This window comes from Tistrella sp. (assembly GCF_002684955.1).
Classification (GTDB): domain Bacteria; phylum Pseudomonadota; class Alphaproteobacteria; order Tistrellales; family Tistrellaceae; genus Tistrella; species Tistrella mobilis.
Window position 1 is genome coordinate 1 of sequence record NZ_NYWI01000008.1, and the last position, 51,987, is coordinate 51,987.

A 51,987-nucleotide genomic window follows, 5' to 3' on the forward strand; every position below is an offset into this window, starting at 1 on the left:
GCCCGTGCGTACTCGTCCCGGGCGGCCGCCCGAACTGCATCGCCGCCGGCGGTGATCGCGACCGTCATCCGCTCGGCCGCCGCCGCCTGCGCGTCCATGGCGGCCGCATCATCGCCCGCCTTGAGCTGCGCCGCCCGCTGGGCCGCCTGCCGCGCCAGATCGATCTCCGCCGCCGCCTGACGGCTGGTGAGGGCGATCCCCCGTTCGCGCAGGGACTGTTCGGCCTCATACACGGCCATCGCCTGTTCACGAGCCGCCGACCCTTTGCCGATCGTTGCGATCTCGACGTCCAGCGCCTTGACCCGGTCCTGCGCGGCCCGAAGCGCGCCGGCATCCTCGATCGCCGCCTGCGCGTCGAGGGCCGCCACCGCCCGGGCCCGCTCGGCCGCGGCGGTCGCGCTGGTGAGGTCGACGCCCCGTTCACGGAGGTCGATATCCACCCGGGCGAGCGCGAGGGCCCGTTCCCTCGCCCGCGCCGTCGCGCCGGCGAGACCGGCCTCTCGCTGGGCCAGCTCCAGCTCTTGAGCAGTCTGTCGGCCGCGGCGGGCCTCCTCCGCGTCGCGCGTGGCGTCGGCCTGGTCCTTGAGGCTCTTGTAGATTTCCTCTTCGCTTCGGCCCACCTGCCCCAGGGCTTCGACCCGCGCCCGCGCCCGGAGGTCAGCCTCGCGTTCGGCAGCCGCCGAGACCTTGGCGGCGGCTGCCACCTCTTTCGCGCCCTGCAGCTCCGCCTGGATCTGGCGGAGCCGCTGATCAGATGCCAGCCCCTGTTCAGCCGTCCGGGCCGCGAGCCCGAGATTGGTGAGGACTTCCTGGGCGTCCTTGCCCGCAACACCCAGCGCCCGGGCCTGCTCGATCAGATAGTCCAGCTGGGCACGCGCACCCGGCGTCTGGTCCTTGGCCGCCTCGGCCAGCAGGTCGCGGGCCTCCTGCGCCGCCTGCACCTGTCGCAGAGCCGCGTCGCCGCCCCCTGCGAAGGCGGAGCGCTGCGCCTGGAGGTCGCGGGTCTTGGTCAGCAGTTCGCCCATGGGCTTGAGGGCGGTCGCAGTCACGTCCGCCAGCGACTTGATCTCGCGCCGCATGGTCCCGGTCCAGCCCGCAGCCCCGCCGACCTCGCCGGTGTAGTCGCCGATCGTGGCCTTGAGGCGCGACAGCTCCCGGCGCGCGACCTTCACCGCCTCCGCCTGTTCAGCCGCCGCCGAAAATCCGAGCAGATCCCGCAGCCCCGCGCCAATACCGCCGGGCCCCATATCCGCCCGCGTCGACACCGAGAGCCGCGCCTGCGCCGCCGCCAGCCGGGCCTCGGCCAGAGCCACCTCAGCCTCAGCGGCGGCCCTGATGTTGTCGCGCTCGGTCTGAAGCTGCCCCGCCCGTTTGGACCCGCCCTCATTGAGGCTCCGCATTGCCTTATCGGCCGCGGCGATCCGGTCGGTCCAGGCCTCTGTGGCGCGGTCAGCCTCGGTGGTCCTGGTCGCGAGGTAGCCGACGCCGACGGTCAGCAGGGTGATGGCGATGCCGACCGGTCCGCCGGCCGCATTGACGAGAGCCATGCCGGCCGCCGCCGCGCGGGCGCGGAGGGCGGTGGTCTGCATCGCCGTGGCCAGGGCGACCTGGGCGCCTTCAGCGCGCGCGCTCGCGGCCGCGTGGGCCGTGGCCGCCGCAGCGACGTCGGCCGTGGCATCACGCAGCCGGACCATGGCGGCTGCCCGCTCGTCCCCGCCGACGGCAGCCGCCCGCATCACCTGCGCCTGCGCGAGGCCGGCCTGGGACGTCGCCAGCGCCTGCGCAGTCGCCACCCGCTCGGCCTCGGCGAGGGCGAGCACGTGGCGCGCGCGGGCCTGGAGCGCGGCCGACGACTGGATATCGGTGGCGGTGCCGGCAGCGACCGCCTGCCGGAGTTCGACCATGCGGGCGGCCGCGGCGCCGGCCGCCGCCGCCATCGGCCCCAGCCCCCGGCCGATCAGCGTGGCCGCGATCACCCCGCCGGCCCCGCCGGCGACGGCCGCGGCGGTGTCGATGTTGTCGGCGAGGCCCATGATCGCGGCAGCGACGCCGGCCGAGGCGCCACGCGCCTGATCGGCTTCACCCACCCATTTGAGGGCAGCGTTCGATAGCACGCCAAAGGCGCCGGCGATGGTGGGCTTCAGGCGCGCAAATTCATCCTGGATCTTCGCCGCCTGCCCGACGACCGCGTCGAACACGACCTTGCTCGTGAGCCGACCCTGATCGGCGAGACCGCGCAATTCGCCGAGCGCCACACCCATGCCATCTGCGATGGCTTGTGCCAGCCTCGGCGCCTGTTCGAGGACGCTGTTCAGCTCCTCGCCTCGGAGCGTGCCGCTGCCCAGTCCCTGGCCGAGCTGGACGAGGGCGGCCTGGAAAGACGTCGCCGAAGCGCCGCTCACCGCAAAAGCCTGCGATATCGCCGTCGTGGATAGCAGCAAATCCGTATAGCTGGCGCCCAATGTCTGAGCCTGCCGCGCCAGCGTCGCGTAGAGGTTGGCCGTCCCCTCAAAGGAGCTGCGCGTCTGCTGCGCGATCTGAAACAGGTCCGACTGCGCCGCCGCCAGAGCCGCCGACCCCTGCGTCACCAGCGAGAGCCGGCCGGCGACGTTGGTCCAGGTGTCGGCATAGGTCACCACCTGCCGCGCCGCGACGGTGAGCCCGGCCACCGACGCCAGACCGAGGAGCTGCCCGCGCAGGCCTGCGAGCACGGCCGTGGTCGCACCGGATACCGCCCCCAGGCCCTGTGCCTGCCGCGCCTGATCGCCCAGCGCGCGGGCTGCGCCCGTGGAACTGCGAGACACGTTGTCATTGGCCGCCGCCGCCCGGGCCGCGGTCGCCGCCGCCGTCACCCGCCCCTGGGCCGCCTGTCGCAGGGCCGCCGTGGCGTCGCGCTCGGCCGCGGCCGCCCGATCGAGGGCGGCAGTGTTGGTTTCCAGCGCGGCCGCCGCGCGGGCGGCCGCGCCGGCGGCGGCCATCCGGGCCTGCGCGCCCTGGACGATCACCGCCGTCGTCGCCTGATGCGCCCGCGCCTCGGCCGCGGCCGTCGCGATGGCGCCCTGCGTCTCCGCCGCCAGCGCTCGCGCCGCCCGCGTGACGCTGTAGATCGCGTCGCTGACGTCGATGTAGGACAGGGCCGCCGCATCGGCCGCCGCCATCGCCCGGCCGAAGGCGGCGGCGTTGGTGTCGAGCGCCGCCGAAGCACCCCCGAGAGCGGCGGTCATGGTGCGCTGCTGGCGCGACATCGACTGCCCGCCGCCCGCTTCACCACCGGTGCCGGCGGTGCCGGCGGTGCCGCCGGAGCGATTGACCGCGCGCGCCGCCCCCGCGGCCGCCCGCATCTGGGCAGTCAGGTCAGCGTAGCCGGCCGCGGCCAGGGCCGCCGACTGGGCGCTGGCCGCCATCTGCGCCGCCTGATCGGCCAGCGCTGCCGTGGTGCCGGCGACAGCGGCCGCGAGGGCCCGCTGCTGACGCGCGTCGGTCGCCCGCTCGGCACCGCCCCTGGCCGCCGCAGATCGGGCCGCGGCCGTGGCCGACTGCTGTTCGGCGGCGGCAAGATCCAGTTGGGACCGGGCGGCCGCCTTGGCCGCGGCGGCTGCGGCGCGCACCGCCTGCGTCGCCGCCTCGGTCTGCGCCCCCTGACGACCGATCTGCTGCCCCGTGGCGGCCGACGCCTGCCCCAGCTCGACGATATCCTGGCGCAGTTCACCGGCCGCGATTGATGCGCGGCCGGTGTCCAGATCGACTGTGAGCTTTGTACGCAGATCAGCCACGGGCGCGGGCCTCATCCTCACGGCGGCGGGCGATGTCGAGGGCGACCGCTTCGCAGGCGGCGATATCCTCAAGGAGATCCTGGGTGAGCGGCGTGCCGAGCACGTCGGCGACGCGGGCGACGGCGCTGTAGTCGAGGCCGGTGATGGCGCCGGTCATCCCCGCACGCCGCCACTGGGTCTGAACCCGGGTCCAGAGCGTCCAGGCCGGGACATTGACGGGCCAGAGCTGGATCGTGGTGTGGTCGGGATCGCGGGCGAGGGCGCCGAGATCGACCCCGAAGGCCTCCGCGTCCGCGGCCAGCTCGTCGAGGTCGGCCCGAGACGGTGCCGTCCGTACCTCTGATGACGCACGGACGGCCTCTGTCAGTTTTTTCGGCGGGCGCCTGCGAGGTTGTCATAGTAAGCCGTGATGACAGCCACGCGGATCGGGATGATCGACATCAGGCGCTCCCGTGCGCTGTCCGAGAACGGGATGGGCTGCCGATCGAGATCCACGATGTCGTCCCAGCCGATCCAGGCCTGCCGCAGCAGCTGCTTATCCCCCTCCGCGATCCAGGCGGCATCCGGATCGGGCTGGCCGTGCTGCCGGGTGATCGCATTCATGGTCTCATCGTCGAGGACGCTGAACGTGACCTTGAACCGGTGGACGACATCGAACCGGACCTCCACCGTGGCGGTGAACGTCGGCTGATCGGTCAGGCTGATCTTGAGCATTATGACTCCCTTAGGAACTAATCGGGGCGGGTGGCGGGGCAATCAGGCCGCGGTGCCGAAGGTGATCGACAGGTCCGGCGCGGTGGTGGTGGACCGCATCGTGAGCGGGATCTGGAGGCCCGTGGCGCTGTTGACCTCTGCGGGGGTGATTTCGCCCAGCTTTGCAGCCGCCGAGCCGATCACGATACGGTCGGCGCCGGTGCCGTGCGTGATCGTGAGCGTCTGCTCGGTCTCGGCGCTGGCGATCGCGAAATGGTTGACCGCGGCGAGATCGGCCTCGGTGGTGATCGTTCCCGACGGATCCCGAGCGACGATACGCACCTCCCGGACGGAGGCCGTTTCGGTCGGGTTGACCGCATTCCCGAGCGCGATTTCAAACGCGGTCGCGGACAGGTCCGCGGCCGCGAGCGTGACGCTCGTCAGCGGCTCCGACAGCATGTTCACTTTGCCACGGGTAACCGTGGGCATGCCGACCGGCACGGCACCCGGCGTCGGGTCCTCATAGAGACCCGTGAGCACGACCTGCATATACAGCGGGCCCGGGATCGTCCCGCGGATCGTCCACGTCCCCCGACAGCCGCGGATGGTCTGCGACATTCCGTCGATACGGACGATCAGAGTGACCGATGCGGGCTCAGCATCGACGGGCGTGTAGGTGACGGTCTCCCCGGCCACGATCGTCTCGGCCATACCGCACGCCTGAAGGATGTGGCCGTAGGCGGGCGGGGTGCCGGCGACGCCGCTGGTCGTCATGGGGATGTCCATGGTCAGCACCGCCCGCCGGCGCACCTGATGCGTGACGGTGTGGCTGGCCCGGCCGATATCCACCCGGCGCTCGACGGTTTCGCTCGCGGCCGGCTGGAGACTGACGTTCTCGGCATAGACCACGTCGGTCGCGTAAGACGGGGCGGCATTGGTCCCGTATGTCGCCTCGCTCTTACAAGAGACGAATTTGTATCGCCATTTACCCCACGCCATCGCTCTTCCCCTTCCCCTTCGTCTGCGTCGGCGCCGGCGCCGGCGGCTCAGGGGCCGTCGCAGACGTCTCAGCCGGCGCCGTCTCGGCGGGCGCCCGCCGCGTCAGCTTGCCGGTCGTCTTGTCTCGGATGTAGCTGCCGCCCTTCTCGGGCCACGGCCATTCGGTCGTCGCTGGCATCAGATGCCTCTGTCAGTTGAAAAGCTGCCGGCTGGTTGACCACGCCGACACCAGCCAGTACGTCCCGACACCAGCCAGCTGGCTGGCGCGGGTGCCTCCGTAGTCGATGGGCAGGAGGTCGGCCGGGTCCGGCGTCCACCCGGCCAGCGCCGTCTTCAGGGCGCCGAGGACCGTCTCTGCCTCGGCGAGGTAGGCCTCACCCGTGCCATCCTCATATGTGCGGATGCACACGGCCGTCAGCACTGAGATGGAGACGGGCTGCCAGTGCGCCCCCAGCGTCCGCGACGGCCGCGGCTCCTCGCTCCAGGGGATCACGTAGCAAGCGCCGCTCTCGGGAGCAGTGCCATCGCGCACCGCCTCCAGTTCGGCGGCCCCGGCGACCGACACGAGGGGCGGCATCGCCACCGCCCGCAGCCGATCAGCGATGGCGCGCGTCGCCGCGATCACAGCCAGCCGTCCATCGCGCCCGGCCGGCTGAACACGGGCGCATCCGAGGCCGCGTGCACCCCGCCCGCGGCATCAGCCACCGGCGCCGCCACCCCGTCCACCCCGGCCAGGACCAGGCGCCCGGCCGATGCGTCGCCCAACTGCTTGAGCGCGTCGCGGTAGTCGGCGATCACGTGTTCAGGGGGCCCATTGCGGTGCAACCGATGCCGGGCGATCGAAACCGCCCAGCCGCGCACCATCGCCGGCGGCGGATCCGACAGCGGGGTCAGATAGCGACCCCGCAGATAGCCGTCGATCGTCTCAGCCGCGTCGGCGATGGCGGCGGTGATCACCTCGGGGTCCGGGGTGCCGTCGCGGTCGCGATCGGCGATCTGCCGGATCTCTGCTTCGCCGGCACGGGCGATCAGGTCGTCGAGCCCGGCGTACATCAGGCGCCCTCTGCCGGTTTTGTCGGCTTCTTCGTCGGGGGCGGCGGGGGCGGCGAAGAGGGCGACGGACTGACGGTGGAGCCACCTCCGCCCTCGCCTGTCGGGGTGGGCGCGGCCATCGCGAGCCCCGCCAGCCCCTGGCTGATCAGCGAGGCGGCGACATCGTCGGGGACGTCGACGGTCTCGCCGACGCCGTGGCGAACGCCGTCGTGACGCAGGCAGGTCTTCGTGAGGGCGATCGCGACCATCACAGGATCTCCCGGAACAGGTACCCCAGGTCGGGCGCGACCACGCGTTCCTCGACCTCTTCGCCGACGCGCACGCGGGTGCCGCCGTACATGCCGATGCTGTCGTCCAGCTTCGATCCGGCGAACCGCGCACTGGCGCTGCCGGGCGCTTTCGTCTGGGCGGTCCATCCCCAGGTCACGATGCGCTTGCTGCCGATGTTCGGGGCCTGATAGGTCAGCGAGGCGTGGCCGCCCCAGACGCGCACCCGTTGCGAGGGCTGTCCGGGGCGGGCGGCATTCACCCATGCCGCCCCGACTTCGATCCTGTCGACCTCGATCAGATCGGCGGCTTCCCGCCTCGTCACCCGCCCCTTGTCGCCGCTCGATCGATTGATCGCGGACACAAGGGCCGGATGCCGCCGCAGCACGGACCAATCCCGAGCGCCGAGCGTCATCACGTTCGGACGCAGAGGCGGCACGTCCAGTGCGTCGGCAATCTGCCCGAGCGGATCCGACGTCGGGTCGGACCACTTATCGGACCCGGTCAGCGTCTCCACCTGCGACGCAGCGTAGGACGAAGCCGACTGCACGATCGACGCCACCCGCACCTCACGGTCGAGCAGGATCAGCTCGGTGAGCCCCGTGACCGCGAAATCCACCGGGTCGTAGCCGTCGGGCGCATCTCGGCTGTCCGTCAGCGGCACCGGATCGTCCAGGCCATACCGCTTCGTCTGGCTGGTCCGCTCCTCCGCGCGGAATTCCACTTCGGTCGGCGCTGATTTGCGCCCGACCGTCGTGTCCGGGACCGTGATCAGCTGATCGAACCCGAACTGGTGGTAGAGGTAGACGCTCTTGTCGTGCGGCGGCAGGCGCGGCATGACATTGTCGGCGATGTAGGCGCCGTTGGAATAGGCGAGCGAAATGCCCGTCAGCACGGGCGAAATCGGGAACGGCTCTCCGGCCACTGCTCTGCTCCTTAGAAGGTCACGCGCCCAGGCATCACCATGCCGGGCACGATGTCGCCGGGCGACGCGGTGACGGTCGGGTAGCCGACGGTCCAGTACGAGGTGTCGGCCGTGGAAGGCGTCTGCCCCAGGGCGCCGCCGGCCAGGGCGCGCAGCGGCATCCCGGCGGCCGAGGTGGTGCCCGCGCCGCCCGGTCCGTCGCCGATCACCATGTCGGTGATGCCGCTCAGCACCACGTCGACCGGTTCACCGGCGGTGACGCCGCCGGGGCAGTCGGTGACGCCGATCCCGCGATCGCCGGCGCCCGCGATCGTGACCGTGCCGTCGGCGGCCCCGTACTTGACGGCCCGGCCGTGCGTCAGATTGACGGCGGCGACGCAGGCCTTGATGACCTTCGCATTCGACATCAGGCACCCCCCCGCCGGCGCAGCTGCGCCACGGCATCGGCGTGCGACAGGATGCGGCCGCGCGCCCGTTCGGTGGCGATCAGGTCTTCGATCATGGCCGCCACGGCGGTGGCGTCGGTCTGCTCGGCGAAGCTCGGGCCATCGGCGTCGGGGGCCGCGATCTCGCCGGTGTGGACAGGCAGCGGCAGGCTGGCGATCAGGTCGCGCAGCGCCTGCCGGGCGGAAGTCTTAACGACCTCCCCGCCCTCGGCGAATTCGACAGATCCGTCAGCGGTCGCCAGCTCAGCGAACACCGCCTCAGCGCGCGCCTGAAGGCTCCTGGGCAGCCGCCCCGCCTCGACGGCCTGGGCGACAGCCATCCGATCATCGGCGATCCGCTGGCGCCGCAGCGCCTCGGCCGCGTCGCGCTCGCGCTGGATCTGCGCCGCCTCGCGGGCGGCGATTTCCTGCTCCCTGCGCGCGAGGTCCGCCTCGCGGTCGCCCCCCGTCGGCGCGGGTGTGGTGGTGGCGGTCATGCGTTCCTCTTCCGATTTCGGCGCCCGGGACGGCTCCGCGAATGCCGGCCCGGGCGCCTGGTCCTCGGCCGGCAGGGGGTGATAGCCCGCTGCATCGCGGGCCTCTTGATCGGCGGCCGCGAGTTCAGCGGCCGAGATGATCCGATCTGCCGCCTCCGCGCCCTGCGTCTCCGTCAGCCAGTCCCTGACCCGCCGCAGCGTGCGGGTCACAATCTCCAGCCCGCGGCCGGTTGCGCGGATGGGTGCCGCGCCTTCGGACAGCTCGATGTCGATGCAGTCTGCCGCGTCGCCGAACTCGATCGGCCGCAGGCCTTTGACCGCCGGGGGCGTCGCGCCCAGGAATCCCACATGCCGGAGGTGCCATCGCCCGGGCGTCGGATTGCTCGGGGCGTCCGGCGGATACAGGCGCACGGAGACCTTTGCGTAGCGCTCGGCCCGAACCAAGTCGGCGAACTCGGGATCCACCGCCTCCGGAACCGCGACCAGCCGGCCACCCTCCACACGGACCGCCGCAATCCAGCCCCAGGCCGGATCGTCGGTCCGCGGATGGCCGATCACGATCGGCGCGCGGTGGAGCTTGGGGTCATACGAGCTGGCGATCTCATCCAGCTCCCGTGGCCCAAAGGTCAGGGGAGGCCCCCCGGACGCGGGGTGGTGGGATCCCAGGCTCAACACTTCGATCGGTTTCATGGGGCCGATTTTGACGCCCCCGCACCGCTCGGGTCAGGCTGACAGATGTCATACCGCCGTCGCCGTCGCTCCGCGCCGCCTAGAGGCCCCATACAGCGCGATCTCGTCAGCAGACTCCGAACGGACTCCAGAAGCCAAGATCAGCTTCCTTGGATGGTCTGGGCGGCGTATTGGGCATATCCGCAAGATATTGGGCGCCATGCCGGCCCGCTGGCCGCTTCGGGGGGGGGTATCCGCGCGGGCCTAAAAATGCAAAGAAACCGCACTTCCGCATTGACGGATGCACGGTTTCCTTGCATTATAGGTCTTGTCAGGCAATGGTGCCTGACATGGACCGAGAGGAAAAAGAGATGAAGCTCACCCTCAAGGTCCGGACCAAGCGGCTGACGGTCACCCTGACCATCATCATCCGCTTGTAACCCGGAGGGCGGTGCCGAGGTGGCTCTCGGCACCGCTCCCCGAAACCGTGCCATACCCCTTCGGAGAGCGCAAGATGACCCGCGACGAGTTCAAGATCACCCGTGACCAGCTGGGTCTCACGCAGGCCGACCTGGGCGCCAGGATGGGCGTCAGCCGCAATGCCATCATAGACCTGGAAGCCGGCAAGACCACGCTGCGCCCCATGCACGTGCTCGCGATCGAGCGCGTCTCGCTGGCCGTCGCGATCGAGCGGCGCGACCCGATGTTGGCTGTCCCGTCAGTGCGGCGCGAAGCCCTGGCTCTGGTGCAGCTGATCACCGGGTGAGTAACCCTTGCACGTAGTCGGCCGCCAGATCGAGCATGTCCTCGGCGTCTTCCTGAGACAGCCCGAGATAAGGGCGGGCGGGGATGACGACGATGTCCGCCGCGAACAGCCGGCCAGCCATTTCGAACACCAGCTGCGCGGCCGTCTTGGGGACGATGATCGCCCCGAACTGATGAGCGGCGGCATAGATGCGGTTCGTACCGACCTCCAGCCGCCTGTCGCCGTCGGCCTGCCAGACGATCGTCGACATCAGGCCGCCCATGGCGCCCCCCTCCCGGAGGATACCAGGGCCTTTCTTGCCCTTGGCATAGAGCGGATTGAGCGCTTCCCACGCGCTGCCATCCGGCGCCGTCTCGGTCAGGAACCGGTCCTTCGTGGACGCGACGAGGGCTGCGCCGAGATTGGCGATCAGATCAGCAGGATGGGTCAGCCCGCGCGCCAGGGCCTGGAGGGGACCGGTCAGATTGTCGACTGTCGTAAGGCCGGCACCGGCCATGGGGGCACCTCTTGCGGTTTCGGGGCGGCGCCACCATCATCACCCTGTCGGGCGGCTGAGGCGCCGACGCCCTCGGTAGGTCGCGCGATGCGGGCGGGTCCGGTCGGCCGGATCCGCCCTTACTCTGTCGGCGGATCGGTTTCGTCCGGCAGATCCGGACGGCGGTAGAGCAGCGCCCCGCGTCGCTGGCGGGCCAGATAGCTGCCCTTGGTGTCATAGGCGGTGACGCCTTCCCAGCCCCGGGCTGCCCAGCTGAAATAGGCGAACAGCTCTCGCCCGTCGGGCAGCCCGGCGCGGCGCAGATAGGTCCGCCGCAGGGCCGGCGTGCCGGACGCGGCGCCGGCCCAGTCCACCCAGATCTCGTCCGGATCCCGGATCGCGTCTGCCAGCAGCAGCAGATAGCGCTCGCGACCGCGCTTGGTCGCCTTCAGGGCCACCTCTTGACCGGCCTGGTCCCGCTGCACGAACAGCTCACGGTCGATCAGGATCACCCCGCCGGACGGGTCGCGATGCTCGCGCCCAAGGCGCTGCGAGGCGCCGAATTCAGCCAAAAACCGATCGACATACTCGTCTTCCGACAGCCCTTCGGGCAGCAATCGGGCTGGGTCTACCGGCCTGATCGGCGGCAGCGGCGGCAGATCGGGCAGCGTCGACGGCTCGCCGTAGTCAGGCAGCGGCTGGGCCAGTTCAGGGGGTACGATCCCCTGACTGGCCTCGCCGACGTTGTAATCCCACCCAGGATCGATCCCGCGCGGGATCTCGCGGCGGTCGCCGGTGCGAGGGTCGGTCCAGGTGTACGTACCGTCCTGGGGCGCTTCACGCTTGACCTGGTTCTTCGGATCGGCTTCGAGTCTGGCCAGCTGACGATCCGTGATCGGCTCCACCCAACAGCCACAGCCCCACCCATTGGGCGGGTAGTGGGTTTTCCAGAACGGATCATCCCGCGGCAGGACGAGGTTGTTCCAGCTCAGATGTTCCGGTCGTGGATGCTTGGACCCCGAATGCCGATACCGCAGATGCGGCCGCATGCGGACGATGTCCGGATCCATGATCTGCGCCCACTGGCCGGCCTGATAGGCCGTCTGAATGTTGGTCTGGTAGATCAACCGGGCGCGCCATTCGCGGGTGCCCGTATGCGACCAGCCGTGCCGGTCGACGAGATCATCGAAATCCCGCTGGAACTCCTTGAAGCTGGTGCCTTTGGTGATTGCCTTCTCGACGGCGACCCGCAGATCGCCGAGCAAGGCATCGCGTGAGGCGCCCGCGACAGTGAATGCTCTCGCATGAGCTGCTCCATAGAGGTCAGTCCAGGCCTCCGTGGGGATCGACACCTTCGCCCTGTGGTGTTCGATCGCTTCCGGGAACGGTACATCCACCGCCTCAATCGCCATCCGTCGTCACCTCCGACCTGCCGATCACATCAGCCGCCGCCAGCGCGTCAGCGAGCACCGACGCGACATCCGACACGTCCAGGTCCGGCGACGCCTGGAGCAGCAGCTGGATCAGCTCATCATAGGACCCGGCCGACATCCAGATCTCACGGAGACGGTCGATCAATCGGGCGCGGGCGGGCGCGGTCTCGGCCAGGGCACGCGACGCGAGCACGTCGGGCACGCGGTCGACCGGGACGCCGACGGCCTCGGCAAAGGACGGGTCGGGAGCGGCTTCGGCCGACGCCGGGGCATCGGCGGGCGGGGTGGCCTTGATATCGACCCGGTCACCGCCGTAGGTATCGTTGATGTACTTCACCGGGGCGCGGTAGCCCATGCGATCGAGCCGTTCGTCGCGCTCGGACAGCTTGTCGAGGTCATCCGGCTCTGAGAAGTCGCGCCAGAGCTTCGGGTAGCCGGCCGCGATCGGCAGCGCGTTCACCTCGATAATCCAGCGCACGAGAGTTCGGTTGATGGTGTCGCAGACAAGGTCCGCATCGGCCTTCGCGAGTGCGAGGCGGACGTCGTTGTGGACCTCGCCGAGCGCCCGCGACCCGTTGTCGCCGGCCGATGTGCTCAACGTCTCGCCCAGGACCGCCTTGGTAAGCATCTGGTCGAGATACTCGGATAGTTCACGATAGCTGCCACCAGATGACGCCGCCTGGAGATAAGCGATCGAGATATCGTCCGGGGTCACAATCTTGCCGTTGCGGCCCAGATTGCGCAGATGATCAAGGATTTCCTTCTGGCGTGACTGGTCATACTGGCCGCTGTACTGCGCCCAAGTGGTCGGGTCCGAGTGCCGCTCATTGCTTTGAAGCCAAGCGGCCAGCACCTGCCGCTTGAACAGCGCCGGCCAATAGATCACCGACCCGATGCCGCAGCCATACAGATCATCATCGTGATCGTGGATGGTGTAGCGGTGTACCACCATCTTCCTGGCCGGCACCTCGATCCCGGCCAGCATCGAACCTCGGGTCAGCAAGCGCAGGTTACCCGACGCATCAAACCTGAACCGCCGCTGGTTCCGCGTCTTGGCCGCGGCAGCAATCCAGAGGCCGTCGCGATGCTCCCACATCACCTCGGCGACGGCGTACCCCTTCAGGATAGCGCCGAGCAGCCCCTTGGTGAGCCGGTCCAGACCGATCTCGTCGAGCTGGGCGCGCACGACCTCGGCCGCCCGCTTGTCTGCGCGGCGGTCGCTCGCCGGATCCACCCGCCACTCCCTTTCGATCACCGCCATGGTGCGCTTTGAAAGGACTGTGAAGGCCTCGGGATCGCGCCTCACCTCGTCATACAGGGCGGCACCCTGTGGGCCGCCGCGACGCGCGATGACGTCATCCTGGGGGGTGAGGAGGCCTGTATAAGCGGGCATCCACGGATCGGACGCGATGCCGGCAATCTCTCCGGGTGTCGGTTTCTCGGGCATCACATCCTCCGGTAGTCGTCGAGAGTGCCGGACAGGGCGCCGACATAGTCGCTGATCACCGCACGCTCATCCTGGTGGTCGACATCGCCGTCCTCAAGAGATCCAATCGGACCCGAGGGGCCGCCCCGCTGATCGCGCGCGAAGATCGCCAGCGCGGCGGCGATCACGGTATCGCCGTGCCGTGGCAGGCCGTCTCGGCCCTTGCTGCGGCGGCTGCCCACCTGTGGCACCCCGCGGATAAGTTCGATCGCGCGGTAATCCGCCTCGACATCCGGGTCCGCCGGTACCGGCAGGTCGCCATCTTCCATTGCCGCTTTGCACCGGGGCATATGTTCCCGATACCACTCCGTCGACAGCTTGATTTCCGACACTCGGCGGCCGCCGAATTCCAGCGTCATGGCCTCCGCAAGTGCGGCACCATTGCCAGTTGCATCAAGGGCCATGTGATGTAGACGGCCCAGGCGCTTACCGAGCCACACCAGGATGCGTTCCTGAGCCTTGAACGGCACGTTCCGGAGTTCAACAACGAAGGGCGTGATCCACTGATTCGCCACTTCGGCGAGCGCCCAGATGCACGTGGCGTCGACGGTGCGTCCGAAGTCCGTGCCGAGCACAGATCGCGCGGGGACCGGCATGGCGTCAATGACCGCGGCAAGCACGTCCTCAATCCAGTCGTCTACCACGGCAACCATGCCAGTCGAGCCGGCGGCCAGCAGGTCGGCCGGCGCCGTCCACCGAATTACCGGGATCTGAGGATCCCGGACCTGAGCAAGCAGCGACGCCTTGAAGTAGGCGCCACCTCCGGTCCGTGGGATGACGTCAAGTTCCTCGTCTGCGTTATCGCGGTAGATCCCGCGTATGAGTGTGATCCACTCGTCCTTTGTCCGGCCGCCATGGCGACCGGTGAACTTGATACGCTCGTAGAGACCATCGCCAACCGCGTCATCAAAGGTAATCCGCACCAGTCCGGCGCCCGTGACGCGGCCGGCCCGCACGTCCTCAACCAACGCCGCGAACGGGTTGTCAGCACCATCATGAGTGCTGAGCACCACCACCCGACCGCCCCACATGGTGAGGGCCAGCGCTGCTTTGAGGATTTCTTCAAGGTCGGTGACAAAGGCAGCTTCATCGATCAGCACCAGCCCCTGCCGGCCGCGCAGTGCACGGGGCGTTGACGGCAGGGCCTCGATCACATAGCCGGATGCCATACGGATGCGCAGGGCCTGCATTGACCGCGTTTCGCCACTTGGCAAGAGGTCTTCAAAGATGAACTCTTCCGCCTCGCCGGCGATCTCATTGATGCCTGCCGCCCAGTCCGCACAGGCCTGGATGAACTCTCGCGCCATTTCCAAGCTGGTGCCCAGATAATAGACGTTCGATCCGCCCGCCGCCTTGCTGGCCGCCGAAGTGAGGACCGCCAGGAAGGCTAGAGCCCAGGTCGCTCCAATGCGTCGCGACTTCTCAACGACGGTCAAGGCATGCGTACTGACCGTCTCAAGCAAGCGACGCTGGTATTTCAGCAGCAGGTCGGCGCTACTCATACGTCGACCTTGAGCACGGCCCGGGTGAGCTTGGCGATCAGATCGGCGGAGGCGCCGGCCGACTTGGCGGTCGCAGCCGCGGCTTCGGCGGCCTCGCGCCGCGCCTTGTCGGCCGCCCGCTTCTCCGCCTGGAGCACGCGGTCCGCGTCCACCTTCCTCGCGCTGGCCGCGTTCTTAATCGCCGATGACAGCATCATCAGCTCTTTAGGGTCGAGGGTGGCACCATCGCCAGCGCCCGCCAGCGACACCTTCAAAATCAGCCCCTGCAGAAGCTCGATCGAGGCGCGATTCATGACATCGTCATCGGCGTCGTCGCCGAGACGGTCGACCACCGCCTCCGCCACGCTCCGCGCCTGCATCGTCCGCGCGCGAAGCTCGTCGAGACGTTTGATGTAGACCCCCAGCCCACTGCGGCTGACATCGGTCACGCCCAGGCCGTCGAGGTGAGAGCGGATCTCGTCGATCGTGTGCCCGCGCTGGCGCAGACCCCGGATCGCGTCCAGGATCTCGGGCGGCAGCCGGTCCACCTTGCTCGGGCGCGCCATGGGATCAGTCGCCGATCAGGGGGTATGCCACGCCCGGCACCGCCGGCACCTGCCGACGCAGGTAGAGGCGGCCGCGGGGGGTGATTTCGGCGCCGAGCACCATGCCGCGATACCAGTCCGTCTTGACCAGTCCGGCTTCGCGGAGGTGTTCAATGTCCTCTCGCACCGTATCTGGCGCCGAGGACATGCCGCGATACTTCAGAGCCCAGAGGTTCGCGCCGATGACGGATTCATTGGCCGCGCCTTCCTGTTCGACCAGGATCCGCAGGATCGAAAGTCGCCGGCCGGCGGCGGGGTCCATCCGGTCCGAGAGGTCATGGTCGCTCATTTCGCTTCGAGCCTCCTGATGATGTACTCCTCGACCCGCTCGATGGCGCGGCCTTGACGGCGCTGCTCCTCGCCCACCGTCGCGATACCGCCCTCCAGGCGGGCCAAGGCCTCGCGGAGGGCGGCGACATCCTCGACGGTGGGCAGGTGGCGGATGTCGGCTTCAAGGCGCTGCGTCCGCTCGGCAAGCTCCGCGATATCGTCGGCGGCCGGCATGTGCCGCACCTCACCTTCGATCCGCTGAAGCCGGCCGGCGAGATCCGACAGACCGGCCTGGACGGGGACCAGCGTCTCGCGCAGGTCGTCTTGAGAGACGAGCCCGCGCCGCACCACCCATGACAGCACGGGCACCACGAGCGTGCCCGTCGCCATGACGACGATACCGAGGGCCGGCACGATGTCCTTCAGCCACTCCGGCATCGCCTCTCCCTTTCCTCTGCCTTGGCGCAGTCGATGCAGGTCCGCGCCCAAGGCAGCGCTGCGCGCCGCTCAGCGGGGATCGCATCCCCGCAGACCCGGCAGGTCGGCCGCCCCACAGGCCGCGGGCGGCGGAGGTGGCGGGCGAGCGCGTCGGCCGCCGCCTGCGCCGCCCGGTCGGCTGCGATGTCGGCGTCGTCAGCCATTGGTGGACCTCCCGGGGAGGCGGGCGGTGACGTAATCCCAGAGGTCCGCCGCGCCGTCCGCGCCAGCGAGGTCAAACCGCGAGAGGGCATCGGGCACCCTCCGCCTCAAGTAGTTGACGGCCACTTCGACGGCCTGGGTTTTACCCTCGGGTGTGGTGATGGCGGCGCCCAGCAGCTGGGTCGCATAATCGATCGCCGACAGGGTGGCGTCTTCCAGGTACGCCCGCACTCGGGCGTCCTGCTCCAGCCCCAGCCAGACGACCGCACGGTTGATCAGCCGCACCGCATAGCCGCCGGCGATCACGCCGATCGCACCGAGCACGCTCTCGATCACCGGGCCGACGGCAGCCGTCGCGGCACTGGCGGTGGTGTCGGCGGCATAGACCACATTGGCGACCAGGGCCGACAGCAGCAGCAGCAGAACTGCCATGGCCGCCAGGGTTGAGAGGATGAAGGATGTGCGGGCGAGCAGGGTGCGGATCGTCATGTCAGACCTCGTCATAGGCGCGCGACAGCCAGCCGCGCACGAAGCGCGCGCCGAACTGCGTCGTGGCCGCCAGCAGCCGGTAATATCCAGCGGCTTCAGATCGGATTGCGTGGATCAGATCAGGGCCGATCCGGGCGATCGCCGCCCGCGAGATCGGGCCGAGCGCGCCGTCCTCGGCCAGCGCCTCACCGTGGGCGCGGCAGGCCCGCTGGATCAGCTTGTGCGCTTGCACGGGGCCCATATTGACGGCGAGATCGAGAGCCTTGCTCGCGAGCGGGTCAGGCAGGGCCGCGTAGTCGAGGGCATCCCACCACAGCACGCGGTAGATGATCTCGGCATCCGCCCGCGTCAGGCGGCGGATGGTGTCGGCCGTCACCTGCGAGGGGATCGCGAGCCCGGCCTGGGCGAGACGGCGACGGTCGGCCGCACTCAGGCGGCGCAGGTAGTGGATCGAGACACCCCACTGAGTGATCCCACCCGGATCGGCCGGGTCATCGGCGAGACCACCCTCGTGGAGTAAGAGACGCCCGACGGCCGCTCGATAGCGGGCGTCGGGCGAGGTGTCGGGCTGGGGATCGCCCGTCGGGAGGATCGTGACCATGGCCACGATTTTCGCGCGGGCCGGCGGGCGCGATCAGGGGGACAGATGTTCACATCCGCCGGGTAGGTCGAGATCCAACTGCCGCCCATCCTGCCGCCGCAGCCGCCGGCGATGCGCCCGCCCGCAGGTCGGGCAGACGGGCGCGGGCTCCACGTCGTCCGGCCCGCCATTGCCGCGGGCGACGCCGGCGGTCAGGCGGGCCGCGTGGGTCTCGGTGATGCCCAGCTCGCGGGCAATGCGGGCATGGGTCCAGCCCTCCGCCCTCAGCCGCCGCGCCCGGGTGGCCCGGATCAGCGGCGCCGCGGAAGGCACGGGGTGCGTGTCGCCACCCAGTTCCGACCGGCACACCAGCCGGGCCGCCTGGACGCCCAGAACCCGCGCCAGCTCGTGCCCCGGCCGCACGTCGCGGGGCACGTACAGCCGGGTGCCCCCGTGCGCCTCGGCCAGCCGCAGGGCGGCGTCGACGCCGGCGATGCGGGCCACGATCGACAGCATGCCGGGCAGGGTGTCGGGCTTCGGGGTCCAGGTCATGGCGTCACCTCTTGAGGTTTTCGCCGGGCATCACCACCCAGCACCAAGTGCCCCGCACTTCGGTTCCGTCCCTCCACCGCCACCGAACCCGCAGGACGTGACGACTGCCCTCAGGCCGATGACGGATCACCACCCGCTCGGCCACCAGCCGCCCACCAGCGGCGGTGTGGCGGGCATGGGCCGCGGTGGCGGCCGCCGGCCAGCCCGGCAGGGGCTTCATGCCGCCCTCCGCCGGCGGACTTCCACCCCAAGGGCAGCGATCACGGCGTCGAGTTCCGAAGCCCCCATCCGGCCGAGGTCGACCTGGGCCGCAAGCTGCCCGCCCCGCCGCTGCTGGGCCTCGATCACCGCCCGGCGCGCTTCCAGCGGCCCCGCATCGGCCGGCGGCCAGTCGACCCCGCCCTCACGGGCGATCCACGCCTTCAGGGCCTCGATCACCTTCGCGAGCGTGGCCGGGTCGACCCAGTTCATGGCGCTGATACCCGTCTGCCGCTGGATCCACTCCCCCAGGCCCGTCTCCGACGGGTCATAGGTGATGCCGAGATTGTGCGCGGATACCCACAGGGCCCGGATCTTGCGGGCCTGCGCCGACCCGGCCGGGCGTCGATCGCCCTTGCGCCGGCGCGACTTCGGCGCCCACCCGGCCGCCCGCAGCGCATCGAGCACTCGCCCGAGGTCGGCGGCCGACGCGGCCGCGGCCGAGCGACTGCCGATGGTGCGGGCATAGATGTCCCGGAGACCATCGTCCGAGAGCCCCAGCTCCCGGGCGGCGGCCCGCACGGTCCGAAGCCGCAGCGTCCTGTCATCCATGGCGGGCCTCCTTCAGGGCCGCATCGACGGCAGCCCTCAAATCGGGGGTGTTCAGCTCGGCGATTTCGTCGGCCGGCAAATCGTCCGGCACGTCGATCACGACCGAAACCGCCAGAGGGCCCTCGGAGAGGATCTGCCACCCGGCCTCCAGATAGGCCTCAAGGGCCCCGTAGGGGATCGTGGTGACATAGCGGGGCAGGTTAGCCATGGGCGGCCTCCCCGATCACGGCGAGCAGCTGGGCCCGCGCCAGCCGCCGGCGGCGCTGCGCCGCGGCGCAGACGTCGCGGGCGTGGCGGGCGGCCGCCCGCGCAGCATCCCAGGCAAGCTCGGCGTCGAGGGCCGCGGCCTGGGCGGCCGCGTAGGCCGCGGCGGCGGCGGTGGCTTCATTCGCTGCCATCGTCGCCCCCTGCTGCCGGCCGGTAGGCCGTCAGCCACCGATTGCGGGCTGCGTCACATGCCTTTTCCGCCTTGGCGTGAGCCGCCCTGGCCGTCTTCGCGGCCTTTTCGGCCCGCAACATCTTGAGGCGGGCCTCCGTCTCGCGGAGGTGCGCCTCGTCGTAGGCCTCTCCCAGGGCCTCCAGGTCACTACCCGCCATGCTTCGCGCCCCCCTTCTTGATCATCTCCCGCAGCCGCCCGAAGGCGGCCAGTTCGTCCAAGATCACCACCCCCCGTCGGCCCCGCATGCCTTTGGCGCCCGACGCCCACTCCCGCAGCCTCGTCGCCATATCGTGCGCCTGGAGCGCCCGGGCAGTGATCGCCATGCGCTCGTCGCGCGGCGCCAGCCGGGCGGCCAGATCGAGATCGTCGACGATCTGATCGAGGTCATCGGCCGCGCGGGCCAGGATCGTCTGATAGCTCATTCACCCGTCTCCCGAACTGCCCTGAGGATCTCCAGGTACCGCGCCCGCACCACGTCGAGGGCATGCTCAGCCGCCGCCCGCTCAGCAGCCGCCCGCGAAGCGACGGCGCGGTGGTGGCGGCGGTGGAACCACCGACGCAGTGCCGACCACTGCCAGCCCGCCTCATCCGCCACGAGTTGCTGGGCGCGGGCCTCCCCGGCGGCCGCAATGGCGCGCCGCCAGATGGCATAGGCATCGGCTTCCGCGCCCGGCGCCGCCACGTCGATGCCACGGATCGCCGTCTCCAGCTCGCCCGTCATGACAGCGGCATCCCAAGCGCGCGCTTGTAGAGGTCGAGCAGGTCGTCCTGCTCCGCCACGTCCTGCGGCTCCATCCTGCGGAGCTTGATCAGCTGCCGCATGACCTTCGTATCGAAGCCGTTGCCCTTGGCTTCGGCGAAGACCTCGCGGATGTTCGCCGCGATGCCGGCCTTCTCTTCCTCCAGCCGCTCGATCCGCTCGATATACGAGCGCAGAACGTCGCCGAAGATACCTGCGACCTCGGTCATGGCGTCACCTTGTCGATGTTGTGAGGGGTGAGAGTGAAGGTCAGAGCGACCACCCAGGGGTTGGCGCACCAGCCCTTGGGGCCCCAAGTGCCGTAGATGCGGCCCCATGCCGCGCCGAAGGCAGCGATGGGCATCACCCATGACGGCGACCGCGACCTGAGCGTGTCGGCGGGCGTCAGCGGTTCGAGAGCGTATCGATCCGCCCAGGTCGGGCCCATCTCGATGCGTCTCACGCCCTCGGCGAAGATGTCCGCCTCGCTGATATCCTTCAGGCGTTCGACGCGGACGTCTGTCAGCGCCAGCGTGGCCCGGCTGGCCCATCGCGGCAGGCCGGTGCTCGGCCGCCACCGCGGCGGGTCCGCCCGATCGAACGCAGACCGGTAGTAGCAGACGCGGTCCAGCGTCGGGGCAACGGCCATCGGCAGCCCGCCCCACGGACCCCACCGCACCTCGTCGGATCGGTCCTGGCCGTAGGCATGACAGAGCGCGTGGGCTTCCCGGACCCAGAGGCGGTCGCCGGGCTTGTAGGGCACCGGCAGGGGCATGAGGCTCGCCAGCGTTCGCCCCTCCGGATGGATCAGCGGGATCGGGAGCCGGTGCTGGGTCTTGATGCCCTTCACGACGGCCGGCACCCACAAGGCCGGGATGTTGATCGGATAGTCGGCCATCACTGCTCCCCCAAGAGGCCCGCCGCCGGGGCCGCGCCCCGAAGCGGCGCATCAATCCTCACGGCCCGGCCGGCGGCCGCCCCCGCGGCTTTGGCCCGGCCGATGTCCTTGACTGCGGTCTTCCCCGCGGCGAGGGGGCGCTTGCGCCGGAGCGCGATCCCGCGGCGCGCCAGCTCGTCGTCCAGGGGTGACAGGGCGGCTTGGATGCGAGCGACCCCATCCTCGGGCGACACCCCATCCAGGCCCTTCCTCTTCCAGAGCCCGAGGACGAGCTGCTGGCCGACCGAGACAACAAACTCGGTGAGCCAGGCCCTCGCAGCCGCCGCGCGGGTCTTGGGCAGCCGCCGGCGCTGATAATCGGCAGAGGCGCGGTAGGCGGCGAGCCCATCACCCGCCGCCCTGCGGATCACCTCGTGCACATACTCGGCGACCAGCACCGCCGCGGGCGCGCCGAAGTAGACGATCACCCGCCCACCGGATGAGGACGACGAGTGATAGCAGCGGCAATCCGCGAAAAGCGCGACCACCGGCCACAGGTTGTCGAGCGGCGTCCGCCGGCCAGCCAGCTCGACTTCCCGGGCCTCGGCGAGGGCGGTTTCGAGGGCCGCTTCGTCCAGGCCGTGCGCGGCCAGCAGCTCGGCCGCCTTGGTCGCGGCTGCCAGCGCTTCCGCGGGCGTGCACCCGCGGTCCGTGGTCATCGCACGAAGCGCCTGGATCCGGGCGCGGATGCGGGTGAGATCTGCGGTCATCGCCCGTGCCCCCACGCGACCAGCTCGTCGGGCGTCATCGCCCGATAGTGGGTCACCGCGTATTCCAGCGGCTCCCCGTCGCGGTCGGTCCAATGGGGCACGACCTTCTTCTTCTGCTCCGCGTAGGACCGGGGCGACAGCAAGAAGGCCAGGGACGACAGCATGGCGCCCCGCTCACCGCCGCCGACGGTCCGGACCATCATCGGTGCGCTGGTAAGCCAGATCAGCTTGGGGGTGACGGCCCGGACCTGGAGTAGGTCCAGGGGGTTCATGCCCTCCGCCGCCGCCCAGCAGGCAACGATCCGGCGCGAGACGCAATTGCGCAAGTGACTGTCCTCAGGCAGTCCGGTTGCCAGCTCGGCCGCCCTTGCCAGCGCCGCGACAGCCCCGCAGGTCGAGCCCTTCTGCCGGAGCGTCTTCTTGAACACCTTTCTGGCGTCGTCGTAGGTATTGGTCATAAATCGTACCCTTTGAGGTATGCGAGCCGCTGCACCGCGGCCCTCAATGGTGTCGGCATCCATGCCCGCCCGAACTGCCAGATCAGTAGGTCCAGCACGTCCCGCTCAGCATCTGCGATCGCGTCCTCAGTGGTGACGCACGCCGCCGGCTCGGGTGTCGGGCGAGCCGCTTCCAGCGCGGCGAGGCGCTGTTCGATCGCTTCCAGGCGGTCGAGTTCGGACATGGCCTCTGCCAGTTACAGCCGCCGCAGCGGGATGACCTTGCCCATCCCGGCCGCGGCCCTCTCGCGCGCGACCCGCGCGGCAAGATCGATCTCCATCTCCCGCACGCGCGCCGCGATACACAGCAGCAGCGCCACCACCTGTTCCCACTCATGGGCAGGGATCTCAGTGGGGGCGGCCTTGTCGAGCCGCGAGACCAGCTCGCGGATTTCCGTAGACGGGGTCATTTGCGTCCTCCGGTTGCGGCGACCCCGTACAGGCACGTCTTGCAGGCGCGCCACGTCTGGATCGCGAGGTGTGAACTGGTCGGCGGCCGCGGATCCGTCCGGATCCGACGGCACCGCGTTTCGTCAATGCGCCCCAGGACGGGGCAGTCGACGGCCTGGATGATCAGGCCGCGCACAGCCGCCTCGACCCGCGCGTAAGAGCCGTCATAGGTCCGACGCAGCACCCGGTGGACGACCATCGGGTCGTATCGGATCTGGTAGGCCACGGCGTTCGCAGTCCGGGTCTGGGCGGCATAGGCCAGAGCCCGCACCCAGTCCGGCAGGTCGTGCCCCCATGCCGCCATCGCCGTGCCGACATGGTCAGTGCCGGGCTGCGGGGTACCCTTCTTCGGGCCGCGCTTACCCATCGCCGACCTCGCGCGCGATCGGCCGGCCGAGCACCTTGCCGGTGTTGCGGTCATAGACCGCCTTCAGCTCGATCACGGCAGGGGGCAACGGGCCGGTGAGGGCCGAGGGCAGCAGCTCGTAGACCATGCGGCCCGCTTCACGGGTTCTCACGAGCAAGCCGGCTGCGGTCAGCGCCTCGCAGTATTCCTTCGCTGACGCCTCCGATACCGAGACGTCGGTCGTCCTCGCCCAGTAGGCGAGGTCACGGGCCGTGACCCGTTTGTGGATCGTGAGGGTGCGCCACATCTGCTCGCGCCCGAGCCCCCGCGTGTACCGCGTGCCGTCGCGGCGGATCATCGGGGTGAGCGGGCCGGGGTCCTCTGCCAGGCCCCACACAGTGGTTCCATGGGCGCCAACCCGCAGCCGGGTCAGGATCCCGGCCCGGCCCAGCCGGGCCATGTAGCCGATGATCGTGGCCCGGGTCGACCGGGTCGCGGCGCAGGCCTCGGCCACCTCGCGCACCGTGACCTCGCCCCGGGCGAGGCAGGCCTCGCGAATCAGGCGCCAATAGGCCTGATGACCGCGCGGCGCCTCGGCCTCTGCCAGTTCCGCCATGATCTTGATCGAGCGGCGGGCCATCAGATCCTCCGCATCTTCGACGGCGCGGCATCCCACAGGGGCCGATCGCCCCACCGGGCGGCGTCGACGACGTCGAGGCCTTCGGCTTCCGCCCAGTCGCGCACCGCATCGATCCCGACGCAGATCCGCCGGATCCGGCCATCGGCCTGGATCGCGATGCGGTCGGTCAGATCGCGGGTCATCGCGACTTCGGGAGCGTACAGCTTGGCCAGGACCTCGGCATCGTCTGCCGTCGCCGGCTGCGCGGCCGTCCAGGCGAGCACCCGGTTATGCAGCCGCTCGTTCCGCCGCATCGCCTGAGGCAGCAGCTCTTCGCCGATCAAGATCACCGGCGCACCAGTCTTGTTGTGGATGTCGCGCAGGGCCTCGTCGTAGCCCTTGGTTACGGCGTGGTCGGCTTCGTCGATGATCAGCAGGGTTGGGGCTGCCGCCAGCGCCTCGATCACGGCCTGATGGAGGTCGGCCGTGGTGCCGCGGGCTGGAGCGCCCACCGCCCGCGCGAGGTGTTCCAAGAACTTCTTGGTGGTCCACAACCGCCCGAGTTCGAGGTAATGGGCCCTGAACTCGTTCGCCGCATAGGTCGAGGCGCAGGTCTTGCCAAACCCCGAGGGGCCGTAGAACACGCCGATGCCCGGCAGATGGCCGCGGCGGCCGCAGAGGCGGCCGGCGAGTTCCCTGAAGAGGGCAACATTGGTCAAAGGCGCAACCGTGTGCATTCTCAATACTCCTGAATAAGTACCAATGGTTGTCTCTGCGGCCGCAGCCCCGCCTTCAGCCCGATTTCCCGGGCGGGCAGGCGTGTCAAATTCAGCGCCGCCGTTCCCGGGCGACGCCGGCTTCCATCATCGCGATATCCCTCACCTCGGTGGCGATGGCGGCGTTGATCGCCTCAATCTCAGTCAGGGCCGCCACCATTTCGGTCAACGACCACGTCACCACCGGGGCCGCCTCGGCCTCGATATCGGTCCAGTCCACCGGGGCCAAGGTATAGATGTGCCCGCCTTCGGCACGCGCTTCCGCGTGTGTGGTGATCCGGATAATCGACAGACCGAGCCGGTCGGCGCGGGAGCGCAAATTGTTGATTTTGTTCATCGATCCTCCTTCAGCGCGCGAGGATGGCCGCGCGCTGTTCCTCAAGATCCCGTCTGACCCGGTATTCGGGTCTGGTCCTGTATTTCGCGAGCCAGGACGACTCGCTTTCCGTGATGCTTTCGCCGGCATCGACCCGCCGCTCGATCTCCCGCGCCCGGGCGTACCGCACCTCGGCCTCGGTCGCCGCGGCCGGCGCCGCAGCACCCGGCCGGATCTCGACCACCTGCGCCGAGCGCTGCCATTCGGCCGCGGCGGCAGAGAGGGCTGGCGCGGGCGCCTCTGTCGGTTTCTGAGTGGGCGCCACGCGGATGCTGGTGATCCGCGGGATATCCGGTGTGGCCGGCAATTGGTGCTCGACAACCTGCCCCGCGAATTCGGCGTCGATTTCCTCGATCCGTCGCTCAGCGGTTTTCAGGCGGCGCCGGTGGCGCTGCCGCGCGATGTGCTCCAAGGCATCTGCCGACACTTCGGGGACGACATTCGCATCGCGTTCAGCAATGCAGATAGCCCGTCCAGACGCATCGCGGACCCACACGCGCGACGCGTCATGGATGCTGTAACCCACGCGCACTCGCTGATCCGTGTAAGGCACGAGTTGATCGTCGTAGTACTTCCCCCAAGGCAGGGTCACCCACCCACGCTGACACGTCCGCACTTCGTAGATGCGGTCGATGTCATCAAGCAGCGCCTGTGGCAGTACATCGGGTTCCCAGCCATCCGCACGCGCCTGGGCCATGGCCTCTGCCGGGGTTTGGTAACGGGTGCGGCCGGTCTCGTCATCGCGCACACGCCGGAGCGCCCGATGCGGGCTGTTGTTATAGGCATCGACGCGGTCGCGGAGCAGGTCCAGGAACTCCGCCCATGACAGCAGCACCCGGCTACCGCCAGTGGACCTGACATCACGCTCGATCCGCTTCGAGACCCGCTTCAGGGCTTCGGGATCCATCAGCGCCCCTTGATAGGTCGGCAAGGCGCGCTCAGCGGGCCCCCACAATGTGGCCATCAGCCGCTCGATTTTCCCGCGCGACTGCGGCCGTCCCGGGGTCGATGTCTCGTGCATTACACCGCAGCGAGCGAGCATGCCGATTTCATCTCCGCCGACCTGACGACCCGCGAAACCTGGGCCGTTATCCGTATAAGCGACACCGGCCCGCCCGAAGCGGGTGAAGGCGTGAAGGTATGCGTCCCGGACAACCAACATTCCTTCGGCCAGCCCGACCGACCACCCGACCACCATGCGGGTGGCGACATCGAGCACCGCCACCACCTCGGGCCGGAATGGGCGGCCGTGTTGGGGGTGCGCGACCGCCGACTTGAAGGCGTGGCCATCGGCCGTGATCACATCCATGGGCATCAATCCCTCAGACGATCTGATCTTGTGGCCGCGCAACCCCAACAGTGCATTCGGGCCACGTCGGCCGGCCTCCCGAACCTGAGGCGGCAGCTTGTCCAGATAGTGGCGCGCCTGGGCATAGGTCGGCGGCTCGACACCAGCTGGCAGGCGCCGCGCCAACTCGATCAGCGCCTCCGTGAGGGGCGGGTTGGTGGGGCGCCTATATATACTGAGTAGCGCTGATCCCCAGGCCGGCTCAGGCCGGGCCGCCGGCGCCAGCGGCAACAGCCCGGTCCAGCCTTCCCGTGCACGTGCCGCCCGCCACCGCTTCACGGTCCGCTCCGACAGCGTCCGCCCACCCCCTTCGGCCGACCGCGCATTCGCGAGCGGCACGAAGCGCGCCAGCTGCTCCGACAGCGACCCATCGGCCGCGGCCGAAACCAGCGCCCGGATCGCTCGATCCGACCCGTGCACCTCGGCCAGCCGATCGACTTCCGCGAGCAGCGCCGCCCGGGCGTCTGCCGCCCGCCGCTGCCAGTCCGCGGCTGCCACGGCGGGCGCGGGCGCGGAAACCTCTGGCAGTTTTTCGGACCGGACTTCGACGGCCTGGTTCTCGGGCTGGGTGGTGAGCTGGTGTCGGGCCAGCTCCTCCCGCACCTCGGCAGGCAGGCGCGTGACGTCATAGAGCTTGATCGGACGGCCATTCGTATGGGCCTCGATCACATGGGCCCAACTGCCGCGATCCGCGCGCAGCTGGACGGCGCGCTTGTGAACGCCGAGAGCGTCGGCGATTTCTCGCGCGGACAGCAGCAGCTTGCCGGTCATCGACGACGCCCTCCCATGAGGGCCCGTTCCTCGTCCCGCAACTCTGCGATGCGCCGCCGCAGCTGGCCCAGACGAGCATCCCTCGCCTCCTGTCCCATGAGGACAAGGCTTCCCCGCTTGGCGGCGAGCAGGCTTTGCAGGCAGGCACTATCGGTCGCCGCTTCGAAGGCGGCCGCGAACTCGAACGGAAAACGATGCCGGTCTTTTGATCGCGCGGTCCACGCGTTCAAGGTCGCTTCGCTGATATCCGCGGCCGCGAGATCGCTCATGCGGGCCGCAATTTCGGACCGCGAGAGGGGTGTTTCCTTGAGAGCCTGGGCCAGGACCCCACACAGTTCTTCGCCATAGGCGAGGCTGCCAGAGACCAGCCGCGGGGCGCGCGGGATTTCCCAGAACCCATCTTCCAAGGATAGTTGCCGGGGGTCGCGGCGCCCGCTCTTCATGCAGCACCTGCATGTCTACGAGGCCGCTTGCCTTCGACATTGCGCCCCCCGGAGCGGGCAGTAGACTTCACGGGATGCCGCCGATGGCCGGCAGCATCGTAGCGTTCCGGGAACAGGGCTTCGGGCGTGAGATCAAGCGCATCTGCGATCGCAACTTCCTGCAGATACAGGGGCGATCGCAGAGCTTGGCTTACGACGCTCTTGCTCCAACCGTGCGCGCGTGCGATTTCCGCCAGGGACGTGTTCCGCAGTCGCAGCTGCATCACGATCCAAGCGGTACGCACATAGGGGTCAGTCGGTACGGAGAGGGTCATATGTCACATCACACGTCAGGTTTTGAGTCGGGTGTCTGGTCACTTCACTCGTATAGACATGACATACCCATATGGAGTTTTCAAGCCCTCATGGAGATTCGTATTGGCGATATGAATCTCCATAATCTGGTTCAGATAGCCATATGGAGATTTTTGTTGAGGATCAGCCCCTTGGGGCAAGCAGGCCGCCTGCCCGCAGATTTGCGTTGGGATTCACATTGCGAGGCGCCCGATGCGAACGTCTAAGAGGGCCGGAGGCTCGTCCGAATTCGGCAAGCGCCTACGGGAAACAAGATCCAATATGGGTATGCAACAGCACGAGCTGGCTTCTCTTCTGGGTGTTTCTCTCAACACCTATGGCCGCTACGAACGGGGAGAGAGTTCACCCGACGTAGACGTTCTGGAACGGCTGATATCCATGGGTATTGACGTTCACTGGCTGCTCACAGGCGCGCCGGCTGAACATCAACGAGCCCCTGCCGAGGTCGACCCGCAGCTCATGGGCATGATCGTCGACGCGGTGCGGGCGATGTACCGTGCCGAGGGCGCAGCGATCCCGGATCGGACCTTGGGAGAGGAGGCGAGCAGGATCTACACCGAGATAGCACCGCGGCAGGGCGACCCCGCCGCCGCCCTCATCGCCCTGGGCGAGATCCTCGCCGACAGGCGGCGGCGGCTTCAGGACAGCAGGAACAACCCGGCCCGTAGCGCCAAACGCCCGGCCTGAAGCTGGTTCATCTCCGCAAAGATCCCTCGTTCACGCCATCCGGTCCTTCCCAGCCGGATCGCGCGCTTATCAAGCCCTTAACAATCGCCACCGGTGATTTCGAGCCATGAATTCTTAATGTTTGATTAATACGAGCGGATGTATTCGCCTCATGCGCGCGAATGCATCCGCTGGTTGCCATTTCTCACGATGGATCGGCCATCGGCTGTACCGCACGGCAAGCGCCGACGCCTTTTCGGGATGCGCTTCGGGAACGACATGACGGGCGAACGTTCATCTCATTGATTATGTGAGATTTTTTATCTCCCGAAGCGCCCAACGCCACTTTGCACGTGATTCGGGATGCGCAGCTCACCCTGCCGATTCACGTCCATAGCTCCGCGGCCGGCTGCCCGGCGCCTTCGGCCAAATCGGCAGGGTGACAAACCTCGCCACAATTGGTCTCGCCGCCCTTTGAGAGCGCTTCCGGACATGACAAAGGGGCCGCAAATCGCTCTGCGGCCCCCGAAACCCGTTTTATCCCGTCACATCAGCACCCTATCCGGCCTCGTCCAGCCTGATCCAGGGTAATCCCGGGTGCCATATCGTTCAGTAACTCACAATCGTCGACCGCCTGGCCCTGCACGACAAGCCGGGTGCGGCGGAGCGGCCGGCGGGGCATTGAGCGGCCCGGGCGGCCGGCATCGAATGCGATGGCACCAGGGTACTGACAGTGTCTATACTTTTTCAGCACAGATACCTTGGGGGAGACGTGCCGTGCCTAAGGAAGCCGTCTTTACGATGAAGCTGGATGCCGAGCTGCGCGCAGCATTCATGGCCGAGGCTGCGGCAGAAGATCGCCCGGCATCGCAGGTCGTTCGTGAATTGATGCGCGACTATATCGAACGGCGTCGTCAGAGCCGTGACTACGACACTTATCTGCACCGAAAGGTTGAAGCCGGACGCGCGTCGATACGTGCCGGACAAGGTCGGCTCAATGACGAGGTCAAAGCTGATTTCGCGGCGCGTCGGGCGCGGCTGGCAGGGTCTGACGCGTGATCGTGCTCTGGACGCCCGAGGCGGAGCAGGACCGGGCATCGATCTGGGAGTACATCGCGACGGGCGACCCGCATGCCGCCCGACGTCTCGACGAACTGTTCGACCGTGCAGCAGATCGCCTGACAGCATATCCCGAGATGGGCAAAGCCGGCCTCATCCCCGGTACGCGTGAGTTGATCCCACATGAAAGCTATCGCCTGATCTACGAGATCCATGGCGATGCCGTCTGGATCATCGCCCTGGTGCACACCTCTCGCCAATGGCCCCCGCTGATCACCCCACCCCGAACCGATCGATGATCGTCACGCCGGTGCCGGGGAAACGGTCCATCATGGTCGGCGGGCGGCTGCCTTCGCAGGCCCTCTGCAAATCTGTCCCGTCTCGCGCGCGAACCCCAAGCTCCCGTAAAAATCCCGGGAGGTTCGCGGAAAAAATTACCACTGTTTTTCAATTGGTTAAATTTCACAATTTATTATTGTTCATGCTTTGGCATGACCTCCAGAAGAGGTTCGCGCGGATCGCCTTTTTCCGGACCCGGATTCAGGATATTAAGAGGGGGTGGGTCGCACCCTTGCGGGTGCGTGGATTGAAACATCCAGGCCGGCCAATAGAGGCTTTGGCCGATCGTCGCACCCTTGCGGGTGCGTGGATTGAAACGGCCACCAAGGGGCTGATTGCCGGGGCGGTCGTGTCGCACCCTTGCGGGTGCGTGGATTGAAACTGATCCAGATCGTGTGCGTCCGGTCGAGTGCATCGTCGCACCCTTGCGGGTGCGTGGATTGAAACGGGCTGTGGCAGCTGTGCTTTGGCAGCAATGCCGTCGCACCCTTGCGGGTGCGTGGATTGAAACAACGACCCGACCTTGTGGTCGGCGCTGACCAGTGTCGCACCCTTGCGGGTGCGTGGATTGAAACCATGCGCTGCCAGACGGCAGCGGATAAAAACCGAGTCGCACCCTTGCGGGTGCGTGGATTGAAACCGTGCTCCGGGCATATACGGCGCCATCCTGTCTAGTCGCACCCTTGCGGGTGCGTGGATTGAAACCGCCGGAAGGCGACGATGGATGCGGCCTGGGAGAGTCGCACCCTTGCGGGGGCGTGGATTGAAACACCTGTCGTTATCGCGGTCGTGGTGAGGATCAGGTCGCACCCTTGCGGGTGCGTGGATTGAAACCCAGCCCCGCGCCGCCCACGAAAAATACGCGAAGTCGCACCCTTGCGGGTGCGTGGATTGAAACGTAGCCGCGAGGGTGGTCTCGTCGATGATCCCAGTCGCACCCTTGCGGGTGCGTGGATTGAAACACCATGGGCGCGACAGGCACGCTGGATCAGCTTGTCGCACCCTTGCGGGTGCGTGGATTGAAACGTCCGAGAGCCCCAGCTCCCGGGCGGCGGCCCGCGTCGCACCCTTGCGGGTGCGTGGATTGAAACTGCGCCGGCTGATGGACGGCTGGTGGCGCTGGCCCGTCGCACCCTTGCGGGTGCGTGGATTGAAACCTGGGCCAGGGCGGGGATCATGCGATGCCCAGGATTGTCGCACCCTTGCGGGTGCGTGGATTGAAACCCGGGCACGGGCGCTTATGATGAGCTGACGCAGGGTCGCACCCTTGCGGGTGCGTGGATTGAAACAGGATCTGTGGGACCCGCGTGAAGACGGCTTCGGTCGCACCCTTGCGGGTGCGTAGATTGAAACATGCGCAAATTGCTGCGCATTCGCCGGGACATCCGTCGCACCCTTGCGGGTGCGTGGATTGAAACCAGACCCCCGATCCTGGCGGGGGGCCGCTCTGGAGTCGCACCCTTGCGGGTGCGTGGATTGAAACCAGCAGGCCGATACCTGCGCGCTGCTCGTGATCGTCGCACCCTTGCGGGTGCGTGGATTGAAACCGGTTTCGGCGCTGACGGCTCTGCAAACGCCGGCCGGTCGCACCCTTGCGGGTGCGTGGATTGGTGACGTCTCACCCCGCGGTGTAGCTCGCGCAACAGCGTCGAGGTCTCCGGCGTGTCTGGCCGGCTGTCTCATGCTGCGACGAGGGGAAGCATGATGTGTGGGTCATCGCCGGGAGGAGCGATGGTCTTAAGGGTCATGTATCGGGCGCGCTGGACGGCCCACGCCGCATCGCTCGGATCGCTTCCATAACGCAGGGTGTCGCGGCTACGCTGCCGACGGGTGGCCGGGGGCCACATGCGGTTCTCCAGACGGGCGCTCATAACCGCTTGGAATCACGGACGGGCCCCGCCATTCACCTGTTTTTCGATCGCGAGACGGCCCCTGAGGACGCCGTCTTTACGATGAAGCTGGATGCCGAGCTGCGCGCGGCATTCATGGCCGAGGCTGCGGCAGAAGATCGCCCGGCATGGCAGGTCGTTCGCGAATTGACGCGCGATCATATCGAACGGCGTCGAGAGGTTGAAGCCGGAGGCGCGTCGGGCGCGGCTGGCAGGGTCCGACGCGTGATCGTGCTCTGGACGCCTGAGGCGGAGCAGGACCGGGCATCGCCCTGGTCCACACCTCTCGCCAATCGCCCCCGCCGATCACCCCGCCCCGAACCGATCGATGATCGTCACCCCGGTGCCGGGGAAGCGGTCCATCATGGTCAGCAGGCGGGCGCCTTCGTCCAGGTCGACGCGGGCGCCGATCAGCTTTTCCGGTTGAAGCCGGCCGCGGCGGATCATCTCCAGCATTGCCGGGTAGCGATGGGCCTGCATGCCGTGGCTGCCCAGCAGTTCCAGCTCCCAGGCGATGACGCGATCCATGGGGATGGCGGGGCGGGCCTGGTCGGCCAGCAGCAGGCCGATCTGGACATGCCGCCCCCGGCGGCGGAGCGACAGGATGGAATTCACGCAGGTCACCGGGTGGCCCAGCGCGTCGATCGACAGCTGCGCGCCGCCGCGGGTGATCTCGTGCACCTGGCCCGGCACGTCGCCGGCCGTCGTCGCATCGACGGTGGCGACGGCGCCGAGGCTCCGCGCCAGATCCAGCTTCGCGGGGTCGATGTCGATGGCGATCACCTGCGCGCCGGCGGCGGCGGCGATCATCACCGCCGACAGCCCGACCCCGCCGCAGCCATGGACCGCGACCCATTCCCCGGCCCGCACCCGGCCCTGATCGATCACGCCGCGGAACGAGGTGACGAAGCGGCAGCCCAGGCTGGCGGCCACGTCGAAACCCATCTCCTCGGGCAGGGCCACCAGGTTGACGTCGGCATGATCGATGGCGACATGGTCGGCAAAGCTGCCCCAATGGGTGAAGCCCGGCTGGAACTGGTTTTCGCAGACCTGATGCTGGCCGGCGGCGCATTCCCCGCAATGGCCGCAGCCGCCGACGAAGGGCACCGTCACCCGGTCGCCCTCGGCCCAGCGGGTGACGCCGGCGCCGACCGCCACCACCGTGCCCGCCAGCTCGTGCCCCGGCACATGGGGCAGGCTGATATCGGTGTCATGGCCCATCCAGCCATGCCAGTCGCTGCGGCAGAGCCCCGTGGCCCCCACCTTCAGCACCACACCCCCCGGCCGCGGGGCCGGGTCGGGCAGGGTGGTGATTGTGATCGGGCCCTGAAACCTCTCGAAAATGGCGGCGCGCATGGGGGCTCCCTCGGGAACGGGGTGGTTGCCCGGCGGTTCTAGCATGGCAGGCGCGGGCGGGGCTGCATGGAATTGACAGGGGGCAGCGATCCGCCGCCATAATTCATGCTGAAAACGTCTCGGACGGGAAGGCTGGCCGTTATGTCGCATTCAACCATAAGTTATACATGGCCCTGGGAAGACTTGACCCCGGCAGAGATCGAACGCTGGCTTGAGGATGAGATCGGACCGGCTTTTGATGCGATGCAGGCCGATCCCACCCGCGCCATCTCAGTCGATGACGCCTTCGATCGGCTGCGCGCCCTGCATGCTGCCTGCGTGGCGGCGGGCAGGTGAGCGTTGATGTCGTGTCGGGAGTGGTTGCCGATTGACGTCATATTCAGACGTCCGGACGCGGGGCTTCGACCGGCCAGTGGCGATAGATCAGCCGGTAGCTACGATGGGGGAGTAGCTCGCGGGTACCTGCCATTCGGCCCGGCCGGCCCATGCCGGGAAACGCACTCAGCCGACGTGCTGCATTCTTGAAGAGTTCATCCATACGAAGGGCGGCTTGGAGGTCTTCCTCGGCGATGAGATCCAGAATTGCCTCGCGGTCATGGTCGGCCGCTTCCGTCCAGATGACCTTCATCTCCATCACCTTTTAAATCAGGCGATCCGTCGGAGGCGGCACATCAGGACCGGCGGTCCGCAAACCGTGCAAGCAGCCGGGCGCGTTGTTCGGCCGCCCGCGCTTCGACCTCTTCATTTGACAGGACGGCACCTCGTCGGACGTCTTCTTCGGCGCGCGCGACCTTCCGGCGGACGAAAGCGTCATAGGCGCGGGCTTCGCGCTGCCGGGCGATGAAATCCTGCATCAATTCGCTGATGACCTCGGAGGTCGGGCGGTCAGCGGCTGTCGTTTCCGCAACGAAGGCTTCATGCAGAGCCGCGTCGATCGTTACGTTGAAGATCGCTTCCTTGGGCATGGGCCGGCTCCCGGCAATCGGTCGTGATGTCCTGAGTATATGGGGGCCGGGCGGTGGGGAACAGGGCCTGAGCGGGTGGGATCTGAGCGGGCTGGAATTGGGGGGTGGGGGTGTCGGGTGGCATATCGCCCATAATATTCTTCTGATATGCTTCTTCATCAGTATCTGTCGCAGCGATCCGGAGCCCACGCCATCATGGACGACGTGACCATCGCCCGTGTCATTCACGTTCTGGCGGTTCTGCACTGGATCGGGGGGCTGTGGCTGGTGACCCTGGTGCTGCTGCCGGCGGTGGGGCGGATGGCCGGGCCGGCCCGGCGGCTGGAGGTGTTCGAGGCGATCGAGGGGCGGTTTTCGGGCCAGGCGCGGGTGTCGGTGGTGCTGGCCGGGCTGTCGGGGTTCTGGATGACCTGGCGGCTGGATGCCTGGTGGCGCTTCGCCGAGCCCGGCTATTGGTGGATGCATGCCATGGTCGTGCTGTGGGCGATCTTTGCCGTGATCCTGCTGATCGCCGAGCCGCTGGTGCTGCATGCCTGGTTCCACCGGGCCGCCGCCAGCCGGCCCGAGGCGGTGTACCGGCTGGTGCTGCGCGCTCATCGGGTGCTGGCGGCGGCGGCCGCGGTCACGGTGGCGGGCGCCGTGGCTGGCGCCCATGGCATGCTGTTCTGATCGGCGCGGGGGTGTCGGTCAATCCATCTCGATCACCAGCTTGCCGAAGGGGCCGCGGTCGAGATGGGCGAAGGCCTCGCGGATGGCGTCGGGCCGATAGCGCCGGGCGATGACCGGCTGAAGACCCAGCATGTCGACCGCACGCACCAAATCTTCCAGCCCGCGCCGATGGCCGACCGCGATGCCCTGGATCACCGGCGCCTTGGTCAGCAGCGGTTTGACATTGGCCGATATTTCGGCGCCGTCGAGCACGCCGATCACCGAGATACGGCCGCCGGGGGCGAGCGCGCGGAGCGAGGTGCCGAGGCCGGCGCCGCCCGCCACCTCCAGCAGATGATCGACCCCGCGGCCGCCGGTCGCCGCCACCGCCGCCGCGGCCCAGTCGCCCGCGCCGCGATCGATGCCGTGATCGGCGCCGAGGGCGCGCGCCTGCGCCAGCTTGTCGGCCGAGCCCGAGGTGACCAGCACCCGTGCGCCATGCGCCCGCGCGATCTGCAAGCCGAACAGCGCCACCCCGCCGGTGCCCTGGACCAGCACCGTGTCGCCGGCGCGGATGCGGCCGTATTCCACCAGCGCCATCCAGGCGGTCAGCCCGGCCACCGGCAGGGTGGCGGCGCCGGCATCGTCGAGGCTGCGGGGTGCCGCCACCAGCCAGTCTTCGGGCAGCACCGCATGGGTGGCGAGCAGGCCGGGCAGGGTGCCGGCCAGGGTGTCGAGCGGCAGCGGCCAGGCGCCGCCCGGCCTGCGCCCGTCGATCCAGTCAGGGATGAACTGTGCGATCACCCGGTCGTCGGTTTTGAAACGCGAGACGCCGGCACCGGTCGCCAGCACCCGCCCGGCCATGTCGGAAGCCGGGGAGACCGGCAGGCTGAGCGGCAGGCCCATGCCGGTTTCCACCACCATCTTGTCGCGATAATTCAGCGCCACCGCGCCGATCTTGACCAGCACCTCGCCCGGGCCGGGGCTGGGGATGGGCAGGGTTTCGGGCCGGAGGGTCGCGATGTCGTGGGCGCTGATCGTCCAGCGGGTCATGGTGCCGTCGGTCATGGGGCCTCTTTCGGGTGGGGGATGATGGAGCCCGCAGGCTAGCCCGGAATTTATGTCGCCAGTTGCGCCGATATGTCGGAAGATTGGCGCCAGCGATGCAACAAAAGGCGGATCATGGACCGGTTGAGCGGCATCGGCGTGTTCGTGGAGGCGGCGGAGGCGGGCAGTTTCTCGGCGGCGGCCGAGCGGCTGGCCCTGTCGCGATCGGCGGTCGCCAAGACGGTGGGCCGGCTGGAGGCGCGGCTGGGCGTGCGGCTGTTCCACCGCACCACCCGCGCCCAGGCGCTGACCGAAGAGGGCCAGGCCTTTCTGGAGCACTGCCTGCGGGGGCTGGCCGAAATCCGTGCGGGAGAGGCGATGCTCGACCACGGCCGCCGCGCGGTTTCGGGGCGTCTCAGGGTGTCGCTGCCGGTACTGTTCGGGCGGCGCTGCGTTGCGCCGATCCTGACCGGGCTTGCCCGCGAACATCCGGGGCTGGACCTGGACCTGCATTTCACCGATCGGCTGGTCGATCTGGTCGAGGACGGCATCGATCTCGCCATCCGCAACGGCCCGCTGGAGGATGCCGCGGGGCTGATGGCGCGGCTGGTCGCGCGCCAGCGGATGACGATCGTGGCCGCGCCCGACTATCTGGCCCGGCGCGGCATGCCCGCCGATCTGGCGGCACTGGCCGATCACGACTGCCTGGTCTATCTGCGCGGCGGCCGGGTGCGCGGCTGGCTGTTCCCGATGCCGGACGGTCGCGATGCGGTGATCCGCCCGGCGGCGCGGCTGCGCTTCGACGATCTGGAGGCGCTGGCCGATGCGGCGGCCGCCGGGCTTGGCCTGACCTGGCTGCCCTGCTGGCTGGTCCGCGACCGGGTGCGCGCGGGCACCCTGGTCGAGGTGCTGACCGACCAGAAGGCGACGGTGTTCACCAGCCACGCGATCTGGCCGCGCAGCCCGCACACGGATCTGAAGCTGCGGCTGGCGGTCGACCGGCTGGCCGAACGGTTGCCCGGAGCGGCGGAGCTTTGACCACGCCCGGGAAATACCGCCCGGCCGGTCAGCACAGGCGACAGCCGGACCGCTTGCGGGTACCATCCGCCGCCTGGCCCGCCGGGCGGCGGGGGCGGATGAAGAGAGGGGCGGATGCGCGACGACGTCCGGGAATTCAAGCGGGCGCTGATCCTGAAGGCGGCGGCGGAGCTGTTCTTCACCCAGGGCTATGCCCGCACCAGGCTGGACGATCTGGCGGTGCGGCTGCAGATGTCCAAGGCCTCGATCTACGACCATTTCTCGGGCAAGGCCGAGATCCTGTCGACGATCTGCGCAGCCTCGGTCGATGCCTCGCTGGATGTGGTGCGGCGGGTGGCGGGGGCCGGGCTCGACCCGGTGGCGCAGATCGGTGCGGTGGCCCATGGGTTCACCGGCGTGGTGATCGACAACCACCAGCAGATCGCCATCCATGCCCGCGAATTCGCCCATCTGCCCGAGGCGGGGCAGGAGCGGATCATCGCCACCCAGCGCGCCTTCGATGCGCTGCTGGTGGAGATGCTGGAAGCCGGCCGCGCGGCCGGCCGGCTGACGCTCGCCGACCCCAGGGTGACCGCGCTCGCCCTCGCCGGCATGATCATCTGGGTCCATAACTGGTACCGCCCCGATGGCCGGCTGACCCGCGCGCGCATCGCGGAAGGCATGGTCCGCAACGCGCTCGCCATGGTCGGCGCCGAGGCCGAGGCCGGGGCGGTGCTGGAACGGCTCCGCTTTTCAGGTCTGGTCTGAGGGCGGCGGCGCGGGCCAGGTCGCGGCTGCGGCGCCGAGCGTGGCCAGTTGGGTGCGCAGCCCGTCGAGCCGGGTGACGGCATCGGCGATCGAGCTGGTGGCCAGGCAGTCCAGATCATCGTCGATCGCGGCCATGGTCTCGGCCGCGGCGGCCGCGGTGGCCGTATCGCCACAGGCAAGTGCCGCCTCTCGCAGCTTGAAGGCCTCCAGGCGCTGCAGTTTCAGATCGCGTTCGATGGTGGCTGCATCGGTCATGGCTTGTCTCCCTCTTCGCAGGCGTCGGGCACCCGTCAACGTGTGCGGGTGGCCCGGACGGTTTCGGCCAGCACCCGCAATTCGGTGGCCTGATCGGCCAGTTCGGTGAAGCGGATGGCCGGGCCGTCGGCTGTGGCGGCGGCCACCGCCGCATCCATGGCGCGCGCCGTGCCGTCGAGCAGCAGCACCCAGCCGGCGAGCAGGCGCCGGTCCTGCTCCAGCGCCGTCTCCTGGTCGGGGGTGAGGCCCGAAGCCGTGTCGGCACGGGTGGCGGGGTCGATGCGGGATCGTTCAAAGACCCGGAACATCGCCGGCGTCGCTCCGCGCAGACCGGCCAGGATGTCCTTCATGACCGGGTGCGCCGCCGCCAGTTCGGCCCGAAAACGGTTGCGGGCATCGGCTGCGACAAGGCCGCCGAAGATCGCTCTGGCGATGCCGATCGGCCCGGTCAGGGCATCCCTGGTGGCCGGTTCGACGACGGCACCGGCGGGGCCGAAGCCGGCGGTCAGGATGCCGCCCGCACTGCCCAGATCGCGCAGGATGCCGGCCGCGCGGCCGGCGAGCGCGTCGGCGGCTTCGCCATTGGCCAGCCCCAGAAGCGTGGCGTTGTAGCCGCCAAGGGCGGAGAGCGTGGCGCGCAACCCGGCCGCATAGGGGCCGTCGACGCCGTCCACATAATAGGCGGCCTTGTCGGGATCGAAGGGTTCGATGATGCCGGAGGTCCCGCTCTCGCGCAGGATCAGCCGCCGCTCGGCTGCGGCGAAGGCATCGAGCACCGCATCGCCTTGGCGCTGCTGGGCGGCATAGGCGTCGGAATAGGCGGCGAATTCTGCCACCCCGCGCGTGCCGCCGCAGGCGGCGAGCAGGAGCAGCAAGGGGAACAGGACGAGGATGGAACGCTGGCGGGCCATTTCGGGCTCCCTTGTGACCAGATGACCATCAGACTACGCGAGAATGTCGGCATATGTTGACGCTTTTGCACAAAAAAAGACCCCGCCCGCGGCGATGCCGGGGCGGGGTGGGATGCGATGGCGTGTGGAGGACGGTTCAGCGGCCGGTGAAGGCCGGGGCGCGCTTTTCCACGAAATGGCTGACACCCTCGCGGAAATCCTCGCTTTCGAAGCTCTCCACCATCAGCCGGTTGGCCTCGTCCCAGGCGGTCGACAGGTTCTGGAACATCGCCCGGTAGACCTGGCCCTTCATCACGCCGATCGAGCGCGGCGAGGAGGTGGTGACCAGCTCGCGCGCGTATGTCTTGACGGCATCGAGGAAGCCGTCGGCCGGCAGGCTGCGCACCAGGCCCAGGCGCTCGGCCTCGGCGGTGCCGACCAGCCGGCCCGAGAACAGCAGTTCCAGCGCGTTCATGTTGCCGATCAGCCGCGGCAGCATCCAGGAACTGCCGTGTTCGGCGATCAGCCCGCGACGGGCGAAGGCGGTGGTGAGCTTCGCCCCCTCGGCCATGAAGCGCAGATCGGTGAACAGCACCATGCACAGGCCGATGCCGGCGACCGGGCCGTTGATCGCGGCGATCACCGGGGTCTTCAGCTTCAGCATATAGCTGAATTTCTGGTCGAAATTGTCGTCCGACACCGCTTCGGCCGCGCGCGGTTCACGCGTGCCCTGGCTTTCGGCCGCGCCCGAGAGCAGGCCCATATCGGCGCCGGCGCAGAAGCCGCGCCCGGCCCCGGTCACGATGATCGCGCGCACCGCCTCGTCGGCCTCGGCGCGGAGCATGGCATCGTGCATCTCGTCTTCCATCGCCTGGGTCCAGGCGTTGAGACGATCCGGGCGGTTGAGGGTGATGACGGCAAGCGGGCCGTCGACCTCGTAGAGGATGTCGGTGTAGGCCGGGGTGGTCTGGGCAGTCATCTGGGGGGAAACCTTCTTGTGGCGGGTTCCGTGGCCGTCGGCTTCCAGATCAAACAGTGTTCACCGTCTCAGTCGATCAGGTGAGCCAAATAGATCGGGAGGCAGATACAGCGTTTGGAACGGGATTTGATCTGGCGGCGCCGGCTTTTTGTCTTGGCGAGAGGGCTCGCATCGGTTTCCGAAGTCTACGGCAGTGACTGCGCCGGTCAAGCCCGCGCCTGCGGGCGCAGGCGGATGGTGGTGACGGTGGCGGCATCGACCGCGCCCCGGCTATAGGGCATGGGCAGGGTGGCGGCCCGCGCCCAGTCTTCGGCATGGTCGGCCAGATGGGGGCTCGCCGGATCGCCCGACTGGCCGGGGCCGTTGACGAAGCGCGCCGCATCCCAGTTGCCGACATCGATCACCATGCGGAACGAGGCGCCGATCACCAGCCGCCCGTCCGTCGGGCGATAAGTGGTGTTCATCACCGTCATGCCCGACCCGCCGACCGGCAGCGGGCCGATCTGCGGGAAGCCCCCGATACCCGCCTCGGCCAGCGGATGGATGAAGAGCGCATGGTGGAACCGCCCCCAGTCCCAGCCGGCCGGGTCGGCGCCGAAGCGGTGGCGGCAATCGGCCACCGCCCGGGCGAGTGTCGGCAGCAGCAGCCCGCGGGCCGCCGGGTCGGTGTCCAGCCGGTCGAGCAGGGTTTCGACGTCGCCGGGTTCCAGCATCCGGCGCAGCACGGGATCATCGGTCGCCTGGTCGAGCAGGGCCGGGCGCAGGTGATGGGTCCACCAGATCTCGAACAGCGCCGCGGCCGGCGTTTTCAGCCGCAGATGATGATCCCAGCCGGTAAGCAGGGCCAGGCCGTCCTGAAGGTCGCCGGCGGGTGCCGTGTCGGGTGCCGGCAGATGGCCGCAGACCCGCGCGGCCGGGATCGAGAACACATCGCCCTGCAGGGCCTCGGCCGCGGCCGGGTCGTGCGGCGGGCCATCGGCCAGCACCGCCTTGATCCGGTCGGCACGGAAGGGTTCCAGCCATTCGAAGCCGAAGCCGCGCGCACGCAACGGCCCCTCGGGCAGGTTCATCTCGTTGGCGGTGGCGATGAAGCCGCGGGGCGGGTCGATCTCGCGCGGCAGGCCGGCCGGATCCTGAAAACCGGTCCAGTCGTAGCGCCCGTCGCCCGGCACCGGCAGCAGCCCGTCCGAGGCCGGGCGCAGCGGCAGTTTCGCGCCCACGATCCAGGCGATCCGCCCGTCGATATCGGCATAGACATGGTTGGTAGAGGGCACCGACCAGTGGCCGAGTGCGGCGGCATAGGCTTCGGGAGAGCGCGCCCGCATGCAGCCCAGCCCCGCCAGATAGGGGGCCGCCCCCGGTTCCGACCAGACGGTGCGCACCGCAAAGGCGCGGCGGCGGTCCGCATCGCGGAAGATCACCGGGCCGTGGACGGTGAAATGCAGCGTGACCGTCTGGTCCGGGCAACCCTTCACCGGGATGGTCTCTTCCACCACCGTCATCGGCACATAACTGTCGCCATGGCGGTAGAGCAGCGGGTCCTCCGCCGCGGTTTCGCAGACGAACAGATCTTCCTGATCAGCCGGGAAGATGGTGAGCGCAAAGGCGGCATGGCCGTTATGGCCAAGCGAGATGCCGGGGATGGCGGGCTCCCCCGCCCCGATCACGTCGAGCCCGGGGGCGGTGAGGTGGACCGCATAGCGCAACGCCGGCAGGGCGTAGTTGCGATGCGGGTCGCTGGCGAGCAGGGCCCGGCCGGTGGCCGTGCGCCCGGGCGCCACCACCCAGTTGTTGGAGCCTTCGGCCGCCGCCATCACCGCCATCACCCGCCCCTCGGCATCGACGCGGGACCAGTGCTGCGCCTCGTCAAGGCCGGCGGCGAGCCGGGCGGACTCGAAACTCACCGGGGCGGTGGCGAGCAGGAAATCATCCAGCACCCGGGCGCCGACATCCTCGGGGTCGAGCCCGTGGGGCACCCGGATCTCATGCGCCGGCGCGATCGAACGGCGGACCAGGTCCAGCGCCAGCGCCGCTTCGTCGTCGGCCGCCCGGCCCTGTTCGCGGGCCAGCGCCCGGGCACGCCCCAGAAGGCGGGCGCGCATCACTTCGGATGTCAGGTTGCGCACCAGGGCATGGCTGCGGATGCGGACCACATCCTCGGGCGCCCAGCGCGCCGGCCGGGTGCCCAGCGCGTGGAATTCGGGCGCCAGCAGCCCGGGATCGGCCTCGGTCAGCGCGATCCAGGCATTGATGCCGCGGGTGAAGGCGGCAAGGATCCCCTTCAGCCCCGGCACCCCATAGGCCGCCCATTCCGCCGCCATGTCGCCGCGATAGAGAAACAGCCGCGCGGCGCGGTCCTGCGCCAGATAGCCCGGCCCGAAATCGGCCGAAAGCAGCCCCAGCCCGCGCTTGCGCCACAGATCGATCTGCCACAGCCGGTCGCGCGCGGCGTTGAACCCCTGCAGCAGAAACAGATCCGCCTCCGACCCCGCCCGCAGATGGGCCAGCCCGCAGGCATCGATCCGGATCTCGGCAAGGCCGTCGAGACCGGCCAGGATGATATCGTCGGGCATGCGATCGGCGGCCATGGGGCGAAGGATCCTCGCAGTCGGATGTGGCGGGAAGGCGGCTGACGGGAAGGCGAGTGACGGGAGAGGGGCGCATGAAGCGGGGGGTGGCGTCAACTGGTCGCGTTCAATTAAGAATGAGACGCATTGTCATAACACATCCCGCCCGCTAGACTGCCGTCAGCCAGCCGCCAGCTTCATTCACCGCAGATCACCGATCAGGGGGGCGGGGAGGGGTGGCGACGCGCGCGCTCTCGATATCCAGGCTGTATGGTCATGAACGCGATCGTCTGCGGGCGATCGCGCGGCGGATTCTGGGCGATCCGGTGACGGCCGAGGATCTCGTGCAGCAGGCCTTCGTCAACCTGCTGGGCCGCAGCACCCATGCCGATCCGCCGCCGGTGAGCCAGGCCTATATCACCGCGGCGGTGCGGCATCTGACCCTCAATCATTTGCGCAATGCGAAACGCCGGGGCGAGGTGGCGCTGGATGACGCGGCGCTGGCCGCGATCCCGGCGCCGGTCGCGAGCCCCGAGGATACCGTCATCCATCGCGCGGAGCTGCGGCGGCTGCTGAAGGCGATCGAGGCCCTGCCCCGGCGGCGGCGGCAAGTCTTCGTGCTGAGCCGGCTGGCGGGGTTGAGTTATATCGACATCGCGGAGCGCATGGGCATTTCACGCAACACCGTCATCTCGCAGATCGCCTCGGCCATGGTCGATCTGGACCGGGCGCTGGGCTGATGGCGGGCGTGATCGACGAGGATGACCGCGCCGCGGCGATGCGCTGGTTCCTGCTGCTGAACGAGGAGCCGGTGGCGGCAGAAGACCGCGCCGCCTTCGCCCGCTGGCTGGCCGGCGGCGAGGGGCGGGTTGCCGCCTATGCCCGGGCGGAAGAGTTGTGGGACCGGTTCGGTGCGGTGAAACCCGCCTGGCAGCGGATGCAGACACGGCGGCGGGTCGGCCGGCGGGCGGTGCTGACCGGTGGCGTGGCGCTGATGGCGGGCGCCGCCGCCTCGGGGCTGGTGGCGCCCGGCCGGCTGCTCGCCGAGGAGACCACCGGCACGGGCGAGCGCCGCGAGCTGGTGCTGGCCGATGGCAGCCGGGTGGAACTGGGCGGCCGCTCCGCACTCTCCACCCGCTTCGATGGCAATCATCGTCTGGTCATGCTGGAGGCGGGGGAGGCCTGGTTCCGCCCTGCGGCCGATCCACGCCCCTTCGTGCTGCGCACGGGCGAGGGGCTGATCACCGCCGGACCGGCCGGTTTCGACGTGAAGCGCCGCGAGGGCCGGACCATCGCCGCCGCTCTGGACGGCCCCCTGCGCCTGCACCCGGCAGAGGGGGCGCCGGTCGATCTGGCGGCGGGCCACCGATCGGCCTTCGACGCGCGTGCCGCCGGAGAGCCCCGCCCCTGCCGCGCGCAGGAGGTGCTGGCCTGGCGCCGCGACCGGATCGTTTTCGAGGACGAGACGCTGGCGGCGGTGGTCGAGGATCTGGAGCGCTACCGCCCGGGCCGGATTCTGCTCGGCGGCGAGCGGGTGGCGGATCTGAAGGTGACCGCCGTCTTCGACCTGACCCGGCCGGAGCACGCGCTCGACATTCTGGCCGAGACCCTGGCGCTCAGGATCCGCCGCCTGGCCGGGCTCGCCCTGATCACCCGGGCGGGCTGAACGGTGTCTCCGTCCCAAAAAAATCTATCGGCCGGATCATAACCTTCCACGCCTCGGGTGTCTGGATCATGAGGGCCGCCGGCGGGCGGCCGATCGTGGGACATGACCGACAGGGAAGGACGGCCGGGAATGCCGGATCACATGATGAGAAGATGGGGAGCCGCGACGCTGGTGTTCCTCGTGACCGGGGCGATGCTGCCACTGGCGCCGGCACCGGCCGCCGCGCAGGTGTCGGCGGTGCGCGACTATGCGATCGCAGCCCAGCCGCTGGCGGCGGCGCTGGTGCGCTTCTCAGAAACCAGCGGCCGGCAGGTGGTGGCCGATGGCGAGCTGCTGCGCGGCCGCACCACCGGCGGCGTCACCGGCAGCTATGCGGATGATGCCGCCCTCGTCCGGCTGCTGGCCGGCACCGGTCTCACCTGGCGGTTCAGCGGCGAGGCGGTGATCATCCAGCCGGCACCGGAGACCGGGGATGCCCGACAGTTGCAGCCGCTGGTGGTAACAAGCGCCATACCTGCAACCGACAAACCCTATGAGACGGCGGCGCCGGTGGCGCATATTTCGGGCGAAACCATCCAGCGCTTCCGCGGCAGCAGCCCGGCGGACATCTTCCGGGGCGTGGCCGGGGTGATGTCGGGCGAGGCGCGCAACGGCGCCGGATCGGTCGACGTCAACATCCGGGGCATGCAGGGCATGGGCCGGGTGGCGACCACGATCGACGGGGCCGAGAATCTGGTGACCGTCTATCAGGGCTATCAGGGCGCGTCGAACCGCACCTTCGTCGATCCCGACCTGCTGGCCGAGGTGGACATCACCAAGGGCTCGGACGTTTCGTCTTTCGGTACGGCAGGCACGGTGGCGATGCGCACGCTCTCGGCCCGGGACATCGTGCAGGAGGGCGAGGATTTCGGCGTCCGGCTGAAGGGTGGGTTCGGCACCAACACCTCGTCGCCCAAGGCCGGCGATGCGGCGGGCTATGCCTGGCCGTCGAATTCCCCGGCGGCACCCACCGCCAGCCCCACCGGGCTCGACCGGCCCGGCTGGGCGGAGCCGACCAGCGGCTCGGGCAGCGCGGTTGCCGCCTATCGCGATGCCGATATCGACCTGCTTGCGGCCTATGCCTATCGCAAACAGGGCAATTATCATGCCGGCAGCCATGGCCCGGCGGCGACCGTCACCAATCTGGGGCCGGGCGAATACTGCACCAGCTGGGGCAGTTGCACCCAGGTCGATGCCCGCTACCAGAATGGCGGCATCGCCAATTACCGCGCCGGTGAAGAGGTACTGAACACCGAGCTTGAGACCACCTCGTGGCTGGGCAAGGCGGGGCTGCGCTTCGGCGACGGCCACGCCGTGCAGCTGGGCTATACCAAATTCCGCAGCGAGGCCGGCGACCGCATCGCCTCGCGGCTGACCGGCGAGACTTCGCAGGCCGTCCAGCTGGGCCAGACCGCCGGCACCTGGCTGGATACCGGCACCTTCAATTATCGCTGGAAGCCCGAGGGCGAACCGCTGATCGACCTGAAGGCCAATCTCTACTGGTCGCATCTGGAGCTGCGCAACCCGCTCCGCACCGGCTGGCAGTTGCCGAAGCCGGGCGATTTCCGCGCCGGCTCGGACACCGATATGTGGGGGGCGGAGATCACCAATGTCAGCCGGGTGGCGACCGGCTTCGGCGACACCACCTTCACCTATGGCCTGTCCTATCGCGGCGAGGATACCGGGCCGAGCGACGGCACCCGCGAGGCCGAAACCTGGCTCGACTATCGCGATGCGAAACGCGAGGAGGCGGCCGGATTCGTCAAGGTCGCGTGGGAGGCCACCGACTGGCTGACGGTGAATGGCGGCCTGCGCTACATGCACTTCCGGACCCAGGATCGCAACGACCCCTATCTCGAACGCGGCTATGACTATGACACGCGCTTCAGCGATGGCGGCTTCAGCCCGTCGCTGGGCGTGACGGTGGAGCCCTTCGACGGCACACAGCTCTATGTCAATTATTCCAATGTGATGCGGGCGCCCAGCCTGATCGAGACCGCATCGGCCTTCACCATGGGCGTCAACCCCGACGTCACGCCGGAACGGTCGCGGAACTGGGAGCTGGGCGTCAACCAGCGTGTGCGCGGCGTGCTCGACCCGGCCGACGACGCCATGGTCAAGCTCAGCTATTTCAACTGGGATGTTCAGGATTACATCGCGCGCGAGTGGTATCACAACACCGAACAGAATTACTGGAGCATGCATATCTACAATCTGGACCGGGCGAAGTTCGAAGGCCTCGAAATCTCCGGCCGCTATCGCCAGGCCGGATTCACGGCGGAGTTTTCCGCAAACTATTATCTGAACGTCGAATTCTGCCGCACGGCCGACGGCTGCATCGACAAGTCGCTCTATGGCGACTATGCCACCAACCATGTGCCGCCGGAATATTCGGCCGACCTGACGCTGTCGCAGCTGCTGTTCGACGACATGCTGACTCTGGGCGGCCGCGTCTCGCATATCGGGCCCCGCGCCATCGGCCATGGCGACGTCACGGCCCAGGGCGCGTCGCAGTTCATTTCCCAGGTGAACTGGAAGCCCTATACCCTGGTCGACCTGTTCGCGGATATCGAGATCAACGAGAACCTGACCACCAGCCTGTCGGTGATGAACCTGACCGACCGCTATTACGTCGACCCGCTGGGGCTGGTGAACCAGCCGGGGCCGGGCCGGACGCTTTACGCCTCGGCGACGCTCCGCTTCTGATCCGGCGGCGATCCGGTGCATAATGCCGGAACCGGCCGCAAGGCCGGTTCCGTGCCCCTGCACCCTGCGGGTCCCGTCTGCCGATGTCCTCCGACGCCGAAACCTTTCGCCGCCTGCTGCGCCGCCCGGTCGACGACCCGGCGGTGCAGGCGCTGATACAAGTCGCCCCCGACGGGCTGGAGCGGGTGGACTGGACCGGCTTCATCCGCCTGCAGCGCCACGGGGTGGCGGTCATGTTCAAGACCGCCCCCTGGGTGACCGGCGAAGAGGGCGAGACCCTGCATGTCGAGGCCGTCCATTTCTACAGCCCCGGCTATGAGAATTCGGCCGGTTTCGCGGGCAGCCTGCCGGCCGGTCTCACCTTCGGCGCCGAAGAGGCACCGATCCGCGCCGCGCTCGGCGAGATCCGCAACCAGGGCGGCGGCACCTTCAGCCGCACGCTGCGCCGCACCGTGCCGCGCTGGATCTCCTATGATCTGGGCGCGGACATCCTGCACCTGCAATTCAGCGCCACCGGCGGGCTGGACCTGGTGACGATCTACGTGCCGCTGCCGGGGGTGTGACCGGCCCGGCCCGCGAACCCCAGGCACCCGTAAAAACCCCGGCACGGAGACGCCCGACCGCTGCCTGATGCACAGCCGGGCCCACCCACTTCTTACAGACAGAAAATCCCGTCATCCCCGCGGAGGCGGGGATGACGGTGGTGGGGTGTGGGGCGAACCTGGCGAGGGCGGTGCCTGACATGAACGGATGTGAGGGTGGGGCGAACATGGTGGGGGCAGCGCCTGACATGGGCGGACGACGGCGGTAGGGGTCGGCGAACCCGGCAGCGACAGCGCCGGACACGAGCAGTGCGGAGCGGCATCATGGGCCCGTCTGACCGCAACATGCCACGGCATGCAACGCCCCTGTCCGGCCCTCCCTTTGCCGACCTCTGCACACCCCCTATACCGTCATCCCCGCGAAGGCGGGGATCCAGGTTCGTCCCCCCATAAAGAACGCCGCCCGCCCTCGGGTCCACCGGTGATGGCCGACATGACTGCCCACGCCCCTGGCCCCCCGTTCATTCTCGCGGAAACCAACCTGGATCCCCGCCTTCGCGGGGATGACGGTGGTGGGGTGTGGGGCGAACCTGGCGGGGCCGGCGCCTGACATGAACCGACGATGGTTGTGCGTGTTGTGCGGAGAACATCGGCGGCTGTGCATGACGCCGACCGTATCCGGGTCGTGGTCTGGCGCTCATCTCCGGTTGCAGGGCGGGCAGCGCGCCGGACAGGGCCGCTGCCCGTGCGATGGGAGAGGTACCAGGCCCCGGGTCGCGCCGCCGGACGCGGGTCAGTCGCGGAAGCTGGCCGGTCGCTTTTCGAAGAAAGCGGTCATCGCTTCGGTCAGGTCGTCCGACAGCAGCATGGCGGCGTTCCAGGTGGCGATGTAGTTCAGCCCGTCGGCGACCGAATGGTCGCGGACATAGGTGATCATCTCCTTGGTGCCGCGGATGGCGAGCGGGGATTTGGCGGCGATCCCGGCCGCGATCGCCAGTACGCCGTCGTTCAGTGCGTCGACGGTGGGGAAGCGGCGGTTGATCAGCTGCATGGCCTCGGCTTCGGCCGCGGTCACCTTGCGGGCGGTATAGGCCAGTTCTCGCGCCATGCCTTCGCCCACGATCTTGGGCAGGCGCTGCAGGGTGCCGACATCCGCCGCCAGGCCCATATCGACCTCTTTCACCGAGAACCAGGCGTCGTCGGCGGCATAGCGCATGTCGCAGGCGGTGATCAGGTCGATGCCGCCGCCGACGCAGGGGCCGTTGACGGCCGCGATCACCGGCTTGCGGCAGCGTTCGACCGAGGTGACGGTGTCCTGGATGTCCAGGATCTGGCGGCGGAGCTTTTCACCCCGCCTTCCGTCGCAGCCGTCGGCCACCTCGTCCTTCATCGCGCCCAGCATGGCCAGATCGATGCCGGCGGTGAAGAAGCGCCCGGCGCCGGTGATGATGCCGACGCGCGCTTGCGGAGTCTCGTCCAGCCATTCCATCGCCGCCTTCAGCTCCACCCACATCGGCGCATTCATGGCATTGGCCTTGTCCGGCCGGTTCAGCGTCACCCGGGCGACGGCATTCTCCAGCGTGACGGTCAGGGTGGTGAAGTCCGGCGGCGTGACGGCAGCGGGGCGGGAGGCGGACATCGGGGCGTTTCCTCGTCAATCAGACGTTCGTTTCAATTTGCCCGATTGTCCGTCATACCTTCCGTCAGTGCAAGGGCGTGCGCGCAAGGCTGCGCGCCCTGTCAGCGGCTTCCGAACAACTTGCCGACAACCGACCCCATCACCGGCATCAGGGTGGAGAGCAGGGACCCGAAGAGGCCGACCCCGCCGGCCACCCCCTCCAGATCGGCATCGTTCAAGCTATCCGTGCCGGCAAGCGGCGGCACCGGCAGGACCAGATGGTCGGCGGTGCTGCGCGCCGCGACGGCGGCGGCCTCTGCGGGGGCGGTGATTTCGGCGCTGACCTGCACGCCCTCGGCCAGGATGAAACCGGCGCGGGTCAGCTCGGCCTTCGGGTCGGCCAGGAGCCGGTGATGACATGCTGCATCGTGGCTGGCTGCGGCCAGCAGCCGGGCCAGATCTTCAAGCGTCGCAGCCTGCGGCGCGGCCGGTACGGGGGCGTGATGCGGGGTGGCCATCAGGGGGCTCCGGGTGTCGTGTCGGACAGGATGGGCCCGGGGAGGGGGGCCGGAGAGGGGGCGCCGCTAGGAGTTGTAGACGGCGGAGATGTCGTTGATCGTCTTGGCCGCCGCGCCCTTGACGGAATGGCCCGTGAACAGCCCGATGGCGAACAGCACGCCGGCGCCCATGGCCATCAGATGGGCCATGAACCGGCCGCCCGCGCCGCTGCCGGCCACGGCCTCCAGATCCGCATCGCTCAACTCGCCATCCGACAGCGGCGGCAGGGGCAGCACCAGGCATGACGGCGTGGTACGGGCAAGCACGGCGGCAAAACCGGCGGGGGAGGTCACCTCGGTCGTGACCTCTACCCCCTCGGCGACCGGCAGGCCGGCCTCGGCCAGGACCGCCCGCGGGTCGGCGCGCAGCCGGCCATGCAGATCGGGATCGCGGCCGGCGGCTTCAAGCAGCCCGGCCAGCTGCCCCAGGATCTCGGCCTGAAGGGCGTCCGGCACGGTGGGGTGAAGGGTGTCTGCCATGAGGGATCTCCCGGCCTGCATGCATGTCGAGGCAACAAGAATAACAGTGAGGCGCGCGTCAGCTCCCGCCCCGGGCGGCCTGCGCATCGGCATTGTGCTGGGCGACCGCCCCGGTTATGTCGACCTTCCGGTAAAAAATCTGGTTGAAGGCCGCCCGTGCGGCCCCGAACAGGCTGCCGAAGAAATTGGCGAGCGCGCCGCCACCGGAGACGCCGTCCAGATCGGCATCGCTCAGCTCGCGGCCGTCGACCAGCGGCGGCACCGGCAGGACCAGATGGTCGGGGGTGGTGCGGCCCGCCACCGCCGCGGCCCGGGCGGGCGGGGTGATCTCTGCCGTCACCTCGACGGCATCGCCCACCGGCAGGCCGGCTTCGGCCAGGGCCGCGCGCGGATCGGTCAGCAGGCGCTGATGCAGGGCCGGGTTATGGGCGGCATCGTTCAGCAGCCGGGCCAGGTGGTGCAGGACATCGGTGTCGGTCGCGGCAGTGGCGTCGGTCATGGAACAAGCTTCCGCTGGCGTGCAGTCATCACCGCAGTATACCGGGGGCGGTCCGGCGGGACTTTTCGCTCCGTCTCTAAAACCCGGCCGTCTGTCTCATCGGGTCAACGGCCGTTCATCAGCTTGCCGACGGCCGATCCGGCGACCGACCCGATGGCCGAGATCAAATCGTTGAACCAGCCGCCACCGGCAACCCGGTCCAGATCACTGTCGTTGAGCGCCGTATCGCCGGCCAGCGGCGGCACCGGCAGGATCAGCCAGGTGGGGGTGGTGCGCGCCACCACGGCCGCAGCCTGGGCCGGCGGGGGGATTTCGGCCGTCACCCGGACATCGTCGTCGACGGCGATGCCGGCCGCGGTGAGTGCGGCGCGCGGATCGGCCAGCAGGCGCTGATGCAGGGCGGGGTTGTGGGCGGCATCGTTCAGCAGCCGGGCCAGGCGGTGCAGCGGATCGGTCGGGGCGAGGGCGGGGGTGTCGGGCATGGCATCGGTCTTTCGCTGTCCTGCGTCCGCGCGCGCAGGCTGATGCCCCCAGTATAGCGCGGGCGGCCGGGCCCGACTTTTCGCGCCGTCTCTGAAACCCGGCCGTCCGTCTCATTCCGTCATCGGCTGCCCACGGGCCTGCCGATGCCCGATCCGGTGATCGACCCGATGGCCGGGATCAGGTCGTTGCCTCCGATGTGCGGGAAACTAGGCGAAGGCCTTGCGGAAGACCCCGATCAGGGCGTTGAAGATCGTGATCAGCGCGCCGCCGCCGCCGGCCACCCCCTCCAGCTCGTCATCGCTGAGTTCGGTGCCCGAGGCGAGCGGCGGCACCGGCAGGATCAGCCGGTCGGGCGTGCTGCGCGCCGCGACGGCGGCCGCTTCGGCAGGCGGGGTGATCTCTGCCGTCACCTCGACGGCATCATCGACCGGCAGGCCGGCTTCGGCCAGGGCCGCGCGCGGATCGGCCAGCAGGCGCTGATGCAGGGCGGGGGTGCGGGCGGCATCGTTCAGCAGCCGGGCCAGGCGATGCAGGGCATCGGTGTCGATGGTGGCAATGGCGTCGGTCATGGAACACTCTTCCGCTGGCGTGGGGTCATCGTCGCAAGGGCGCAGGGACGGCCCGGCCGGGTTTTTCGCCGCGTCTCTGAAACCCGGCCGTCCGTCTCATTCCGGCTTATGGTCCGCGCGGTCAACGCAGGCCGAATATGCCCGGGATGCCGGTCGTGAACGAGGGGCCGAAGGTCTGCACCTGATCGTAGAACCGGTTGCCGCCCGACACATGGTCCAGATCGGCATCGCTCAGCGCATCCTGGCCGGCGAGCGGCGGGACGGGCAGGACCAGATGGTCCGGGGTGGTCACCTCGGCAATCGCCGCGGCATCGGCGGGATCCGTGATACGCACGGTCACCTGAACGCCGTCGGCCACAGCCAGGCCGGCCTCGGCCAGCACGGCCGTCGGGGTCTGGCACAGCCGGTGATGAAGCGCGGCGTCACGGCCGGCGGCGGCCAGCAGCCGGGCCAGTCGTTCAAGAATGTCCGTCTGTTGCGCTGCCGGCGCGTGTGCATGGATGGCGTCTGCCATGGCGGGTCTCCCGGCCCTGCGTGCATATCGAAGATGTGGCCTGGCGGATGACTGGCTCACCAATCCATCCGCCGGCACCATCCCTGACATGCCGTCGCGTCCGATCAAAGGCATCGGCGGTGGCCGGGTAAACCCCTGGCGATACCGGGCGGTCTGTTACCCGGACACCCCGATCT

The 51,987-nt window shown here is 69.0% G+C and carries 69 protein-coding genes and 1 CRISPR repeat array (1 of these 70 only partly in view); of the genes, 12 read left to right on the plus strand and 57 right to left on the minus strand.

The features are described from left to right. From CMO28_RS01975 to CMO28_RS02020, 10 genes are all read right to left on the minus strand, one after another. The coding region (locus tag CMO28_RS01975; RefSeq protein WP_296708776.1) for a tape measure protein at window positions 1-3,773 on the minus strand (3,773 nt) is incomplete at its 3' end. Beyond that, window positions 3,766-4,140, minus strand: a complete 375-nt coding sequence (locus CMO28_RS01980) for a DUF1799 domain-containing protein (protein ID WP_322111285.1) — start codon at window positions 4,138-4,140, stop codon at window positions 3,766-3,768. The genes CMO28_RS01975 and CMO28_RS01980, both read right to left, overlap by 8 nt. After that, on the minus strand, window positions 4,137-4,487 hold the full coding sequence (locus tag CMO28_RS01985; RefSeq protein WP_296708778.1) for a phage tail assembly chaperone: 351 nt from the start codon (window positions 4,485-4,487) through the stop codon (window positions 4,137-4,139). Before CMO28_RS01985 ends, CMO28_RS01980 begins: the two co-directional genes overlap by 4 nt. Before the next feature lie 42 nt (window positions 4,488-4,529). Further along, window positions 4,530-5,465 (minus strand): hypothetical protein, encoded by a 936-nt coding sequence (locus tag CMO28_RS01990; RefSeq protein ID WP_296708781.1) that lies wholly within the window; start codon window positions 5,463-5,465, stop codon window positions 4,530-4,532. Window positions 5,466-5,655: 190 nt separating this feature from the next. After that, window positions 5,656-6,090 carry a hypothetical protein gene (locus CMO28_RS01995; protein WP_296708785.1) on the minus strand — a complete coding sequence of 145 codons (435 nt, stop codon included), beginning with the start codon at window positions 6,088-6,090 and terminating at the stop codon, window positions 5,656-5,658. Continuing rightward, the gene (locus tag CMO28_RS02000) at window positions 6,087-6,518 is read right to left on the minus strand and encodes a gp436 family protein (protein WP_296708788.1); all 432 of its coding nucleotides are present in this window, start codon (window positions 6,516-6,518) and stop codon (window positions 6,087-6,089) included. The genes CMO28_RS01995 and CMO28_RS02000 overlap by 4 nt, the downstream gene beginning before the upstream one ends. Continuing rightward, window positions 6,518-6,766 (minus strand): hypothetical protein, encoded by a 249-nt coding sequence (locus CMO28_RS02005; RefSeq protein ID WP_296708791.1) that lies wholly within the window; start codon window positions 6,764-6,766, stop codon window positions 6,518-6,520. Before CMO28_RS02005 ends, CMO28_RS02000 begins: the two co-directional genes overlap by 1 nt. Next, window positions 6,766-7,710 (minus strand): phage capsid protein, encoded by a 945-nt coding sequence (locus tag CMO28_RS02010; RefSeq protein ID WP_296708794.1) that lies wholly within the window; start codon window positions 7,708-7,710, stop codon window positions 6,766-6,768. The genes CMO28_RS02005 and CMO28_RS02010 overlap by 1 nt, the downstream gene beginning before the upstream one ends. Before the next feature lie 11 nt (window positions 7,711-7,721). Continuing rightward, entirely contained in the window at window positions 7,722-8,117 is a 396-nt protein-coding gene (locus CMO28_RS02015; protein ID WP_296708797.1) for a hypothetical protein, read from the minus strand. Beyond that, window positions 8,117-9,322, minus strand: coding sequence for a hypothetical protein (locus CMO28_RS02020; protein WP_296708799.1), 1,206 nt, complete (start codon window positions 9,320-9,322; stop codon window positions 8,117-8,119). The genes CMO28_RS02015 and CMO28_RS02020 overlap by 1 nt, the downstream gene beginning before the upstream one ends. Window positions 9,323-9,815: 493 nt before the next feature. Here CMO28_RS02020 and CMO28_RS02025 point away from each other — a divergent pair, with 493 nt between their 5' ends. Beyond that, entirely contained in the window at window positions 9,816-10,067 is a 252-nt protein-coding gene (locus CMO28_RS02025) for a helix-turn-helix domain-containing protein (RefSeq protein WP_296708801.1), read from the plus strand. On the opposite strand, the gene CMO28_RS02030 is transcribed toward CMO28_RS02025, so the two are convergent. The 30 genes from CMO28_RS02030 to CMO28_RS29850 all read right to left on the minus strand — a co-directional run bounded on the left by CMO28_RS02030 (window position 10,057) and on the right by CMO28_RS29850 (window position 27,653). After that, a complete protein-coding gene (locus tag CMO28_RS02030) occupies window positions 10,057-10,563 on the minus strand; it encodes a phage virion morphogenesis protein (protein WP_296708806.1) in 507 nt (168 codons plus the stop codon). The genes CMO28_RS02025 and CMO28_RS02030 overlap by 11 nt on opposite strands. A 119-nt stretch (window positions 10,564-10,682) precedes the next feature. After that, window positions 10,683-11,954, minus strand: a complete 1,272-nt coding sequence (locus CMO28_RS02035; protein ID WP_296708808.1) for a PBECR2 nuclease fold domain-containing protein — start codon at window positions 11,952-11,954, stop codon at window positions 10,683-10,685. Beyond that, on the minus strand, window positions 11,944-13,422 hold the full coding sequence (locus CMO28_RS02040) for a DUF935 domain-containing protein (protein WP_296708811.1): 1,479 nt from the start codon (window positions 13,420-13,422) through the stop codon (window positions 11,944-11,946). Before CMO28_RS02040 ends, CMO28_RS02035 begins: the two co-directional genes overlap by 11 nt. Further along, complete coding sequence (locus tag CMO28_RS02045; RefSeq protein ID WP_296708814.1) at window positions 13,422-14,963, minus strand: terminase large subunit domain-containing protein; 1,542 nt, start codon at window positions 14,961-14,963, stop codon at window positions 13,422-13,424. Before CMO28_RS02045 ends, CMO28_RS02040 begins: the two co-directional genes overlap by 1 nt. Next, window positions 14,960-15,508 (minus strand): phage protein Gp27 family protein, encoded by a 549-nt coding sequence (locus CMO28_RS02050; protein WP_296708816.1) that lies wholly within the window; start codon window positions 15,506-15,508, stop codon window positions 14,960-14,962. The genes CMO28_RS02045 and CMO28_RS02050 overlap by 4 nt, the downstream gene beginning before the upstream one ends. A gap of 4 nt (window positions 15,509-15,512) precedes the next feature. Further along, window positions 15,513-15,836, minus strand: coding sequence for a hypothetical protein (locus tag CMO28_RS02055; protein WP_296708819.1), 324 nt, complete (start codon window positions 15,834-15,836; stop codon window positions 15,513-15,515). Next, entirely contained in the window at window positions 15,833-16,255 is a 423-nt protein-coding gene (locus CMO28_RS02060; RefSeq protein WP_296708821.1) for a hypothetical protein, read from the minus strand. Before CMO28_RS02060 ends, CMO28_RS02055 begins: the two co-directional genes overlap by 4 nt. Further along, window positions 16,240-16,548, minus strand: coding sequence for a TraR/DksA C4-type zinc finger protein (locus tag CMO28_RS29845; protein ID WP_322111282.1), 309 nt, complete (start codon window positions 16,546-16,548; stop codon window positions 16,240-16,242). Before CMO28_RS29845 ends, CMO28_RS02060 begins: the two co-directional genes overlap by 16 nt. Beyond that, window positions 16,451-16,945 carry a hypothetical protein gene (locus tag CMO28_RS02065; RefSeq protein WP_296708823.1) on the minus strand — a complete coding sequence of 165 codons (495 nt, stop codon included), beginning with the start codon at window positions 16,943-16,945 and terminating at the stop codon, window positions 16,451-16,453. The genes CMO28_RS29845 and CMO28_RS02065 overlap by 98 nt, the downstream gene beginning before the upstream one ends. 1 nt (window position 16,946) lies before the next feature. Next, a complete protein-coding gene (locus tag CMO28_RS02070; RefSeq protein ID WP_296708825.1) occupies window positions 16,947-17,546 on the minus strand; it encodes a glycoside hydrolase family 108 protein in 600 nt (199 codons plus the stop codon). 33 nt (window positions 17,547-17,579) lie between these two features. After that, entirely contained in the window at window positions 17,580-18,077 is a 498-nt protein-coding gene (locus CMO28_RS02075; protein WP_296708827.1) for a hypothetical protein, read from the minus strand. Window positions 18,078-18,293: 216 nt separating this feature from the next. After that, window positions 18,294-18,887 carry a regulatory protein GemA gene (locus tag CMO28_RS02080; RefSeq protein WP_296708830.1) on the minus strand — a complete coding sequence of 198 codons (594 nt, stop codon included), beginning with the start codon at window positions 18,885-18,887 and terminating at the stop codon, window positions 18,294-18,296. Next, a complete protein-coding gene (locus CMO28_RS02085; RefSeq protein ID WP_296708833.1) occupies window positions 18,880-19,095 on the minus strand; it encodes a hypothetical protein in 216 nt (71 codons plus the stop codon). Before CMO28_RS02085 ends, CMO28_RS02080 begins: the two co-directional genes overlap by 8 nt. After that, window positions 19,088-19,285, minus strand: coding sequence for a hypothetical protein (locus CMO28_RS02090; protein WP_296708836.1), 198 nt, complete (start codon window positions 19,283-19,285; stop codon window positions 19,088-19,090). Before CMO28_RS02090 ends, CMO28_RS02085 begins: the two co-directional genes overlap by 8 nt. After that, complete coding sequence (locus tag CMO28_RS02095; RefSeq protein ID WP_296708839.1) at window positions 19,272-19,484, minus strand: hypothetical protein; 213 nt, start codon at window positions 19,482-19,484, stop codon at window positions 19,272-19,274. Before CMO28_RS02095 ends, CMO28_RS02090 begins: the two co-directional genes overlap by 14 nt. Then, entirely contained in the window at window positions 19,474-19,749 is a 276-nt protein-coding gene (locus CMO28_RS02100; RefSeq protein WP_296708842.1) for a hypothetical protein, read from the minus strand. Before CMO28_RS02100 ends, CMO28_RS02095 begins: the two co-directional genes overlap by 11 nt. Next, on the minus strand, window positions 19,746-20,048 hold the full coding sequence (locus CMO28_RS02105; protein WP_296708845.1) for a hypothetical protein: 303 nt from the start codon (window positions 20,046-20,048) through the stop codon (window positions 19,746-19,748). The genes CMO28_RS02100 and CMO28_RS02105 overlap by 4 nt, the downstream gene beginning before the upstream one ends. After that, on the minus strand, window positions 20,045-20,296 hold the full coding sequence (locus CMO28_RS02110) for a DUF2312 domain-containing protein (RefSeq protein ID WP_296708847.1): 252 nt from the start codon (window positions 20,294-20,296) through the stop codon (window positions 20,045-20,047). The genes CMO28_RS02105 and CMO28_RS02110 overlap by 4 nt, the downstream gene beginning before the upstream one ends. Further along, on the minus strand, window positions 20,293-20,964 hold the full coding sequence (locus tag CMO28_RS02115; protein ID WP_296708850.1) for a hypothetical protein: 672 nt from the start codon (window positions 20,962-20,964) through the stop codon (window positions 20,293-20,295). The genes CMO28_RS02110 and CMO28_RS02115 overlap by 4 nt, the downstream gene beginning before the upstream one ends. Continuing rightward, the gene (locus tag CMO28_RS02120; RefSeq protein ID WP_296708852.1) at window positions 20,964-21,713 is read right to left on the minus strand and encodes a DUF2786 domain-containing protein; all 750 of its coding nucleotides are present in this window, start codon (window positions 21,711-21,713) and stop codon (window positions 20,964-20,966) included. Before CMO28_RS02120 ends, CMO28_RS02115 begins: the two co-directional genes overlap by 1 nt. Beyond that, window positions 21,710-22,171 (minus strand): hypothetical protein, encoded by a 462-nt coding sequence (locus CMO28_RS02125; RefSeq protein WP_296708855.1) that lies wholly within the window; start codon window positions 22,169-22,171, stop codon window positions 21,710-21,712. Before CMO28_RS02125 ends, CMO28_RS02120 begins: the two co-directional genes overlap by 4 nt. After that, window positions 22,168-22,395, minus strand: a complete 228-nt coding sequence (locus CMO28_RS02130) for a hypothetical protein (protein WP_296708864.1) — start codon at window positions 22,393-22,395, stop codon at window positions 22,168-22,170. Before CMO28_RS02130 ends, CMO28_RS02125 begins: the two co-directional genes overlap by 4 nt. Before the next feature lie 12 nt (window positions 22,396-22,407). Next, the gene (locus CMO28_RS02135; RefSeq protein ID WP_296708866.1) at window positions 22,408-22,620 is read right to left on the minus strand and encodes a hypothetical protein; all 213 of its coding nucleotides are present in this window, start codon (window positions 22,618-22,620) and stop codon (window positions 22,408-22,410) included. Then, window positions 22,617-23,027, minus strand: coding sequence for a hypothetical protein (locus CMO28_RS02140; protein ID WP_296708869.1), 411 nt, complete (start codon window positions 23,025-23,027; stop codon window positions 22,617-22,619). The genes CMO28_RS02135 and CMO28_RS02140 overlap by 4 nt, the downstream gene beginning before the upstream one ends. Next, entirely contained in the window at window positions 23,020-23,646 is a 627-nt protein-coding gene (locus CMO28_RS02145) for a hypothetical protein (RefSeq protein ID WP_296708872.1), read from the minus strand. The genes CMO28_RS02140 and CMO28_RS02145 overlap by 8 nt, the downstream gene beginning before the upstream one ends. Beyond that, complete coding sequence (locus CMO28_RS02150) at window positions 23,646-24,362, minus strand: AAA family ATPase (protein WP_296708874.1); 717 nt, start codon at window positions 24,360-24,362, stop codon at window positions 23,646-23,648. The genes CMO28_RS02145 and CMO28_RS02150 overlap by 1 nt, the downstream gene beginning before the upstream one ends. A 91-nt stretch (window positions 24,363-24,453) precedes the next feature. Further along, a complete protein-coding gene (locus tag CMO28_RS02155) occupies window positions 24,454-24,738 on the minus strand; it encodes a hypothetical protein (RefSeq protein WP_296708878.1) in 285 nt (94 codons plus the stop codon). A gap of 10 nt (window positions 24,739-24,748) precedes the next feature. Further along, a complete protein-coding gene (locus CMO28_RS02160; protein ID WP_296708880.1) occupies window positions 24,749-26,896 on the minus strand; it encodes a Mu transposase C-terminal domain-containing protein in 2,148 nt (715 codons plus the stop codon). Next, window positions 26,893-27,339, minus strand: a complete 447-nt coding sequence (locus CMO28_RS02165) for a hypothetical protein (RefSeq protein ID WP_296708883.1) — start codon at window positions 27,337-27,339, stop codon at window positions 26,893-26,895. Before CMO28_RS02165 ends, CMO28_RS02160 begins: the two co-directional genes overlap by 4 nt. Next, window positions 27,336-27,653, minus strand: a complete 318-nt coding sequence (locus CMO28_RS29850) for a helix-turn-helix domain-containing protein (protein ID WP_322111283.1) — start codon at window positions 27,651-27,653, stop codon at window positions 27,336-27,338. Before CMO28_RS29850 ends, CMO28_RS02165 begins: the two co-directional genes overlap by 4 nt. 232 nt (window positions 27,654-27,885) lie before the next feature. Between CMO28_RS29850 and CMO28_RS02170 the strand changes: the two genes are divergently transcribed. The 3 genes from CMO28_RS02170 (at window position 27,886) to CMO28_RS02180 (ending at window position 29,717) form a co-directional block, all read left to right on the plus strand. After that, the gene (locus CMO28_RS02170; protein ID WP_296708885.1) at window positions 27,886-28,380 is read left to right on the plus strand and encodes a helix-turn-helix domain-containing protein; all 495 of its coding nucleotides are present in this window, start codon (window positions 27,886-27,888) and stop codon (window positions 28,378-28,380) included. A 756-nt stretch (window positions 28,381-29,136) separates the two neighbouring features. Then, window positions 29,137-29,418, plus strand: coding sequence for a hypothetical protein (locus CMO28_RS02175; protein ID WP_322111284.1), 282 nt, complete (start codon window positions 29,137-29,139; stop codon window positions 29,416-29,418). After that, a complete protein-coding gene (locus CMO28_RS02180; RefSeq protein WP_296708890.1) occupies window positions 29,415-29,717 on the plus strand; it encodes a type II toxin-antitoxin system RelE/ParE family toxin in 303 nt (100 codons plus the stop codon). Before CMO28_RS02175 ends, CMO28_RS02180 begins: the two co-directional genes overlap by 4 nt. Window positions 29,718-29,980: 263 nt before the next feature. After that, a CRISPR array of direct repeats spans window positions 29,981-31,371; the repeat unit is 31 nt; unit sequence GTCGCACCCTTGCGGGTGCGTGGATTGAAAC. Between the two features lie 269 nt (window positions 31,372-31,640). On the opposite strand, the gene CMO28_RS02185 is transcribed toward CMO28_RS02180, so the two are convergent. Further along, window positions 31,641-31,808 carry a hypothetical protein gene (locus CMO28_RS02185; protein ID WP_296708893.1) on the minus strand — a complete coding sequence of 56 codons (168 nt, stop codon included), beginning with the start codon at window positions 31,806-31,808 and terminating at the stop codon, window positions 31,641-31,643. A 144-nt stretch (window positions 31,809-31,952) separates the two neighbouring features. Continuing rightward, window positions 31,953-33,002, minus strand: a complete 1,050-nt coding sequence (locus tag CMO28_RS02190) for a zinc-dependent alcohol dehydrogenase family protein (protein WP_296708895.1) — start codon at window positions 33,000-33,002, stop codon at window positions 31,953-31,955. A 183-nt stretch (window positions 33,003-33,185) separates the two neighbouring features. Between CMO28_RS02190 and CMO28_RS02195 the strand changes: the two genes are divergently transcribed. Next, window positions 33,186-33,338, plus strand: coding sequence for a hypothetical protein (locus CMO28_RS02195; RefSeq protein WP_296708897.1), 153 nt, complete (start codon window positions 33,186-33,188; stop codon window positions 33,336-33,338). Window positions 33,339-33,381: 43 nt separating this feature from the next. On the opposite strand, the gene CMO28_RS02200 is transcribed toward CMO28_RS02195, so the two are convergent. Both CMO28_RS02200 and CMO28_RS02205 read right to left on the minus strand, forming a co-directional pair. Next, entirely contained in the window at window positions 33,382-33,636 is a 255-nt protein-coding gene (locus CMO28_RS02200; RefSeq protein ID WP_296708899.1) for a type II toxin-antitoxin system RelE/ParE family toxin, read from the minus strand. A gap of 37 nt (window positions 33,637-33,673) precedes the next feature. Further along, window positions 33,674-33,967: a hypothetical protein gene (locus CMO28_RS02205; protein WP_062763720.1), complete on the minus strand. Its 294-nt coding sequence runs from the start codon at window positions 33,965-33,967 to the stop codon at window positions 33,674-33,676. 195 nt (window positions 33,968-34,162) lie between these two features. On the opposite strand from CMO28_RS02205, the gene CMO28_RS02210 reads away from it, so the two are divergent. Next, window positions 34,163-34,636 carry a hypothetical protein gene (locus CMO28_RS02210; RefSeq protein WP_062763719.1) on the plus strand — a complete coding sequence of 158 codons (474 nt, stop codon included), beginning with the start codon at window positions 34,163-34,165 and terminating at the stop codon, window positions 34,634-34,636. 18 nt (window positions 34,637-34,654) lie between these two features. On the opposite strand, the gene CMO28_RS02215 is transcribed toward CMO28_RS02210, so the two are convergent. Beyond that, window positions 34,655-35,683 (minus strand): zinc-dependent alcohol dehydrogenase family protein, encoded by a 1,029-nt coding sequence (locus tag CMO28_RS02215; protein WP_296708909.1) that lies wholly within the window; start codon window positions 35,681-35,683, stop codon window positions 34,655-34,657. Window positions 35,684-35,797: 114 nt separating this feature from the next. Between CMO28_RS02215 and CMO28_RS02220 the strand changes: the two genes are divergently transcribed. Both CMO28_RS02220 and CMO28_RS02225 read left to right on the plus strand, forming a co-directional pair. Continuing rightward, window positions 35,798-36,700 (plus strand): LysR family transcriptional regulator, encoded by a 903-nt coding sequence (locus tag CMO28_RS02220; protein ID WP_296708911.1) that lies wholly within the window; start codon window positions 35,798-35,800, stop codon window positions 36,698-36,700. A 114-nt stretch (window positions 36,701-36,814) separates the two neighbouring features. Beyond that, a complete protein-coding gene (locus CMO28_RS02225) occupies window positions 36,815-37,447 on the plus strand; it encodes a TetR/AcrR family transcriptional regulator (protein WP_062762434.1) in 633 nt (210 codons plus the stop codon). Here the strand turns inward: CMO28_RS02225 and CMO28_RS02230 are convergent. From CMO28_RS02230 to CMO28_RS02245, 4 genes are all read right to left on the minus strand, one after another. Next, window positions 37,433-37,702, minus strand: a complete 270-nt coding sequence (locus CMO28_RS02230; protein ID WP_296708916.1) for a hypothetical protein — start codon at window positions 37,700-37,702, stop codon at window positions 37,433-37,435. The two genes, CMO28_RS02225 and CMO28_RS02230, sit on opposite strands and share 15 nt — an antisense overlap. Before the next feature lie 35 nt (window positions 37,703-37,737). Beyond that, window positions 37,738-38,613, minus strand: coding sequence for a hypothetical protein (locus CMO28_RS02235; protein ID WP_296708917.1), 876 nt, complete (start codon window positions 38,611-38,613; stop codon window positions 37,738-37,740). 136 nt (window positions 38,614-38,749) lie between these two features. Then, complete coding sequence (locus CMO28_RS02240) at window positions 38,750-39,571, minus strand: enoyl-CoA hydratase-related protein (RefSeq protein WP_296708919.1); 822 nt, start codon at window positions 39,569-39,571, stop codon at window positions 38,750-38,752. Between the two features lie 206 nt (window positions 39,572-39,777). Further along, complete coding sequence (locus tag CMO28_RS02245; protein ID WP_296708921.1) at window positions 39,778-42,159, minus strand: penicillin acylase family protein; 2,382 nt, start codon at window positions 42,157-42,159, stop codon at window positions 39,778-39,780. A 215-nt stretch (window positions 42,160-42,374) separates the two neighbouring features. On the opposite strand from CMO28_RS02245, the gene CMO28_RS02250 reads away from it, so the two are divergent. The 4 genes from CMO28_RS02250 (at window position 42,375) to CMO28_RS02265 (ending at window position 47,112) form a co-directional block, all read left to right on the plus strand. Next, complete coding sequence (locus CMO28_RS02250; RefSeq protein ID WP_296708924.1) at window positions 42,375-42,878, plus strand: RNA polymerase sigma factor; 504 nt, start codon at window positions 42,375-42,377, stop codon at window positions 42,876-42,878. Further along, the gene (locus tag CMO28_RS02255; protein WP_296708926.1) at window positions 42,878-43,804 is read left to right on the plus strand and encodes a FecR family protein; all 927 of its coding nucleotides are present in this window, start codon (window positions 42,878-42,880) and stop codon (window positions 43,802-43,804) included. Before CMO28_RS02250 ends, CMO28_RS02255 begins: the two co-directional genes overlap by 1 nt. Window positions 43,805-43,975: 171 nt before the next feature. Continuing rightward, complete coding sequence (locus CMO28_RS02260) at window positions 43,976-46,549, plus strand: TonB-dependent receptor (RefSeq protein ID WP_296708928.1); 2,574 nt, start codon at window positions 43,976-43,978, stop codon at window positions 46,547-46,549. A gap of 83 nt (window positions 46,550-46,632) precedes the next feature. Then, window positions 46,633-47,112 (plus strand): hypothetical protein, encoded by a 480-nt coding sequence (locus tag CMO28_RS02265; RefSeq protein WP_296708931.1) that lies wholly within the window; start codon window positions 46,633-46,635, stop codon window positions 47,110-47,112. 772 nt (window positions 47,113-47,884) lie between these two features. On the opposite strand, the gene CMO28_RS02270 is transcribed toward CMO28_RS02265, so the two are convergent. The 8 genes from CMO28_RS02270 to CMO28_RS02305 form a co-directional block, all read right to left on the minus strand. After that, window positions 47,885-48,730, minus strand: coding sequence for a crotonase/enoyl-CoA hydratase family protein (locus tag CMO28_RS02270; protein ID WP_296708933.1), 846 nt, complete (start codon window positions 48,728-48,730; stop codon window positions 47,885-47,887). A gap of 101 nt (window positions 48,731-48,831) precedes the next feature. Further along, window positions 48,832-49,227, minus strand: coding sequence for a hypothetical protein (locus tag CMO28_RS02275; protein ID WP_296708937.1), 396 nt, complete (start codon window positions 49,225-49,227; stop codon window positions 48,832-48,834). A gap of 66 nt (window positions 49,228-49,293) precedes the next feature. Next, window positions 49,294-49,746 carry a hypothetical protein gene (locus tag CMO28_RS02280; RefSeq protein WP_296708939.1) on the minus strand — a complete coding sequence of 151 codons (453 nt, stop codon included), beginning with the start codon at window positions 49,744-49,746 and terminating at the stop codon, window positions 49,294-49,296. 58 nt (window positions 49,747-49,804) lie between these two features. Further along, window positions 49,805-50,245: a hypothetical protein gene (locus CMO28_RS02285; RefSeq protein ID WP_296708944.1), complete on the minus strand. Its 441-nt coding sequence runs from the start codon at window positions 50,243-50,245 to the stop codon at window positions 49,805-49,807. A gap of 104 nt (window positions 50,246-50,349) precedes the next feature. Then, window positions 50,350-50,727 (minus strand): hypothetical protein, encoded by a 378-nt coding sequence (locus CMO28_RS02290; protein WP_296708947.1) that lies wholly within the window; start codon window positions 50,725-50,727, stop codon window positions 50,350-50,352. A gap of 207 nt (window positions 50,728-50,934) precedes the next feature. After that, window positions 50,935-51,297 (minus strand): hypothetical protein, encoded by a 363-nt coding sequence (locus CMO28_RS02295; protein ID WP_296708948.1) that lies wholly within the window; start codon window positions 51,295-51,297, stop codon window positions 50,935-50,937. Between the two features lie 121 nt (window positions 51,298-51,418). Then, window positions 51,419-51,811 (minus strand): hypothetical protein, encoded by a 393-nt coding sequence (locus tag CMO28_RS02300; RefSeq protein ID WP_296708951.1) that lies wholly within the window; start codon window positions 51,809-51,811, stop codon window positions 51,419-51,421. A 156-nt stretch (window positions 51,812-51,967) separates the two neighbouring features. After that, window positions 51,968-51,987 carry the 3' end of a glutathione S-transferase family protein gene (locus CMO28_RS02305; RefSeq protein ID WP_296708955.1) on the minus strand. 661 nt of this gene lie beyond the right edge of the window, so 20 of the gene's 681 nt are visible here — the last part of the coding sequence; its start codon lies off the right edge, out of view — the gene reads right to left on this strand; the stop codon is at window positions 51,968-51,970.

Bases quoted from the DNA above. Each gene is read 5' to 3' on its own strand.
- CMO28_RS02100 (WP_296708842.1), bottom strand. From the start codon at position 19,749: ATGAGCTATCAGACGATCCTGGCCCGCGCGGCCGATGACCTCGATCAG.
- CMO28_RS02295 (WP_296708948.1), bottom strand. From the start codon at position 51,297: ATGACCGACGCCATTGCCACCATCGACACCGATGCCCTGCATCGCCTG.
- CMO28_RS02000 (WP_296708788.1), bottom strand. From the start codon at position 6,518: ATGTACGCCGGGCTCGACGACCTGATCGCCCGTGCCGGCGAAGCAGAG.
- CMO28_RS02255 (WP_296708926.1), top strand. From the start codon at position 42,878: ATGGCGGGCGTGATCGACGAGGATGACCGCGCCGCGGCGATGCGCTGG.
- CMO28_RS02110 (WP_296708847.1), bottom strand. From the start codon at position 20,296: ATGACCGAGGTCGCAGGTATCTTCGGCGACGTTCTGCGCTCGTATATC.
- CMO28_RS02285 (WP_296708944.1), bottom strand. From the start codon at position 50,245: ATGACCGACGCCACTGCCGCGACCGACACCGATGTCCTGCACCACCTG.
- CMO28_RS02235 (WP_296708917.1), bottom strand. From the start codon at position 38,613: ATGGCCCGCCAGCGTTCCATCCTCGTCCTGTTCCCCTTGCTGCTCCTG.
- CMO28_RS02225 (WP_062762434.1), top strand. From the start codon at position 36,815: ATGCGCGACGACGTCCGGGAATTCAAGCGGGCGCTGATCCTGAAGGCG.
- CMO28_RS29845 (WP_322111282.1), bottom strand. From the start codon at position 16,548: ATGCCCTCTCGCGGTTTGACCTCGCTGGCGCGGACGGCGCGGCGGACC.
- CMO28_RS02270 (WP_296708933.1), bottom strand. From the start codon at position 48,730: ATGTCCGCCTCCCGCCCCGCTGCCGTCACGCCGCCGGACTTCACCACC.
- CMO28_RS02105 (WP_296708845.1), bottom strand. From the start codon at position 20,048: ATGACGGGCGAGCTGGAGACGGCGATCCGTGGCATCGACGTGGCGGCG.
- CMO28_RS02215 (WP_296708909.1), bottom strand. From the start codon at position 35,683: ATGACCGACGGCACCATGACCCGCTGGACGATCAGCGCCCACGACATC.
- CMO28_RS02025 (WP_296708801.1), top strand. From the start codon at position 9,816: ATGACCCGCGACGAGTTCAAGATCACCCGTGACCAGCTGGGTCTCACG.
- CMO28_RS01990 (WP_296708781.1), bottom strand. From the start codon at position 5,465: ATGGCGTGGGGTAAATGGCGATACAAATTCGTCTCTTGTAAGAGCGAG.
- CMO28_RS02265 (WP_296708931.1), top strand. From the start codon at position 46,633: ATGTCCTCCGACGCCGAAACCTTTCGCCGCCTGCTGCGCCGCCCGGTC.
- CMO28_RS02065 (WP_296708823.1), bottom strand. From the start codon at position 16,945: ATGACGATCCGCACCCTGCTCGCCCGCACATCCTTCATCCTCTCAACC.
- CMO28_RS02200 (WP_296708899.1), bottom strand. From the start codon at position 33,636: ATGGAGATGAAGGTCATCTGGACGGAAGCGGCCGACCATGACCGCGAG.
- CMO28_RS02150 (WP_296708874.1), bottom strand. From the start codon at position 24,362: ATGCACACGGTTGCGCCTTTGACCAATGTTGCCCTCTTCAGGGAACTC.
- CMO28_RS02050 (WP_296708816.1), bottom strand. From the start codon at position 15,508: ATGGCGCGCCCGAGCAAGGTGGACCGGCTGCCGCCCGAGATCCTGGAC.
- CMO28_RS02220 (WP_296708911.1), top strand. From the start codon at position 35,798: ATGGACCGGTTGAGCGGCATCGGCGTGTTCGTGGAGGCGGCGGAGGCG.
- CMO28_RS02020 (WP_296708799.1), bottom strand. From the start codon at position 9,322: ATGAAACCGATCGAAGTGTTGAGCCTGGGATCCCACCACCCCGCGTCC.
- CMO28_RS02210 (WP_062763719.1), top strand. From the start codon at position 34,163: ATGGACGACGTGACCATCGCCCGTGTCATTCACGTTCTGGCGGTTCTG.
- CMO28_RS02165 (WP_296708883.1), bottom strand. From the start codon at position 27,339: ATGAAGAGCGGGCGCCGCGACCCCCGGCAACTATCCTTGGAAGATGGG.
- CMO28_RS02245 (WP_296708921.1), bottom strand. From the start codon at position 42,159: ATGGCCGCCGATCGCATGCCCGACGATATCATCCTGGCCGGTCTCGAC.
- CMO28_RS02185 (WP_296708893.1), bottom strand. From the start codon at position 31,808: ATGATCGCGCGTCAATTCGCGAACGACCTGCCATGCCGGGCGATCTTC.
- CMO28_RS02070 (WP_296708825.1), bottom strand. From the start codon at position 17,546: ATGGTCACGATCCTCCCGACGGGCGATCCCCAGCCCGACACCTCGCCC.
- CMO28_RS02205 (WP_062763720.1), bottom strand. From the start codon at position 33,967: ATGCCCAAGGAAGCGATCTTCAACGTAACGATCGACGCGGCTCTGCAT.
- CMO28_RS02170 (WP_296708885.1), top strand. From the start codon at position 27,886: ATGCGAACGTCTAAGAGGGCCGGAGGCTCGTCCGAATTCGGCAAGCGC.
- CMO28_RS02130 (WP_296708864.1), bottom strand. From the start codon at position 22,395: ATGTCCGAACTCGACCGCCTGGAAGCGATCGAACAGCGCCTCGCCGCG.
- CMO28_RS02120 (WP_296708852.1), bottom strand. From the start codon at position 21,713: ATGACCGCAGATCTCACCCGCATCCGCGCCCGGATCCAGGCGCTTCGT.
- CMO28_RS02140 (WP_296708869.1), bottom strand. From the start codon at position 23,027: ATGGGTAAGCGCGGCCCGAAGAAGGGTACCCCGCAGCCCGGCACTGAC.
- CMO28_RS02280 (WP_296708939.1), bottom strand. From the start codon at position 49,746: ATGGCAGACACCCTTCACCCCACCGTGCCGGACGCCCTTCAGGCCGAG.
- CMO28_RS02040 (WP_296708811.1), bottom strand. From the start codon at position 13,422: ATGCCCGAGAAACCGACACCCGGAGAGATTGCCGGCATCGCGTCCGAT.
- CMO28_RS02240 (WP_296708919.1), bottom strand. From the start codon at position 39,571: ATGACTGCCCAGACCACCCCGGCCTACACCGACATCCTCTACGAGGTC.
- CMO28_RS02275 (WP_296708937.1), bottom strand. From the start codon at position 49,227: ATGGCCACCCCGCATCACGCCCCCGTACCGGCCGCGCCGCAGGCTGCG.
- CMO28_RS02090 (WP_296708836.1), bottom strand. From the start codon at position 19,285: ATGGCAGCGAATGAAGCCACCGCCGCCGCCGCGGCCTACGCGGCCGCC.
- CMO28_RS02145 (WP_296708872.1), bottom strand. From the start codon at position 23,646: ATGGCCCGCCGCTCGATCAAGATCATGGCGGAACTGGCAGAGGCCGAG.
- CMO28_RS02080 (WP_296708830.1), bottom strand. From the start codon at position 18,887: ATGGATGACAGGACGCTGCGGCTTCGGACCGTGCGGGCCGCCGCCCGG.
- CMO28_RS02045 (WP_296708814.1), bottom strand. From the start codon at position 14,963: ATGAGTAGCGCCGACCTGCTGCTGAAATACCAGCGTCGCTTGCTTGAG.
- CMO28_RS02300 (WP_296708951.1), bottom strand. From the start codon at position 51,811: ATGGCAGACGCCATCCATGCACACGCGCCGGCAGCGCAACAGACGGAC.
- CMO28_RS02035 (WP_296708808.1), bottom strand. From the start codon at position 11,954: ATGGCGATTGAGGCGGTGGATGTACCGTTCCCGGAAGCGATCGAACAC.
- CMO28_RS02155 (WP_296708878.1), bottom strand. From the start codon at position 24,738: ATGAACAAAATCAACAATTTGCGCTCCCGCGCCGACCGGCTCGGTCTG.
- CMO28_RS02160 (WP_296708880.1), bottom strand. From the start codon at position 26,896: ATGACCGGCAAGCTGCTGCTGTCCGCGCGAGAAATCGCCGACGCTCTC.
- CMO28_RS02125 (WP_296708855.1), bottom strand. From the start codon at position 22,171: ATGACCAATACCTACGACGACGCCAGAAAGGTGTTCAAGAAGACGCTC.
- CMO28_RS02015 (WP_296708797.1), bottom strand. From the start codon at position 8,117: ATGTCGAATGCGAAGGTCATCAAGGCCTGCGTCGCCGCCGTCAATCTG.
- CMO28_RS02005 (WP_296708791.1), bottom strand. From the start codon at position 6,766: ATGGTCGCGATCGCCCTCACGAAGACCTGCCTGCGTCACGACGGCGTT.
- CMO28_RS02190 (WP_296708895.1), bottom strand. From the start codon at position 33,002: ATGCGCGCCGCCATTTTCGAGAGGTTTCAGGGCCCGATCACAATCACC.
- CMO28_RS01985 (WP_296708778.1), bottom strand. From the start codon at position 4,487: ATGCTCAAGATCAGCCTGACCGATCAGCCGACGTTCACCGCCACGGTG.
- CMO28_RS02135 (WP_296708866.1), bottom strand. From the start codon at position 22,620: ATGACCCCGTCTACGGAAATCCGCGAGCTGGTCTCGCGGCTCGACAAG.
- CMO28_RS02230 (WP_296708916.1), bottom strand. From the start codon at position 37,702: ATGACCGATGCAGCCACCATCGAACGCGATCTGAAACTGCAGCGCCTG.
- CMO28_RS02095 (WP_296708839.1), bottom strand. From the start codon at position 19,484: ATGGCGGGTAGTGACCTGGAGGCCCTGGGAGAGGCCTACGACGAGGCG.
- CMO28_RS02060 (WP_296708821.1), bottom strand. From the start codon at position 16,255: ATGCCGGAGTGGCTGAAGGACATCGTGCCGGCCCTCGGTATCGTCGTC.
- CMO28_RS29850 (WP_322111283.1), bottom strand. From the start codon at position 27,653: ATGACCCTCTCCGTACCGACTGACCCCTATGTGCGTACCGCTTGGATC.
- CMO28_RS02290 (WP_296708947.1), bottom strand. From the start codon at position 50,727: ATGCCCGACACCCCCGCCCTCGCCCCGACCGATCCGCTGCACCGCCTG.
- CMO28_RS02055 (WP_296708819.1), bottom strand. From the start codon at position 15,836: ATGAGCGACCATGACCTCTCGGACCGGATGGACCCCGCCGCCGGCCGG.
- CMO28_RS02115 (WP_296708850.1), bottom strand. From the start codon at position 20,964: ATGGCCGACTATCCGATCAACATCCCGGCCTTGTGGGTGCCGGCCGTC.
- CMO28_RS02075 (WP_296708827.1), bottom strand. From the start codon at position 18,077: ATGACCTGGACCCCGAAGCCCGACACCCTGCCCGGCATGCTGTCGATC.
- CMO28_RS02030 (WP_296708806.1), bottom strand. From the start codon at position 10,563: ATGGCCGGTGCCGGCCTTACGACAGTCGACAATCTGACCGGTCCCCTC.
- CMO28_RS02085 (WP_296708833.1), bottom strand. From the start codon at position 19,095: ATGGCTAACCTGCCCCGCTATGTCACCACGATCCCCTACGGGGCCCTT.